47 protein-coding genes are annotated in these 57671 nt (G+C 55.4%); 19 read left to right on the forward strand and 28 right to left on the reverse strand.

Annotation, left to right across the window (positions count from 1 at the left end; translation table 11 throughout):
• Positions 1 to 68 precede the first annotated feature (68 nt).
• On the forward strand, positions 69 to 1535 hold the full coding sequence (locus NKF26_RS22615) for a polysaccharide biosynthesis C-terminal domain-containing protein (protein WP_253234931.1): 1467 nt from the start codon (positions 69 to 71) through the stop codon (positions 1533 to 1535).
• Between the two features lie 574 nt (positions 1536 to 2109).
• Here NKF26_RS22615 and NKF26_RS22620 read toward each other — a convergent pair.
• A complete protein-coding gene (locus NKF26_RS22620) occupies positions 2110 to 3438 on the reverse strand; it encodes a polysaccharide deacetylase family protein (protein WP_253229123.1) in 1329 nt (442 codons plus the stop codon).
• A gap of 333 nt (positions 3439 to 3771) precedes the next feature.
• Here NKF26_RS22620 and NKF26_RS22625 point away from each other — a divergent pair, with 333 nt between their 5' ends.
• Positions 3772 to 5166: a hypothetical protein gene (locus NKF26_RS22625; RefSeq protein WP_253229122.1), complete on the forward strand. Its 1395-nt coding sequence runs from the start codon at positions 3772 to 3774 to the stop codon at positions 5164 to 5166.
• Between the two features lie 34 nt (positions 5167 to 5200).
• Here the strand turns inward: NKF26_RS22625 and NKF26_RS22630 are convergent, their stop codons facing one another.
• Complete coding sequence (locus NKF26_RS22630; RefSeq protein WP_253229121.1) at positions 5201 to 6007, reverse strand: FkbM family methyltransferase; 807 nt, start codon at positions 6005 to 6007, stop codon at positions 5201 to 5203.
• Between the two features lie 247 nt (positions 6008 to 6254).
• Between NKF26_RS22630 and NKF26_RS22635 the strand changes: the two genes are divergently transcribed.
• From NKF26_RS22635 to NKF26_RS22645, 3 genes are all read left to right on the forward strand, one after another.
• Positions 6255 to 7775 (forward strand): lipopolysaccharide biosynthesis protein, encoded by a 1521-nt coding sequence (locus tag NKF26_RS22635; RefSeq protein WP_253229120.1) that lies wholly within the window; start codon positions 6255 to 6257, stop codon positions 7773 to 7775.
• 197 nt (positions 7776 to 7972) lie between these two features.
• A complete protein-coding gene (locus NKF26_RS22640) occupies positions 7973 to 9721 on the forward strand; it encodes an asparagine synthase-related protein (RefSeq protein ID WP_253229119.1) in 1749 nt (582 codons plus the stop codon).
• Between the two features lie 45 nt (positions 9722 to 9766).
• Positions 9767 to 10984, forward strand: coding sequence for a DUF1616 domain-containing protein (locus NKF26_RS22645; RefSeq protein WP_253229118.1), 1218 nt, complete (start codon positions 9767 to 9769; stop codon positions 10982 to 10984).
• A gap of 126 nt (positions 10985 to 11110) precedes the next feature.
• Here the strand turns inward: NKF26_RS22645 and NKF26_RS22650 are convergent, their stop codons facing one another.
• From NKF26_RS22650 to NKF26_RS22670, 5 genes are all read right to left on the reverse strand, one after another.
• The gene (locus NKF26_RS22650) at positions 11111 to 12028 is read right to left on the reverse strand and encodes an NAD-dependent epimerase/dehydratase family protein (RefSeq protein ID WP_253229117.1); all 918 of its coding nucleotides are present in this window, start codon (positions 12026 to 12028) and stop codon (positions 11111 to 11113) included.
• A gap of 86 nt (positions 12029 to 12114) precedes the next feature.
• Positions 12115 to 14130 (reverse strand): hypothetical protein, encoded by a 2016-nt coding sequence (locus tag NKF26_RS22655; protein ID WP_253229116.1) that lies wholly within the window; start codon positions 14128 to 14130, stop codon positions 12115 to 12117.
• A 56-nt stretch (positions 14131 to 14186) separates the two neighbouring features.
• Positions 14187 to 15248, reverse strand: a complete 1062-nt coding sequence (locus NKF26_RS22660; RefSeq protein WP_253229115.1) for a DUF354 domain-containing protein — start codon at positions 15246 to 15248, stop codon at positions 14187 to 14189.
• On the reverse strand, positions 15245 to 16201 hold the full coding sequence (locus NKF26_RS22665) for a glycosyltransferase family 2 protein (RefSeq protein WP_253229114.1): 957 nt from the start codon (positions 16199 to 16201) through the stop codon (positions 15245 to 15247). Before NKF26_RS22665 ends, NKF26_RS22660 begins: the two co-directional genes overlap by 4 nt.
• Positions 16202 to 17572 (reverse strand): nucleotide sugar dehydrogenase, encoded by a 1371-nt coding sequence (locus NKF26_RS22670; protein WP_253234917.1) that lies wholly within the window; start codon positions 17570 to 17572, stop codon positions 16202 to 16204.
• 492 nt (positions 17573 to 18064) lie between these two features.
• Here NKF26_RS22670 and NKF26_RS22675 point away from each other — a divergent pair, with 492 nt between their 5' ends.
• The 3 genes from NKF26_RS22675 (at position 18065) to glmS (ending at position 22537) form a co-directional block, all read left to right on the forward strand.
• A complete protein-coding gene (locus NKF26_RS22675; protein ID WP_253229112.1) occupies positions 18065 to 18643 on the forward strand; it encodes a hypothetical protein in 579 nt (192 codons plus the stop codon).
• Positions 18644 to 18908: 265 nt separating this feature from the next.
• Positions 18909 to 20360: a helix-turn-helix domain-containing protein gene (locus tag NKF26_RS22680; protein WP_253229111.1), complete on the forward strand. Its 1452-nt coding sequence runs from the start codon at positions 18909 to 18911 to the stop codon at positions 20358 to 20360.
• Positions 20361 to 20722: 362 nt separating this feature from the next.
• The gene (gene glmS, locus NKF26_RS22685; RefSeq protein ID WP_253229110.1) at positions 20723 to 22537 is read left to right on the forward strand and encodes a glutamine--fructose-6-phosphate transaminase (isomerizing); all 1815 of its coding nucleotides are present in this window, start codon (positions 20723 to 20725) and stop codon (positions 22535 to 22537) included.
• 580 nt (positions 22538 to 23117) lie between these two features.
• Here the strand turns inward: glmS and glmM are convergent.
• Positions 23118 to 24431 carry a phosphoglucosamine mutase gene (glmM, locus tag NKF26_RS22690; RefSeq protein WP_253229109.1) on the reverse strand — a complete coding sequence of 438 codons (1314 nt, stop codon included), beginning with the start codon at positions 24429 to 24431 and terminating at the stop codon, positions 23118 to 23120.
• A gap of 183 nt (positions 24432 to 24614) precedes the next feature.
• On the opposite strand from glmM, the gene NKF26_RS22695 reads away from it, so the two are divergent.
• Both NKF26_RS22695 and NKF26_RS22700 read left to right on the forward strand, forming a co-directional pair.
• Positions 24615 to 25046 carry a universal stress protein gene (locus tag NKF26_RS22695; protein ID WP_253234918.1) on the forward strand — a complete coding sequence of 144 codons (432 nt, stop codon included), beginning with the start codon at positions 24615 to 24617 and terminating at the stop codon, positions 25044 to 25046.
• A gap of 188 nt (positions 25047 to 25234) precedes the next feature.
• Positions 25235 to 26467, forward strand: a complete 1233-nt coding sequence (locus NKF26_RS22700; protein WP_253234919.1) for an Nramp family divalent metal transporter — start codon at positions 25235 to 25237, stop codon at positions 26465 to 26467.
• Positions 26468 to 26624: 157 nt separating this feature from the next.
• On the opposite strand, the gene NKF26_RS22705 is transcribed toward NKF26_RS22700, so the two are convergent.
• Complete coding sequence (locus NKF26_RS22705; RefSeq protein ID WP_253229106.1) at positions 26625 to 28301, reverse strand: glycosyltransferase family 39 protein; 1677 nt, start codon at positions 28299 to 28301, stop codon at positions 26625 to 26627.
• Between the two features lie 1921 nt (positions 28302 to 30222).
• Here NKF26_RS22705 and NKF26_RS22710 point away from each other — a divergent pair.
• The gene (locus NKF26_RS22710) at positions 30223 to 31419 is read left to right on the forward strand and encodes an orc1/cdc6 family replication initiation protein (RefSeq protein WP_253229105.1); all 1197 of its coding nucleotides are present in this window, start codon (positions 30223 to 30225) and stop codon (positions 31417 to 31419) included.
• A 560-nt stretch (positions 31420 to 31979) separates the two neighbouring features.
• Here the strand turns inward: NKF26_RS22710 and NKF26_RS22715 are convergent.
• From NKF26_RS22715 to NKF26_RS22740, 6 genes are all read right to left on the reverse strand, one after another.
• The gene (locus NKF26_RS22715; protein WP_253229104.1) at positions 31980 to 32546 is read right to left on the reverse strand and encodes a metal-dependent hydrolase; all 567 of its coding nucleotides are present in this window, start codon (positions 32544 to 32546) and stop codon (positions 31980 to 31982) included.
• Positions 32547 to 32680: 134 nt separating this feature from the next.
• Complete coding sequence (locus NKF26_RS22720) at positions 32681 to 33391, reverse strand: helix-turn-helix domain-containing protein (RefSeq protein ID WP_253229103.1); 711 nt, start codon at positions 33389 to 33391, stop codon at positions 32681 to 32683.
• Between the two features lie 147 nt (positions 33392 to 33538).
• Positions 33539 to 35560, reverse strand: coding sequence for a bacterio-opsin activator domain-containing protein (locus NKF26_RS22725; protein ID WP_253229102.1), 2022 nt, complete (start codon positions 35558 to 35560; stop codon positions 33539 to 33541).
• 877 nt (positions 35561 to 36437) lie between these two features.
• Positions 36438 to 36674: a UPF0058 family protein gene (locus NKF26_RS22730; RefSeq protein WP_253229101.1), complete on the reverse strand. Its 237-nt coding sequence runs from the start codon at positions 36672 to 36674 to the stop codon at positions 36438 to 36440.
• A gap of 152 nt (positions 36675 to 36826) precedes the next feature.
• On the reverse strand, positions 36827 to 37003 hold the full coding sequence (locus tag NKF26_RS22735; RefSeq protein ID WP_253229100.1) for a hypothetical protein: 177 nt from the start codon (positions 37001 to 37003) through the stop codon (positions 36827 to 36829).
• Positions 36955 to 37347 carry a hypothetical protein gene (locus tag NKF26_RS22740; protein ID WP_253229127.1) on the reverse strand — a complete coding sequence of 131 codons (393 nt, stop codon included), beginning with the start codon at positions 37345 to 37347 and terminating at the stop codon, positions 36955 to 36957. The genes NKF26_RS22735 and NKF26_RS22740 overlap by 49 nt, the downstream gene beginning before the upstream one ends.
• Positions 37348 to 37947: 600 nt before the next feature.
• Here NKF26_RS22740 and NKF26_RS22745 point away from each other — a divergent pair.
• Together NKF26_RS22745 and NKF26_RS22750 are read left to right on the forward strand one after the other, a co-directional pair.
• The gene (locus NKF26_RS22745) at positions 37948 to 38739 is read left to right on the forward strand and encodes a ParA family protein (RefSeq protein ID WP_253229099.1); all 792 of its coding nucleotides are present in this window, start codon (positions 37948 to 37950) and stop codon (positions 38737 to 38739) included.
• Positions 38736 to 39215, forward strand: a complete 480-nt coding sequence (locus NKF26_RS22750; RefSeq protein WP_253234920.1) for a hypothetical protein — start codon at positions 38736 to 38738, stop codon at positions 39213 to 39215. Before NKF26_RS22745 ends, NKF26_RS22750 begins: the two co-directional genes overlap by 4 nt.
• A gap of 48 nt (positions 39216 to 39263) precedes the next feature.
• Here the strand turns inward: NKF26_RS22750 and NKF26_RS22755 are convergent, their stop codons facing one another.
• From NKF26_RS22755 to NKF26_RS22765, 3 genes are all read right to left on the reverse strand, one after another.
• Positions 39264 to 39620 (reverse strand): PadR family transcriptional regulator, encoded by a 357-nt coding sequence (locus tag NKF26_RS22755; RefSeq protein WP_253229097.1) that lies wholly within the window; start codon positions 39618 to 39620, stop codon positions 39264 to 39266.
• A gap of 1138 nt (positions 39621 to 40758) precedes the next feature.
• Complete coding sequence (locus NKF26_RS22760) at positions 40759 to 41715, reverse strand: transcription initiation factor IIB family protein (RefSeq protein WP_066139049.1); 957 nt, start codon at positions 41713 to 41715, stop codon at positions 40759 to 40761.
• A 156-nt stretch (positions 41716 to 41871) separates the two neighbouring features.
• Positions 41872 to 42282, reverse strand: coding sequence for a hypothetical protein (locus NKF26_RS22765; protein ID WP_253234921.1), 411 nt, complete (start codon positions 42280 to 42282; stop codon positions 41872 to 41874).
• Between the two features lie 125 nt (positions 42283 to 42407).
• Between NKF26_RS22765 and NKF26_RS22770 the strand changes: the two genes are divergently transcribed.
• The gene (locus tag NKF26_RS22770) at positions 42408 to 42986 is read left to right on the forward strand and encodes a hypothetical protein (protein ID WP_253234922.1); all 579 of its coding nucleotides are present in this window, start codon (positions 42408 to 42410) and stop codon (positions 42984 to 42986) included.
• A 357-nt stretch (positions 42987 to 43343) separates the two neighbouring features.
• Here NKF26_RS22770 and NKF26_RS22775 read toward each other — a convergent pair whose 3' ends face one another.
• Positions 43344 to 43643 carry a PadR family transcriptional regulator gene (locus NKF26_RS22775; protein ID WP_066139052.1) on the reverse strand — a complete coding sequence of 100 codons (300 nt, stop codon included), beginning with the start codon at positions 43641 to 43643 and terminating at the stop codon, positions 43344 to 43346.
• Between the two features lie 221 nt (positions 43644 to 43864).
• Between NKF26_RS22775 and NKF26_RS22780 the strand changes: the two genes are divergently transcribed.
• Positions 43865 to 44098, forward strand: coding sequence for a UPF0058 family protein (locus NKF26_RS22780; RefSeq protein ID WP_253234923.1), 234 nt, complete (start codon positions 43865 to 43867; stop codon positions 44096 to 44098).
• Between the two features lie 40 nt (positions 44099 to 44138).
• Here the strand turns inward: NKF26_RS22780 and NKF26_RS22785 are convergent, their stop codons facing one another.
• The gene (locus NKF26_RS22785) at positions 44139 to 44570 is read right to left on the reverse strand and encodes a hypothetical protein (RefSeq protein WP_253229093.1); all 432 of its coding nucleotides are present in this window, start codon (positions 44568 to 44570) and stop codon (positions 44139 to 44141) included.
• 937 nt (positions 44571 to 45507) lie between these two features.
• On the opposite strand from NKF26_RS22785, the gene NKF26_RS22790 reads away from it, so the two are divergent.
• Positions 45508 to 46188: a helix-turn-helix domain-containing protein gene (locus NKF26_RS22790; protein WP_253229092.1), complete on the forward strand. Its 681-nt coding sequence runs from the start codon at positions 45508 to 45510 to the stop codon at positions 46186 to 46188.
• On the opposite strand, the gene NKF26_RS22795 is transcribed toward NKF26_RS22790, so the two are convergent.
• Positions 46185 to 46766, reverse strand: coding sequence for a hypothetical protein (locus NKF26_RS22795; RefSeq protein WP_253229091.1), 582 nt, complete (start codon positions 46764 to 46766; stop codon positions 46185 to 46187). The two genes, NKF26_RS22790 and NKF26_RS22795, sit on opposite strands and share 4 nt — an antisense overlap.
• 929 nt (positions 46767 to 47695) lie before the next feature.
• Complete coding sequence (locus NKF26_RS22800) at positions 47696 to 48343, reverse strand: helix-turn-helix domain-containing protein (protein WP_253229090.1); 648 nt, start codon at positions 48341 to 48343, stop codon at positions 47696 to 47698.
• A gap of 233 nt (positions 48344 to 48576) precedes the next feature.
• Between NKF26_RS22800 and NKF26_RS22805 the strand changes: the two genes are divergently transcribed.
• Together NKF26_RS22805 and NKF26_RS22810 are read left to right on the forward strand one after the other, a co-directional pair.
• The gene (locus NKF26_RS22805) at positions 48577 to 49200 is read left to right on the forward strand and encodes a response regulator transcription factor (protein ID WP_253229089.1); all 624 of its coding nucleotides are present in this window, start codon (positions 48577 to 48579) and stop codon (positions 49198 to 49200) included.
• 194 nt (positions 49201 to 49394) lie between these two features.
• A complete protein-coding gene (locus NKF26_RS22810) occupies positions 49395 to 50804 on the forward strand; it encodes a PAS domain S-box protein (protein WP_253229088.1) in 1410 nt (469 codons plus the stop codon).
• A gap of 193 nt (positions 50805 to 50997) precedes the next feature.
• Here NKF26_RS22810 and NKF26_RS22815 read toward each other — a convergent pair whose 3' ends face one another.
• The 5 genes from NKF26_RS22815 to NKF26_RS22835 form a co-directional block, all read right to left on the reverse strand.
• On the reverse strand, positions 50998 to 51252 hold the full coding sequence (locus tag NKF26_RS22815) for a hypothetical protein (RefSeq protein ID WP_253229087.1): 255 nt from the start codon (positions 51250 to 51252) through the stop codon (positions 50998 to 51000).
• On the reverse strand, positions 51245 to 51448 hold the full coding sequence (locus NKF26_RS22820) for a hypothetical protein (protein WP_253229086.1): 204 nt from the start codon (positions 51446 to 51448) through the stop codon (positions 51245 to 51247). Before NKF26_RS22820 ends, NKF26_RS22815 begins: the two co-directional genes overlap by 8 nt.
• Before the next feature lie 263 nt (positions 51449 to 51711).
• Positions 51712 to 52365 carry a thiaminase II gene (gene tenA, locus NKF26_RS22825; protein ID WP_253229085.1) on the reverse strand — a complete coding sequence of 218 codons (654 nt, stop codon included), beginning with the start codon at positions 52363 to 52365 and terminating at the stop codon, positions 51712 to 51714.
• Positions 52366 to 52485: 120 nt separating this feature from the next.
• Positions 52486 to 53784, reverse strand: coding sequence for a histidine--tRNA ligase (hisS, locus tag NKF26_RS22830; protein WP_253229084.1), 1299 nt, complete (start codon positions 53782 to 53784; stop codon positions 52486 to 52488).
• 25 nt (positions 53785 to 53809) lie between these two features.
• On the reverse strand, positions 53810 to 54469 hold the full coding sequence (locus tag NKF26_RS22835) for a diphthine--ammonia ligase (protein ID WP_253234924.1): 660 nt from the start codon (positions 54467 to 54469) through the stop codon (positions 53810 to 53812).
• A 151-nt stretch (positions 54470 to 54620) separates the two neighbouring features.
• Between NKF26_RS22835 and dgoD the strand changes: the two genes are divergently transcribed.
• Positions 54621 to 55769 carry a galactonate dehydratase gene (gene dgoD, locus NKF26_RS22840; protein WP_253229082.1) on the forward strand — a complete coding sequence of 383 codons (1149 nt, stop codon included), beginning with the start codon at positions 54621 to 54623 and terminating at the stop codon, positions 55767 to 55769.
• 243 nt (positions 55770 to 56012) lie between these two features.
• Here dgoD and NKF26_RS22845 read toward each other — a convergent pair whose 3' ends face one another.
• Entirely contained in the window at positions 56013 to 57314 is a 1302-nt protein-coding gene (locus tag NKF26_RS22845; RefSeq protein WP_082837686.1) for an orc1/cdc6 family replication initiation protein, read from the reverse strand.
• Positions 57315 to 57671 lie beyond the last annotated feature (357 nt).

Consider the following 57671-nt stretch of genomic DNA (forward strand, 5'->3'; position numbering starts at 1 on the left):
CCGCGCTAAAGCTCGCGGAATTCCTCTGGTTCATTCCGATGGCTCTGCAAACCGTGTTCGTCCACTCGATGTCGGAGCTGTGGTCGAACGGTGAAACCGAGCGGATTTCGAAGCTCTCGGCGCTGACGACCCGTTATACGTTCCTGCTGACCGGAGTGATGGCCCTCGGACTGGCAGCACTTTCCAACGTCGCTGTCCCCGTGTATTTCGGCAAGGAATATATGCCAGCGGTTACTCCCCTCATCCTCCTGTTGCCGGGAGCGCTTGGCTTCGCGGTTGCACGGCCGATCCTCGCCATCTCCCAGGGGAAGGGGAATCTGAAGTATCCGATCCTCGCCACGGGAACCGCCGCCGGTATGAACTTCGTGCTGAACCTCCTTCTCATCCCCCGATACGGGATGCAAGGTGCGGCCATCTCCACGAGCATCGGATACGGTTCGATGTTCATCTTCCACATTTGGAGCGCTCGAAGAGTCGGGTTCAACCCGCTTTCGGATGCCCGTCTGGGACGGGTACTGGTGACCACGATACTGTCGGCACCACCCATCTTTGTGCTCGCGAATTGGTTGGACGTTCGGCCACTCATCTTCGGGATTCACGTCCCGCTGTCGCTGGTCACGGTTCCACCACTCGGACTTGCGGTCTTCGCGTTCTTCTGCTTTGCAACAGGCGCGTTAGGAGTCTCTGAAGTCCTCGATACGGTCTCGTCGTTCCCTGAACCGCTCGGCTCGCGTGCCGAAACACTGCAAACGAAAGTGAGTGAAAACACGATGTCAACCGACTCGATACAGAAACTGATGATCGTCGCTGGAGTCCTGTTGTTCGTCTCGGGGATCGGATACGCGTTCCTCGACCCCGGCTTCGGCGGGATTGGCGGGCCAACGCAAGGATCGTCGGTGAACAGTACACAAACGACAGACCCCGGAACGACGGGGGCCGGGACGACACATAGCACCACACCGTCGAAATCACAGACCACGACGAAATCGAAGGAAACCACGAAAGGGACGACTGCATCGTCCTCGACGACGATTTCCACACCACCGCCATCCTCGAGTACGACGAGTACGACGTCGCCACCGGACTCATCAACCACGTCGAGTACCAACCCGCCGCCATCCTCGAGTACGACGAGTACGACATCGCCACCAACGTCGGGAACGACGACGAGTTCCACGACATCGACGACGAGTACCACCTCGACGTCGGCAGGGACGACCACGACAACCACCACAACCCCCGCGACGACCAGTACGACCACTACAACGACGAACTCGACGACAACTTCGGGATCCGCGAGTACGACGACTACGGGTTCGACGACCACCTCGGGATCAACAAGTACGACGACTATGAGTTCGATGACTACCACGGGATCAACAAGTACGACGACTACGGGTTCGACGAGTACCACGACTCCAACGTCGAGTACCACATCGTCATCCAGCACAACTGGTAGTTCGACAGGAACGACTAGCACTACATCGTCCGGAACGTTTCTGATCGCCCCCACGCTGGGAGCCATCACGAACTGAGCGGTCGTTGATGGCGTGTGACGCAAAACCCATCGTGGAGGATATCGGAATTCGAATCCGGAGTGTCAGAGTCGATTGAGGGGAGCGGTTTCGAACTAGCGGATACGTACGTGCCGTAGCGGAGAGGTACTCCTTTTCGGGACATCATCGAGCCACGAGGGGTGTTTCTCGACGGACATCGTTCGGCGAATAGCATGTGAGCACAGGCCTCCATCGACGAACACACGAGGGACAAACCGCGGTGGACATGCCCGACACACGAACCAACCGAATCGAGCGGAGAGCGTCGGATCGAAGCGGCGGGAGGAGAGTACACGAAAGTCGGAGACGGCCCTCCATCGAGTCACAGTCCGAGGGGATCACCCTGTGCCGACCCGTGTCCATGATGGTGAGACGGCCAGGACGGTCGAAACAACGACCACGTAGCCCACGAAAGGGATGAACGGATAAAGCCGAGCGCGAGACGGATCGGCGTCACGAGTGACGGGAAATCCGTACGACTCGTGGATGGAATCCAAAAAAAGGACGACGGTCGTGCGGGGAGAGAAAGCGAATGACGGGCGGGTCGAACGATTTAGATGATCATTCCCTTCTTCTCGAGGTCGGAGAGGGTGACGACTTCGACGTTGCTCTTTTTGATGTGGTCCAAGATGGCCTTGAACTTCTTCTCCGAGAAGCCTTCGTCGCCGCCGATGCGGTGGAACAGAAGCGGAGTCAACTGCTTGTACCGCGCAGCGTAATCGATCAGCTGTTTGGACGTCTTCACGCTGCTGTCACCGTATGCGCGCGAGATGAGGGTGTTCTTCTTGATGACGGGAAGCGCGTTCGGTGAACCACCGAACGTCATCGTCACGTCGTAGTACTTCTTGGCGAGTTCGAACGTGTCCGCACCGACCACGTTCTTCGGGACGGCCATGTACTTGTAGCCCTCGTAGCCGTACTGCTTGAGCCACTGTTGTGACTCCTTCATCAATTGCTCCTGGTTTTTACGTGAACGTTGGTCCATCGACTTCGCCCCCGTGTTCGGGTGAGAAATCATGTCCCAGCCGTCCCCGACCATCTCGTTCATCTGTGTTCGGTTGAGATAGCCGTCGTCGAAGACCGCGTCGGTGATGATGGCGTCGACACCGGGGAAGCCGTACTTCTTCATGTACTTCTTGTACGCAACCGAGTACTGCGATTCGGCCCCGTCGTCGAACGTGAGCATGACCATACCCTTCTCCGGTGCGGGTACCGTCTTCAGGTCGTCCACGTAGAATTCGATGGGTGTCGTCGTGTTGGGGTCACGTGGACGGCCGGTGATTCGAATACCGTAGATCTTCGAGAGGTCGATCTTTTTCGGGTCCATCTGGTTGGTGACACCGAGGTTGATGCGCACCCACTTCCCTTTCGGGCCGTAGAGTGTGCGCTTCAGCGTGACGATGTGGCCACGGTCGGGCGCGTACAGCTCGATGTCGACCTTCGATTCCTTGTGTGACGTACACTTGTACGCGATCGAGAGGTTCTTGTCGCTGAGGTCGGCAGGGTTGCTACCGAAGTTGACGCGCTTGATTTGACCGTACTTCGTCTTCTTGCTTCCCGTGATGTGGGCCGACTGTGAACCCTCGTATTTCACCTTCGTGCTCTTTTTGAGGCTCCCTTGCCCGCTAGTCGCACTCCAGTTACCGAGCTTTTCGAAGCTCTCGAAAGTCTCCGGACCGCTCTGTTGGTTGCCGCCGTCGTTGGTGGTCGTGTCGTTACCACCCTTTGTGGAGGTCGTTCCCTTGCCGTCGCCCTTCTTGGTGGTACTCTTCGTGGAGGTGGTGGAGCTATCGTCACTCCCAAAGGCGGAACATCCGGCGAGACCGGCCGCACCGGCCGCACCGACCGTCGCCAGAAACGTGCGTCGTGTCTGTCGTCTCATCGCTACCCTACCTAACCAGGCATAGGTATTTTCTTATATGGAGCTTAAGGGTACAATGTCAATGATTGTGCATATGGGAAAATCGGTTCGAAAGCACCGTTTACAACGTTTCCAACAGAGGGAAAACGTGGAGGAATTGAACTAGGCACCAGATAATTAATATGTGGGGTCGATACCGCACTTTTGATGGCGTCAGACAGGAAAAATCGAAATATTACGAGTCGTAGAACCTATCTTAAACTTACTGGAGCAATTGCGGCATCGGCTGCTGTCATGGGATCTGCTTCTGCAAGCAAGTCCGATTATGAAGACCAGTACGATACCGTCATTGACGTGACAGAGGTAGGGGCTGACGACGGAGGGGACGAGTCGATTACACCGATTCTCCGGGAACATGCGGACGACAACACGCTCCTTTACTTCCCATCGGGGCGGTACTATATGGACGAACAGTTCCGATTTACTGGGTTCAATAACTTCGGTCTCGCCGGCGACGACGCGGAGCTCGTTCCGGCAAACTACCACGACTTCGACAGTGGGGGCGATGGGAATTACCGTCTTTTCCGACTGGGAGTCGAATACGAACCGGGAACGGATCTTCGTGTCGAAGGGTTCACCGTCGATCAAACGGCCGACAACACGGGAATTCGTGTCATCGAGGCGGCCATCGATGACGGTCTCCTCGTCCGCGACATCGAAGTTCTCGGCCAACACGACAGTGGAACGTGGGGTCCAGCGCGGATGGTCATCACGGATTCCGACGGAGAAGGTCTCGTAGAACGGTTCCACGCACCGGATGGCGCAGCATGGTCCAGCGAAACGCCGAGCGATGCGCTCTGGCGTGGTCCGACGGGAATCATGTGTAACGACAATAACGAAGGGACGATGACGTTCCGTGACTGTGTGCTCGGTCCCTTCCCTGACAACGGTCTGTACGCCGCAAACGGCAACGGTTCCGTGCAAATCGAGGGGGGCCGCTTCCAGAACAGTACGGGGACGAACGTCCGTCTCGGCGGTCACGACAGCTATATCAAAGACGCCACGATCATCGTGGACCAGGAGAACCCGCACGGAATCGCCCAGCGTGGTCTCCGCATGGAGAAGGGTAACCTGCTCGTCGCCGAAAACGTCGATTTCCAGACGAACGTCGAGGAAAGTCCGGCGATATGGGTGACGCACGATGCCAACTACAATTACATCAAGAACTGTACCGTCACCGTCCGAACGGACGATCCGACGACCGCAGTCATGATTCGCGGTAGTGCGGGACACACGCGTATCGAAAATACCGAAGTCAAGCACGATACGGGTGGCGGTCCAGCCATCAAAATCAAGGACGGCGACGATCCCGTTTACCTCGAAAACGTCACTATCACGGGAGAGGCACCGACTGTGGGATCGCGAAGCGCCATCCAAAACAACCGTGACGACTGTGAGTTCCGAGCTGTCAACGTCAACTACAGTGGTGGCTGGGGTCGACGCGCACTGACTATCGCAGGCGACAACTGTCTGGTTTACGAGGGAGATTACGTCTCCGAAGATCACCCGCTCGAAATCAGTGGCAACGGAACGTGGATCGAAGGGGTATCTGCACGCTCACGGCGTGACGATGTCGCACTGCTCCTCACGAGTGACTCCGAGGATACGTACGTCAAGAAGAGCGACCTCGACAACGGCATCGATGACCGTAGCTCCGACGGATACGACGGTTGGGGCAACGACTTCTGATCGGCGACCACTGTTCCCCGCTTTCGACATCGACTCAGGTTTGTGACCGCGTCGCCCGAATGTGATAGGCATCGGACCGCTCGCTCAGCCGTTCGACGTCGAATCCGTGATCACGGAGATACGCCTCGATTTCCTCTGTCGAGGTGTCATAGTGGCGGCTGAGTTCGTGATGGAGTTCTGCATACACGACACGAATGTCCGGAAGGATCGATTCGAATCCACGGAGAACCTGTAACTCGGCACCTTCGACGTCTATTTTGAGAATATCGGGGGATGGATATCGCCCCGCTTCGACCAGCGTTTCGCCCCGGTACACATCGATGTCGAGTTCGCCATCGACCGAAAGGGAGTGTTTTCCTTCGCCGTAATTGAGACTCCTGATCGCAAGCGATCCGATCCCGTCCTCGTCCGAGAGGGCGATCTCGGCGACTTCCCACCGATCGATGGGGACGTTCGCGGAGAGGTTGTGTCGGAGACGAACCGCGTTCGTCGGCATCGGTTCGAATGCAATGACCCTCCCGCTCCGGAGACGCTTTCCGACAAAGCACGTGTGTGTCCCGATGTTCGCACCGATATCGTACACTACATCCGACTCGCGGACGTCCTGGAGCAAGGATTCGATGACGGCTTGTTCGCCGACGAGCGAGGATGCTCTGTGATACTCGGTTCGAGAATCGGTCGCGAATTCAGTGGTAACACCGTCGATCGTCACCGTAGTAGACCAGAGATGAATCGCGAGTTTGGCGTGCCAGTAGAGCGTTGACAATGCTGGTGCGATACCCGTCCGCTTACACCATTTCCAAGGGCGGCTTTGGGCGATAAACCGCTCTAAATCACGCATACGAATGTATCATGAGGCGACTCATAAATATATATCACAGATAATCCGAAGCCGAACGGGGGGTGGATGAATTAGCAGGGCCATAACGAAGTCAATAAAGGATATATGTTATATCGAGTATCGGACGATATCCACACCACATATCAATATATTACTATTCTACACCGATGAATGCGTTATTTCTACCGAATCACGACGATGATCCGTATTTAGACGCATCCTCATCTCTGGGAGTGCCACGCCCGCGATGAGTAGCAGATCACCGCTCGAATTGTTTCAGTGGCTAAAGCGCGTGTTGTCACCCCGGGGCGGCGTCTCGGAACGGGCAGTGAAAAGCGGCATCTGGGCGTCGATGGCGAACTTCATCGGACGTGGACTACAGCTCGTCAAGCTAATCGTCCTCGCAAACATCCTGACACCGGTACAGTTCGGGCTGGTCGCGTACGCGTTGTTAACGTTGGCCGCCATGCGACGCTTGTCGAATCTCGGTATCAAAGAGGCACTCATCCAAAAAGAGGAGGACGGCGTCAACGAATACCTCGATACTGCATGGACGTTGACGGTGATTCGTGGCACGATCCTCTCGATAATCGGGTTTCTCGGCGCACCGTACATCGCGACGTTTTTCGGGGCAGGACCGCCGGCGACGCAGGTCATACGGGTGATGTCGTTGGTACCATTTTTGACGGGGATCCAGAATCCCGGTATCGTCTATTTCCAGAAAAACCTGGATTATGATAAGCAGTTCGTCTATCAGGTCGGAAAAGCAGTCGTCGCGGTCGGTGTCACGATCGGGTTGGCGTACCTGTGGGAAAACGTCTGGGCACTCGTCATCGGCGACATCGCAGGCGTGCTGACGGCAACGACGTTATCGTACGTCCTTCACGACTACAAACCGTGGCCGAGTATCGATAGGGAGCAAACCAGGGATCTGGTCGGCTACGGAAAATGGATTACCGCGTCCGGAATCGTCGTCTTTCTCACGACGGAGGGGGACGATATGTTCGTCGGATGGTTACTTGGGAACGCCGCCATCGGGATCTACCAGTACTCGTACAAAGTTTCAAACGCTCCGGCGACGGAAGTGACGAAGGTACTATCGAGCGTCATCTTCCCGACCTACTCGAAACTCCAGAACGACGCCTCGAACCTCCGTCGCGCGTTTTTCAAAACGGTACAACTGGCCACGTTCGTCTCGATCCCACTCGCCGTGGGTATCGTCGCCGTCGCGCCCGTATTCGTCGATGCGTTTCTCGGGGCGGAGTGGCAACCCGCAGTCCAAATAATGCAGTTGCTCGCGCTGTGGGGTATGCTTCGTTCGATCGGTTCGACGACGGGGCCGTTGTTTCAAGCGGTCGGGAAACCCGATATCGCCACCAAGATACAAGTCGGAAAGCTGGTCATCCTCGTGATCGCAATCTATCCAGTAACCGAAGCCTACGGTATCGTCGGAACGAGTGCGCTCATCGTGGGTAGCGGGCTGTTCTTCTCGGAACCGGTCGCAACGTACCTCGCCGTGCGTGAGGTCGAGGGAAGCTATCGTCAGTTCCTTCGTCTCCTTTTCTATCCGCTCACGGCAAGCCTCGGTATGCTCGCCGTCGTAACCTTCGTCGGCGCACGACTCCCATTCGGAGGAGTTCCGAAGTTCCTCGTCATGGTCGCCACCGGCGCGGTGTTCTACGGGATGGCCATCCTTGTGATGGAGACCTGGGGAAACTACGGAATCCGCGACGTGTTCCGGACGATGGTCGGTGCTATCGGAGAATGAGGACCGTTTCAGATACTCCTAAACACAATATTCCTGATGTTATACTGTGTATAGTTAACCGCCATTGAGGCTATAGTCATAGTAGAGCCAACCGTGACACGAGCGAGAGCAGAAGAAACGAGAGGAAATCGGCGTGCAGCCGTCGACCGTCGTGGCACGGAACAACCGCCCAATACCCCAATAGAGGAGGACGAACGATGAACAAAGAGATATTTGGTGTCTTCGGTGATAAGGATGAATTCGAACGGTTCCGCTCCGAGCGGGAATTCGACGATATCGTGACGAGTGAAGTCGCGACCGTCGGAATTCGGGATACAGGGCTCGGGATTCCAGGCCGGAGCGCCTCCTATTCCGGCGACCTCGGGTCATGTGTCATTTGGGGGGAGGCATACCCCAACAAACGAGGCTGGTCCGAACCCGCCCGTTGGCTGCTGGAACAGTACGTAGAGAAGGGAAAAGACGCCGTTCGGGATCTCAACGGATCGTATCTCGCATTCATCCAACACGAGGGGGAAACGGTCGTCATCACCGATCCGATTCGGTCGTGGGAGTGTTTCTACACCGACGATCCGGGTGTCCGCGTGTTCGGGTCCGACGCGGCCGCGGTCGCAAAAACCATCGATAATCCCACGATGCGTCGCCAGTCCGTGGGTGAATTTCTCCACATGGGCGTCGTTCTAGGGGACAAGACGCTGTTTCATGAGCTCAGCCGAACGCCGTTCGACGGCTACCTGACTCCGAACAGTGTGAGCGAGCTCGACAGGTTCGTCTACGACGAACAGGAGATGGACTACGTGGACGAACTAGCGGACCGCCTCCAGCGTGCGATTCGTCTCCGTTCGCGCCAACCCGGCAAGAAGGGATTGTTACTGTCAGCGGGGTACGACTCACGGACGCTTCTGTCCCAACTTCCCAAGATCGATCACACGTACACTGTCGGAATGCCGGACGCACAGGAGGTAAAAGTCGCCCGTCGGCTGGCAAAGCAGTACGGTGTCGACCACACGACGCTGGTGACGAACGACCGTTACATCACTCCCGGCGAGCAGAAGGTCCGGGACACCAACGGCATCAAGGAGTCGATTCACATCCACCACGCGGGCTACAACAGCGAAATAGAGGTGGACACGATGTATCACGCTCTCCTGTTCGATACGCTGTTGAAGGGTTTCGGTCACAAGCGGACGGAGCTGAAGTTGTTCGGGAAGACGATTCCAACGAAGCGGATGGAGCCGAATCCCGACCCGGTCGAGGCTTCGCTCGATAACTTCGGGTACCTCCCCGATCACAGTGCTGAACTCGCCGAACAGTACACGTCGGACCCGGATGCCGCCGGAAAATTCGTCCGAAACGCCATCGACGCCGAGTTCGATCGCTGTTGGAGTCGAACCGACGACGTCCAGAACGCCCTCGCGCTGTTCAGTATCCGAAACCAACCGACGATTCCGTCCCGGACCCACCTCGCGGACAACTATCTCGAATCGTTCATCGCGGCCGACACGGAACTGCTGCAATGGCACCTCCAAACACCCCCGGAGTACCGCAACACGTCCACGGTGATTCGGGCGATTCGGCAACTGGATGAGGACCTGTTCCGTCACCGTCCGCCGGACCGTCCGTACACCTCGACGCTCCTGTCGGAGATGGAGCGGTTCGCACGCCGAAAGATCCCGTTCGTTACGGAATATCAGTCGGCGTGGCCCGACCGTCAGAAAGTGTACGACCGCTACAATCTCGACCAGCGGTTGTTCCCCGAGCACGAAACGATCCACGAGTTACCTTCACGGCACAAACTCAGGATCAACGATATGGTCGGATGGGTCGCCCAATGTTCGGAGAACAGGGTCAACCCGACTGACGTGCTGCATCTGCCGACGGAAGCCAAAAACACGGACGATGCGGGATCGAAAACGAACGGAGCGGACGAGGTTCCGTCGGAGAACTGATTAGCAGCCGTATAATAAAACCCGCGTACAACGACTTCCAGGATAATGAGTACGAATAGCCGCTGGTGGTTTCTCGACCTCACGCTGGCGCTTGTGCTGACTGTTGTCGGCGGTGTCGCTTCGTATATGGGGATCGGCGGACGATTACAGGTTGCGCTCGTGGTCCCGCTCGTCGTCTTCTTACCGGGGTACGTTCTCGTCTCGGCGCTGTTCCCGGAGGGAGGAGACAACGAGGAACGATCGTTCAAGCCGAGCGAAAACATCTCGGCGTACGCCATCGGAGGATCTGTGCGGGTCGCGCTCGCAGCAACCCTCAGCGTCGCCATCGTCCCGATGGTAGCCGCGCTGTCGAACTTCACGCCATGGGGGGTTCGTCTGCACCCGATTTTGTACGGTATCGTGATCTTCACCGCAGTGACCGGTGTCGTCGCGTTCGTCCGCCGGTTACGCGTGCCAGCGGAAAATCGGTATTCGCCCGGTCTTCCCGGACTGTTGTTCAGTCCAACGGATCGTTCGAACAGCGGATTGACGATGGCACTGAACGTGGGGATCGTCATCAGTTTCCTTCTGCTCGCATCTAGCGCCGGGTTCGCCGTGCTCCACCCGCCACAACCGAAGACGTTCACCGAGTTCTATCCGCAGACGAACAAGGTAGACGGCAACACACAGACGATGTATCAGTCGGACCTTGCCTCGGACGGCGTGACCGTCAACATTCACAACCACGAGGGGGAAACCGTGCAGTACACCGTCGTCGCCGTCCTCCAGCGGGTCGAGGACGGGAAAGTGACAGATCAATCTCAATTTACGAAAAAACAGGTAACGGTCGATGCGGGGCAGAAAAAGCAGGTAACGCTCACCGGCGACCCAGCGTTCACCGGGGAGAACGTTCGAGTTCAACTCTATCTGTACAAAGGATCGGCGTCGGGGCAACCGGACGAACAGGCCCGCGTTTGGCCGGTTTCGAGAAGTGCCTCCTCGGACCAAGGCGACAGTAGCGACCAGAATCAGGGGTCGGACAGCGGTCAGGAGACCACCCAGCAACAAACGACGGAACAGCGGACGACGGAACAGCAAACGACGGCCCAGCAGACGACACAGCGAACGACCCAACGGCAGAGCACCTCGACGAGTTCGCGGACGTCGTCAACGAGCAGTACGTCCACGACAGGGGGAACGACGACCACGACCAACGGAGGCGGCACATCGACGACATCGAGTACCACGACGACTACGACCACTGACGACGGCGGCTTCTTCTAATTCGACGGTCGGTCGGCCGTAGCTGGCCGATCGAATCCAAAATCCGGTCGTGTGTGACGTGTTTATCGGACAGACGGTGGAAAGACCACCCACGCGCACTCAAGGCTCGAAGGAAACGACGGGGGATTATTCGTACTGCTCGCAAACGTGGTGGACGCCTTCCTCGAAGCTGACTTCGGGTTCCCAACCGGTTTCGGTAGTGAACTTGGTCACGTCCGCCATCGTGTCGTGGACGTACACGTCATCCGGGATGGGATTCTCGACATACACGGGTTCGACGTCCGTGCCGAGTTCGTCGTTGATGTACTCGACCACGGTGTTGAAGTCGTGGCTCTCGCCGGTGCCGAGATTGTAAACGCCGGTCAGTTCGTTCTCCGCTGCGGCCTCCAGCCCGTTGACGATGTCCGTGATGTACGTAAAGTCGCGTGTCTGACTTCCGTCGCCGTAGATCTCCGGTGATTCTCCGTGAGCGATATCGTCGGCGAACTGGGCGATGATGTTGGCGAACTCCCCTTTGTGCTCTTCCGCACCGCCGTAGCCCTGATAGACGGAGAAGAATCGCATTCCGGCCATGTTCATGTCGTAGTGATGGGCGAAGTACTCGGCGTAGCGTTCGCGGGCCAGTTTGGACGCCTCGTAGCCCGTACGGGCTTCCACGTCCATGGATTCCGGGGACGGCTCCGTCCGACTACCGTAGATGGACGACGTCGTCGCGTACACGACGGTATCACAGCCGTCGTTCCGGGCCTGTTCGACGGTGTTGACGAACCCTTCGACGTTCACCCGTGCACCTTTCGTCGGGTTTTCCTCGTGCATCGCATAGGACGAGAGCGCAGCGAGATGGAAGACCACGTCCACGTCGGTCGGTAGGTCGTCTTCGAGGACGCTCCGTTCGTGGAACTCGACGTCGTCGTCGAGGTTTTCCTCGACTCCGAGATAACCATCGTCGATCGCAGTGACTTCGTTCTGTTTGGCGAGATGATTAGCGAGGTTCGAGCCGATAAATCCGGCACCACCGGTTACGAGAACGCGTTTTCCCTGCATGGTTCACCATCTGACAGGGTACGAAAAAAGGCTACTGGAACATCAAAGCGAAAACCTCGCCCGTCCGGGTGAGGAGGCTGTCAACCTCAGACAGTCCGATTGGCACAGAGCATCACGTCCCCGTTGTCGTAGAGGATGCTCTGGTCGGGACGGCAGATCTGTTGTTTGGAGACCTGTCGATAGACGGGAACGCTCGCGGTTTTATCGCCGTTGGCCTGCTCGGATTGGCTCTTGTTGAGCTGTTTGACGAGCTGGAACGACGGTGCCCCGGTGGACTCGTACTGTCGGTACACCGTAAGCGGATGGTCGGTCGGACCATCCCTGTTATCCGCCGAGAGATTGGCCGCAGTCGCCGGATACGCCCCTGTTCTGGCGAACACCGTTTGATACGGATGGTCGGTATGGATGAACAACGACTTATCCCGAGGGAGCTGGGACGAATCGGGCGACCCCGTCATATCCGCGATGGTGTGAACCGCCGCGATTTCCGACTCGGAGTAGGTCAGTCGCTCCTGGTCCTGCGGGAAGAACGGACTGTCCAACGTCCCGTGGCTGGAGATGACCATCACACTCGGGTACACGAGCGCGAGGACGACCAACACTGTAACCACGACGTTCCGGTTGAGGTTGTGCACGAGATAACCGACGCCCATCGCACCGAGGATGGCCATCGGCGCGTAGAGGAACGCGAACCAGCGCTGTGGGATGAAGTTTCGGATGCCGAACATCGGCAGACCGAGCGTGAAGGCCGTCATCACGAGCGTCGCGAACAACAGCGTAAACACCGAGTGTGAGATACGCTTCCGGCGAAGTACGTACAGACAACCGACGGTCGCCAACGCGAACAGGATCAGGAATCCCGACGCGTCGATGTACGTCTCGATATTTTGGAGAAGCGTCGGTGCGGAAAGCGTGATGAATTGGGAGTTGTTGCTCGCGAGATTGAACAGTCCCGCGCTCGATACCAAGGTCTGTTCCAGATACAACAACACCGTTGCGAGGAACGAATTCCCGTTGTACGGGGTGAACGACCACATGAACGTGATGAGCCCGATGTCGAACGCGAGGAGCCCCGCGAGGTTGACGGGTTCCAGTTTCCGATAGACACCCGGTCTCCGGGCCGTCGTCTGGAAGATGTCGAGCTTGAGCACGAACTGCGCCAAGAGTCCCGAGAACACCACGACGAGCATGATGAACGTCGACACCTGATGGGTCAGGATGATTGCGATGGAGAGGAACACGAGCAGGCCGAAGTCCCGTGCGTTGTACTCCAGGCGCATGATTCGCAGGAGCGCGTAGACGATGGCGATGAAGAACAACAGCCCGTGACTCGTCGGAATGATGTGAATCCCCCATTCGATAAAGTAGTCACCGAGCGAGTACAGCATCGCCGCGAGCACGGCCCACCGTACCGGAACGAGCAGCTTCGTCGCGCCGTAGACGAACAGAATCGCCATCGGCATCACGAGACCGATCGAGAGGTACAGCGCGTTCCGCAGCGACACGTCGTACAACATCGCGGAGGACGCAACGAGCAAGTGGAACAGCGGTGCCGCGATGTGTTTGTTCCCGTTCATCGCGGAGAGGGAGTGCTGTTCGAAAACACCACGGGCCAACTGTGTCATGTGCGTCCAGATGTCGATTCCGATGTACGTCGGTGTGGTGTACACCGCCGTGAGCCGAATGACGAACGCGAGCGCGATTACCTGGACCAAGAGAAGCGATGGGTGGAGGTCCTCGTCGTCCACGAACAGGATTTGAAGCATGATGAGCGTTCCCGTGATGCCCGAGAAAACGTAGAACAACCGGGAGCGCTCGCTCGCGTGCAGTGCGACGGCGATCATCGCGGTCATCAGCACGAAACTGATACTCGGGAGTACCTGTGCAACTAGCTGTGAGAACGATGGATACTCGTAAATCGTCTCTCGGTCGTTGCGGACAGCGAGCAGATAGAGTCCACAGCCGAGACCGAGGACGATGGGAATCGTCTTGATGTATATCTGTGAGGCGAAAAATCTCAGCGGAAACAGCCCGATGGCGACGATGAGGCCGATAATTGCCGCATCGACGTCGAACCGGCGCTGTTTCAACCAGCCAGACATACTCCCAAACATCGATTATCGCCTCCGTCCGTCAAATGGTGGTTCCGTCATCATAGTTAAACCTCCGCGCCCGGCCGTGTCGTTCGACCATGTGCATCCCGAGAACGGCCGGTGAGGGCGCGCAAAATGACATCGGTCGTATCGACTTTGTCATCGAGAAGCCGTTCTCGGCGTTGCTGCCAGTCGGTATCCCCTTCGAGGATGGAAACCGACTTTTCGAGCGCGCGTTCGTGTCGGTCTTCCTGCTGATAGTTGAACAGGAGTTCGTAGCGCTCGTCCAGTTCGTCCGTGTAGCCCATCGTTAGCGTGTTAACGTAGATGGCAGGCGTGCCGAGGACGGCACTCTCCGCCGCCATCGTCGCGCCTTCCCCGACGAACAAGTCGGCGAAGGCGAGCAGGTCGTGCATCCGGTGTGGCGCGACCGTTGCCCGGTGTGATTCGAGCGACGAGGGGAGCGAGCGCTCGGAGGTGATGAGCACCTCCGAACCGGCGTCCTCCAATTGCGTGACGACATCGCGTACGTCGTCGAATCCACCTTGTCCCACGTCGTGTGATGCACCCCACTCGACGAGCCTGAGGACGGTGAATTTCTCCTCGGGATCGAGACCGAGTTCCTCGACCACCGTTGGGTCGGGCGTGAATCGGTCGGGGTGGAGATACGCGAGTTCGTGATAACCGGGGTATCGAACCTGCTTCGAACCCACATCACGCGTGTAACAATCGGGGGTGTAGATGGCGTCAGCGAACGGAAACGCGAGGTTCTGAATGAGTTTCGCGTGCTCCGTGTCGTAGAAGATGACGCTGCGTGCGCGCACGGCCGTTGCCACGTGTGCGGCCGCCACACCGCCGATGGCGGTTATCACGTCCGGCTTCAACTGAACTGCTCGGCGGAGCAGACGCGCCTCGTAGGTCGCCTGTACCCGTGCCAGTTCCGACAGACCCGACGCGGTGCCAGCCAGCACCTCGTGGTCGATGTCGTACCGATGGAGCAGTTCGACCGCCATTTCCTTCTCACGGGCGAAGACGTGAACGTCGTGCCCCTCGTCCTCCAGTTCCGCTATCGCGTTGCGGAAGAAGTGGACGTGTGCCGGGTGCTGAATGGTGACGAACACTCTCATGGGTTCTCCCTCCTGTCGAGGACGATTCCGACGATGATTCCGACGACGCTGACGAGAAGCGACGTGAGCGATTTACGCGCGTCGTCGTTCTTCGTCCCGGTGAGGACCGAGCCCAACGCTCGGACACCGAGTGCGATCCCTGCCAACCCGCTGACGATGCCGAAGAGATAGGCGATACCGAGCGGGTGAGTTCGGTAGCGTGCCCCGAGCCGCCAGAAGAAGTTTCTGAGGAGCATGAGCGACACCTTCGGGATGTAGTCACCGTACTTGATGCTACTCTCCTCGTCACCGTAAGTCGCAGGCATATCCACGTCCGCGACCCGCATGCCGGCGACGTTCAGCTTCACGAGGATGTCGTTACAGTAGCCGTAGTACTCGTACATTCCTTCGAGGTCGATAGCCTCCAGCGCTGGCAACGAGATCGCCGTGTATCCGTTCTGTGGATCAGTTATGCTCCAGTAGCCGCTGGCGATGCGCGTCAACCCTGTCAACAACCAGTTTCCGAGTAGGCGGAATCGTGGCATCTCTTTGCGGAGTTCCGAGTTCGAAAGACGGTCGCCTTTCGTGTACTCGGCGTCTCCAGCCACGATCGGGTCGAGAAACCGAGTCATTATATCGGGATCCATCTGTCCGTCCGCATCGACGGTAACGGTGATGTCCGTTCCGTCCTCGCGGGCCGCGAGATACCCCGTTTTGATCGCCGCACCGGCCCCTCGGTTCACCGCGTGCTGAATGGCGACGACGCCACTGACGGTGTCGTCACTCTCCCCTGCACGGGGTGCACGCTCGATGGTTGCGTGTGCTCTAATTTCGTCCCACGTACCGTCGGTCGAGGCGTCGTCAACAGCGTAGATACGATCCACGAAGTCGGGGAGCGAGTCGAGAACATCGCCGACGAACCCTTCTTCGTTGTACGCGGGCACGACGACGCCTATCGTGTGCCCTTCGTACATCTACACCCTCCGGTAAGCGAATCCGGCGTCGAATACTTTCTCGGCGTTGAACGCGCCAGTTACGTCGATGAAGACTGGGTCGTCGTTCATCCGGTCAGCCATGTCCTCCAAGTCGAAATCGTAGAAATCCTGATGCGGCGTGGCGAGGACGATGCCGTCGTATCCGTCGAAGGAGAAATCGTCGTCCTCCTCCACGGAGATGCCGAACTTCTCACGCATGAGTTCGTTGTCACCGTGTGGATCGTAACCGACGGTCTCGATGTCGAACTCCTGGAGTTGACGAATGATGCCGTCCACTTTGGACGTGCGGATGTCGGCCACGTCCGGCTTGTAGGTCAGCCCGAGGATGAGGACACGACTGTCTCGAAGCGTCTTTCCTGCCCGATTCAGCTCCTTTATCATCATGTTAGAGAGGTGGGCAGGCATGGCTTCGTTGACGTCACGGCTCTGCTGGATGAGTTTGGGCGAGAATCCAGACTGCTTGGAACGATGGATGAAGAAGTACGGATCGACGGGGATGCAGTGACCACCGACCAGTCCTGGGCGGTAGTCGTGGAAGTTCCACTTCGTCCCCGACGCTTCGAGGACTGAACGCGTGTCGATGTCCATATCCATGCTGTCGAAGGCCATCGCCAGCTCGTTCACGAGCGCGATATTCAGGTCACGCTGGACGTTTTCTACCACTTTGCTCGCTTCCGCGACTTCCATGGAGTCCGCTTTGTGAACGCCCGCGTCGATGACGGTCGCGTACAGTTCGGCGATATCGTCACGAACCTCGTCGTTCATTCCGCCCACGACTTTCACGACGTCGCGGAGACCGTGCTCCGGGTCGCCGGGCGTTGCGCGCTCCGGCGAGTAGCCGACGAAGAAGTCCACACCGCAGGTCAGTCCGGACGCTTCTTCGATTGCGGGAACGAGGACTTCACGGGTCGCTCCCGGGAAGACCGTCGATTCGAGAATGACGGTCGTGTCGGGGGAGATGTGTTCGCCCACAGTTTTGCCGGCAGCCACCACGAAGTCGAGGCTGGGTTGGTCGTTTTCGTCGACCGGCGTCGGAACCGCGATCATCACGTAATCCGCACGGGTGATCTCATCGGGATCGTTCGTGTACGTGATTTCGCTCTCAGCGATCGCCTCGTCTCCGAGGTCTCCCGTGGTGTCAGTGCCGCCGCGAAGGGTTTCGACTTTGCTGTCGTCAATGTCGAAGCCGACGACGCTGTACCCTTCTTGGTCGAATCCGACTGCCAACGGGAGTCCAACGTAGCCGAGACCGACGACACAGATCGTCGCTTCCCGGGCCTCTGTTACGTCGCTCTCATCACTTCCAGCGTAGTCCGGCTGGCTGTCGATGTCTCCTATCGTCGAGTTCATGGGTGATTGTCCTCCATTCGAGTGCTCCCCGGTATCGACTGATACCAGAGCGACCGGCAGCGAGGGAAAGCGGAGGTTGAGTTTCCTTCGATTCTCCGGTCGGACTTTCCTCGTTAAAATCCATCAAACCCTGTGGGCTTTATTATACACTGACTAATGGCCTCATGCCCGAAAATGGCGGTTTTTCAGTAGGAAGATATGCGGTGAGAGGGGAGATAACACACCACAATCCGCAGATAGATAATATCCACAACCAGTCACGCACGCGTAATAGCAAATAGATAAGCCACCCCCGAGTCAGCCGATCTTCGTGACTGACGGGTCCGATATGTTATGAAAATACATGCGGGTGGGTAATCGCAAGACTGCGGGATTATGAACTCGATACAACGGTTTGAATGGTAAACGAACAAGAACGAACAGTACGGGAAAGTGGGTGCAACATCCGGGAGCAGCTTCTCCGTTTATTACCTCCCCCAGGAACGGACATGTATGAGCGCAACGACACAACAGGTCGAAGAACAATCTAGCTCCATGGATACGACATCGTCCGTAGAGCTGAGCGAGGATCAAATCTACCATCTCCTACAGAACGAACGACGTCGTTACGTCCTTCGATATCTACACGGCTCGAACGGACAGGAATCGATGCGCGACATCGCGGAACAGGTCGCGGCATGGGAAAACGACAGCACCGTTCAGGCGATCACGTCCAGTGAACGCCAGCGCGTGTACATCCCGCTTTACCAGTCCCATCTGCCGAAACTCGACGAAGAGGGTATCATCGAGTACGACCAGAGTCGCGGGACCGTCGAAAAAACGGACATGGCCGACGTGTTGTACGACTACCTCGAACCGACCGTAGTTGCGGCGGATGACGACGAAGATGGGAGTGATGACGAGCAAACTCGCTGGGAACATTACTACCTCGGCGCATCCGGCATCGGCGTAACTCTGCTCGCCGGAGCGACACTCGGTCTGTCCCCGTTCGCGATACTCCCATCCAGTTCGGTCGGACTGGCGATCCTCGGCATGTTTTGGGCGTTAACAGTTGGACAGCGACTCGCGTGACGATCGACCAAACGACCGAGAGATAGGGGATGTTTTGCTGATTAGTTTTTTACTAATACAACTCATGTTTTCGTTTAGTTACACCTGTGAATTCGTCAGATCACCATGAACCGACGAATCTCGGTCGTAACCTACTAGTAAGGCAGGCTAAATACAAAAGGTATAAGCAGTAGAAATCCAACCCCAAAGGAAAAATACTCAGCGCGGAAATACCAAACATAGAACGGTTCACCTTACGAAACCGGAAGCCAGACTTCACACCAACATGACAAACAGGCAACTAGCCATCTTCTCCGTCTGCCTGCTACTCCTCGCCGCCGTCGCGCCGACCGCGTCCGCCGGTGCAACACCGGGAGGTAATCAATTCGTTATTCAGAGCGTTACGTACGCGGGTGCGGGCGTTGCCAAAGCCGGGGGCAACATGACGTATTTGTGGCGGTCAGCACCACACAACGAAACAGTAACAGTGTATACGGGGAACCGTTCCGGAACGCACGAGGTGTGTACGAATTTCCGTACGACGGGGAACGACACGACGAATTTGACGGGCACGAAGACGTGTCGGGAGGTATCCTTCTCCCCTAACAGCGTCCAACAAATCAATTTCAGCTTCGGGAGTATTTCGACGAACGCGAGCGGGCGACAGAACGCTGTTGCGACGGTCAAAGACGGAGAGAAGGTCATCGCACAGCAAACGGTTTCCGTCTATCTCATGGTGAAGACAGGCGATGACGATGGGGACGACCTGACCAACGAGAAGGAGATCAAGCTCGGAACGAACGTTACGAGCAAGGATACCGACAAGGACGGGCTCGAAGACGGCGAAGAAGTGAACAACTACGGGACGAACGCGACGAAAGCGGATACGGACGGGGATGGACTCCGCGACAGACAAGAGATAAGCATCGGTTCGAATCCGACTCAGGAGGATACCGACGCGGACGGGTTGTCCGATAAGCGCGAATACGAACTCGGAACGAACGTCAGTAACGCCGATACCGACGGTGATGGATTGACCGACGTTTCGGAAGTGAACGGCACGACCAGACCCACGATGGCGGACAGCGATAAGGACGGACTGAACGACAGCGTGGAGGTCGCAGGTGCCACGGATCCGATGAAACCCGATACCGACGGGGATGGGTTGGAAGATGGAAAAGAGAGGAAACTCGGGACCGATCCGACGAAAGTAGATACCGATGGGGACGGACTGGCTGACGGAAAGGAGAAAGAACTCGGGACGGATCCGTTGAAGCGAGATACCGACGGCGATGGACTGAGTGATGGATTCGAACACAGCTTCGGGACGAACCCGAACAGTCGCGTTCTCACTGGCGGCCTGTACCTCGTCTTCTTGAGTTTACTCGTCGGGATGGCGCTGTTGGTTCAGCGGAACGGAACCGAATGGCTACCGACGCTATTCGGGGGCGAGAGCAATCGGGACGGAGAGCCCAAACCCGAGCCACACCTACAGGATGGAAAAGTGACGACAGACGCTGATCGCGTCTTAAAACTCCTGCGAGAGAACGGAGGTCGGCTTCCACAGGGGGAAATCATCGAGCGGACGGGGTGGTCGAAATCGAAGGTAAGTCGCCTCCTTTCGAAGATGGAAGACAGAAAACAGGTGAGTAAGATAAACATCGGCCGGAAGAACATCGTCATCCTCTACGGACAGGAACCTGGAAAAACGAATAGCACGTCAGAAAAACCGCAGTAGAGACTGTTGAAACCGCTATTCAACGGGTAGTTCGGCGCCAAAATATCAAAATATACGACATTATAAAGACACATCTAAACAGAGTAGAACTGTATCAAAATCAAATACATTCGGTTTACATTCCTGCTAAGATACCCCCTTAATCAGTCTATAGTAATGGGGGTAGGGAGAAATGTCGAAGACAAGAGCCAGTCGTTTCCAGCAGTTGGGACGGCGGGGCCTATAGGACACACCCATGAACTACCTTGACACAATAGACGGACGTGCGACAGTTCGTTCTGGCTTGCTTCACGATACGACGGGGCGTGCCAGCTCGGAACGACAGTACGAGCAGTCCACAAGAAAAACGGAGGAGACGTAGGATGTGTGGAATTATCGCCCGTATTGGCGAAGGGGATGCGATTACGAAGCTCGTTACGGGACTCGAAAACCTCGAATATCGAGGCTACGATTCGGCCGGGGTCGCCGTCCAGAACGGGTCAGGGATATCGGTCTACAAGCGTTCGGGCCAGATCTCCGAACTGAAAGACAGCATCGTCGGGAGCGTCCCGAAGGGGAACATCGGAATCGGTCACACCCGATGGAGCACGCACGGACCACCGACCGACGAGAACGCTCACCCCCACACGAGCGAGACGGAAAACGTCGCCGTGGTTCACAACGGTATCATCGAGAACTACAACGAGCTCAAAGAGTGGCTCAAGGGAGAAGGCTACGAGTTCACGAGTGATACCGATACCGAGGTCATTCCACACCTCTTCGAATACTATCTCGAGGACGCGTCGAGCATCGAAGACGCGTTCCGCCAAACCATTCGCGACCTCGAAGGCAGCTACGCGGTCGCAGCGATCGTCGATGGCGTTCACGCCATCTACGCGGCCCGACAGGGATCGCCGCTCATCCTCGGGCTGGATAACAACGAGTACTACCTCGCCAGCGACGTGCCCGCGTTCCTCGACCACACTGACCGGGTCGTCTACTTCGAGGACGGCGACGTCGCCATCCTCGAACCGAACGGCGTGACGATGACCGACCTCGACGGGAACATGGTCACTCGTGACGTGGAACGGATCGACTGGGACCCTGAGGACGCCGGCAAAGGTGGCTACGAGCATTACATGCTCAAAGAGATCAACACCCAACCGAACGCACTCGCCAACACCATCGAAGGACGAGTGGAGGACGGGGAAATCAGCCTCGAAGACTTCCCGGACGGGACGTTCGCCGATGTAGACGATGTTCAGTTCGTCGCTTGCGGGACGTCGTATCACGCCGCGCTGTACGGACAGCAACTCCTCAATCAGTGTGGAATCCGTGCACAGGCGTTCCGAGCGAGCGAATACGTCGATTCGTCGGCCAGCACCATCACGGAGGACACGTTGGTCGTCGCCGTTACCCAGAGCGGGGAAACAGCAGACACCCTCAGCGCCCTGCGAGGTGCGAAGGAGAAGGGTGCACGAACCGTCACCGTAACGAACGTGATGGGTTCGACGGCGGCCCGTGAGTCCGACGACGCGCTGTTCATCCGAGCCGGACCGGAGATCGGTGTGGCCGCCACCAAGACGTTCTCTTCGCAAGCGGTCATGCTCTCGCTCCTCTCGCTACGGCTTGCCAAGGACATGGAAACGGCAACCCCACCGAAGGATCAAGCTGACCTTCTCCGCGACTTGGAGAAACTGCCCGAGCACGTTCAGGAAGTGCTCGACACCACGAACGCCAAACGGATCGCCAGCCGATACACCGGCAGCGAGGCGTTCTTCTTCATCGGTCGAGGGCTGAACAACGCCGTCGCAAAAGAAGGGGCACTGAAGTTCAAGGAGATCACTTACGAGCACGCCGAAGGGTTCGCCTCCGGGGAGCTGAAGCACGGACCGCTCGCACTCGTAACGCCGGATACTCCCGTATTCGCGCTGTTCAACGGCGAGAAGGACAAGAAGACGCTGCAGAACGCCAAGGAAGCACAAGCACGCGGCGCACCCATCGTCTCGGTCGCGTGTGCAGGCCACGATTCGGAGAAAATCTCCGATGCATTCCTCGAAATCCCCAAGACCCACACCGTCTGGGCGGGACTGCTGGCGAACATCCAGTTGCAGCTAGTGTCCTACTACGCGGCGAAGAATTTGGGTCGCCCGATAGACAAACCGCGAAATCTGGCGAAAAGCGTTACCGTCGAGTAATCGACGAAGGTAGTGTCATGGAACGCGGTCTATTTTTTGCGGATACGAACGGGAACGTGTTTGGAGTCGATACGCGTGAAACAGAGCGAGCAGTGCGAACGCCGCGATAGTTACGTACGCAACCGAGAGGACGAACGTACTATCGACGACCCATGCACCAACCACCCCGCACACGCTGAGAATTGCGAGCCAAAGATACCGAACGCTCCAGTCGGTCGTAGACATCGTCCGGAGGTCACACGGGAAGAATATTATTATCAGGTGAGTAAACGCGTGGCTAGTCGCCACATAAACGGACGAATTCGACGGTGAAAAAGAACAAACAGACAGATATGTGGAAATGCCTGAAAGTAGCAATATCGGCCGAGCCAAAACTTATTACTAGCATCGCTGAATAGTAACAAACGTCCCGTCGTCGCCGTGGCAGACGTCGGCAGGGACAGCTGTCATCCACTTTCATCCACATCCTTCTGCGCATCGAAGTTGAGAGCGACGGCTGCGGGGGAGGATCGGTCGATGTCGTCGTGAAGGAGGTACATTTCGTCTGTCGCGTTGGGATTATTACCCACTCGCGCAAGCGTCACTCCGCGTACTCAGCCACGAAGGCGTCGGCCGTCTCGAACACCTCGTCGGCGGCGTCCGGGTCGCGGGCCTCGGCGGCGATGCGAACCAGCGGTTCGGTGCCGCTGGCGCGGATGAGGAACCAGCCCTCGTCCAGTGATACGCGCACACCGTCGATGGTCGTAGCGTCGTCATAGCGCTCGGTGACGGCGGCCGAGAGGGATTCCATCAGACCGACCTTGTCCTCGACGTGGACGTTCTTCCGGCGGATGGGGTACTCGCCGACGTCGGCCGCGAGTTCCGACAGCGACCCGTTTTCGGCGACGAGTTCGGCGAGGCGGCAGGCCGCGAGGGGACCGTCGGGGCAGAGCGTCTGGTCGGCCCAGATCCACGCGCCGGACTGCTCGCCGCCGAAGACGACGCCGGGTTCGGTTGCGCGCTCGGCGACGTACACGTCACCGACCTGCGTCCGCACCACGTCTGCGCCCTGTTCGGCGAGGACGTCTTCGACGATGAGGCTGGTATCGACCGGCGTGGCGATCGTTTCGCCCTCACTGGCGTGTTGGCGTGCGAACAGAGTGAGCAGCACGTCGCCCGAGATGAAGTCGCCGTTTTCGTCCACGGCCATCATGCGGTCGGCATCGCCGTCGTGTGCGATTCCGAGGTCCGCGCCGATTGCCGTAACGTGATCACAGAGCGACTGGCAGTTCTCCGCCGTCGGTTCGCTCGGACGTGCGGGGAAACGACCGTCGGGTTGAGCGTTCAACGTCTCCACGTCACAGCCGAGTTCGTAGAGGGCGTCGGCGGTGGCCGCACCAGCACCGTTCCCGACATCGATGACGACGGAGAGATCAGCGGGCGAGACGGCCTCGGCGAGAGTTTTGACGTGTTTGTCGTGTGCCCCATTCCAATGTGTTTCTTCGCCGGTTTCGTCCCAGCTTGCGAGGTCGAACGCCTCGTCCTCGATGATGGATTCGATTTCCGCGCGTTGGTCCGCATCGAACGCTTGCCCGGACGGGTTCCAGAGTTTGATTCCGTTGTCCGTCGCTGGATTGTGCGATGCGGTGATGGAGACGCCCGCATCGGCGTCCTGCCACTCGACGCTTCGAGCGACGGTCGGCGTCGAGGCCAGACCGAGCATCACGACATCGGTACCACATTCGCGGAGACCGGCCGAAAGTGCATCCGCGAGGAATCGTCCGCTGTCGCGGGGGTCACGTCCGATAACGACGCGCTCGACGCCGGTCGAGGCGAGCGCTCGACCGACCGACAACGCGAGGTCTCCAGTGACTACTTCGCCGACAGGGCCGCGAATTCCGCTGGTTCCGAACATTGATTCGTACGACATCCGGGACGGCCAAAAGGGTTCCCTTCGGACGGGACTGTTCACCGGAAAGCAGGCATGAGTCGTCGGTTTTTACCAAATGAGAGAAAAGTTCACAACCGTCCGTCTACATAGAATGTGAGAGTATATCACGCAAAGGAACGAATAGTAACTCGAAACGAGTGAGTGGGGATGTACACGGGAATACTCGTGGCGACCGACGGAAGCGACAGGTCAGCCATCGCGTTGGAGCACGCTTTCGAGTTGGCGGCACAGTTCGACGCGACGCTCCACGTGGTGTACGTACTCAATACAGCGAACAGTCCGCTTGGACTCGACAACGTTCTCACCGACGTTCACAACCCACCGGGGGAAGCGCTCATCGAGGAAATCGTCCAGGAGGGACGGGAGCAGGGTCTCGCCATCGAAGGCCACGTCCTCAAAGGGGTTCCCCACGAAACGATCGTCGAGTATGCCATCGAGAACGGAATTAGTCTCATCGTCATCGCAACTCACGGTCGAAGCGGGGTCGTGCGAGGGATGCTCGGCAGCGTCACCGAAAACGTCATCCGTCGCTCGGAGGTCCCCGTCCTCACGGTTCGAATCGGTAGCGCCGACGGCTGAGCGACCGAAGTGAACAAAATTTTGATGCTGTCGGGAGAATCCCGCAACATACCGGGGAAGACATCAGAGTTATATTTGAGCATGCTAAACAAAGGATTAGATGGGTCAAAAACGGGGAGTTGGAATACCATGTCGCGAGTAACGAACGAGCGATCGGGATTCTCTGCTGACAACGGGGAGATGATGTGATGAAATACTCCTTTCGGGAAGTTCTCTCATACCTCGGACCGGGATTCATCATCAGTGTCGCGTACATGGACCCCGGTAACTGGGCCACGAACATTTCAGGCGGTGCGAAGTTCGGATCAGCGCTCCTCTGGGTCATCGTCCTCGCCAGTTTCATGGCGATGGGAATTCAGATAGTTGCGGCGAAACTCGGTATCGCAACAGGGAAGGGTGTCGCACAGCTTTGTCGGGAGCGATTGCCCCGGCCTGTCGTTCTCGTACTCTGGACTGCTGCAGAACTCGCGATGATCGCGACGGATATGGCGGAAATCATCGGCGCAGCCATCGGTTTCAGCCTCATCTTCTCACTTCCGCTTTGGGCGGGCGCGATACTAGCGGGAATCAGTTCGTTCGCGCTTCTCGGGGTCAGAACCGCACACAAACGCGGATTTCGGTGGGTCGAACTACTCATCATGTCCCTGGTCGGCGTCATCTCGATCGCGTTCATCTTCGAGATGGCGCTCGCGCAACCGACCGCAGGAGAGATCACGAGCGGGCTTGCACCGAGTATCCCGAATGCGAGCGCACTGTACGTCGCTATCGGGATACTCGGTGCCACCGTGATGCCTCACAGCGTCTACCTCCACCCGTACATCGTCCAGGACCGTCGGAGCCGTCTCATCGAGGACGAAGGAGATACGGAAGAGGTTCACCGGCGTCACTTCGTCCTCGAAAGCGTCGATACCGTCATCGCGCTCTTCGGAGCCATGTTCGTCAATGCGGCGATGCTCATCGTTGCGGCGGCCGCGCTTCAGGGCACCGGCATCGAGACCCTCAACGAAGCGTACGTCACGCTCGATGGAGTGTTCGGTGGACAAGCCAGTTTGGCGTTCGGTATCGCCCTCATCGCCGCCGGACTCTCCTCGTCGCTCGTGGCGACGATGGCCGGACAGACGGTGATGGACGGCTTCCTCGACCTCAACATCAACGTCTGGATTCGACGGTCAGTCACGCTCATTCCAAGTTTAGCCGTCGTGATCGCCGGGTTCGACCCGACGTCGGTGCTCGTCGCCTCGCAGGTCGCGCTGAGTTTCGAACTCCCGTTCGTCCTCATCCCACTCGTCTGGTTCACCCGGGAGGAGGGAATCATGGGTTCGTTCCGCAACTCGTCGCGAACGACGAGCATGCTCGGGATCGTCATCGCGCTCATCATCGTCCTCAACATCTGGTTGCTCTACTCGACGCTGTTCGGGTGACGTGTTCATCCGAAAAACCGGTAGAGTAGTTCGAAATCAATGCACCGATGGCCTCGTCGACGAACGCACCGACGAGAAAGGCGACGAGAATTATGGTGCCGATACGGAGCTTTCGGTCAGAAGCCACCGAATCTCAACAGAATCCGGATTCATACGATCAGACGGACGACGATGAAGAAATAGGTTCGGAGAGGGACGGAACCGGTTGCGGTCCATCGTCCGGAACGTGTGTCGGTTCCATCGGCTCTTCGATGCGGTATATCATCGCACCCTCGTTCTCGTAGACGAGTTTGTATCGATCCGAATCGACGAGGTGTTCACGCATCCACGGTTTCTGATATTCGTCGATGCCACGGACGGTGTAATGTCCTTTCGGGACGTACACGTAATCCGGGTTGACCTTGTTGGAAACCAACTTCTGGGTCAAGCAGGTTTTGCCCGGACAGCGAGATATCCGCTTGTACAAGCCGAGCTGATGCCGATACTTGGAGTGGCCTTTCCACTCGACCCCCCACGGTCCGATGAGAATCGTCCGGTCGGTCATGAGCGGGAACCACTCCGCGCTGTCGCCGAGGACGACGAAGTTAGCGCTCGGACTCGTGTTGTCCTGAGCCCACTGCATCGCAGCCATGTCGTCGTCGTCCACGAACGACGGCTGTGTCGAACTGCCGAGATGGGAGTGTAAATCACCCGCCGCGAACGCGACACCGACGCTCGAAACCAGGATTGCGAGAACCATGATGACGGCGAGCGGTGCGGACCGGGAGTATCGCGTCCGCTTCGACCAACGACGGACCAGCGGAACGATGACTTCGAACACGAGTACCGACGCCATCATCACACCGGCCGGGAACTGATATCGGAGTTTTCCGAGCATGTACGCGCCCGAAAGCATCCACAACGGGAGGAAAAACCGGCGCTTTGCGACGAGATATGCCGCACCGGCGAACGAGCCGATGAAGAAGATGGTCGGCATGCTCATGTCCAGCGGGTAGATGAACTGCTTGATCAGACGGTGCATTCCACCACCCAAACCAGTGTGTGTCCCGGAAGCGGCGGTAAAGATACTGGGACCGTGAATGGCGATGATTTGAAGCCACCATGGGGAGGATATGATCACCCCTCCCATGACGACGATTCCACCGTACACCAGTCCCCGGAGCGTTCGATTGAAACACGCGTACATCACGAGATACGTCGTCCCGAAAAAGACGGTGTAAACCGGATGGGTGAGTATGATCAGCCCGAAGAGGACAGCGGAGGCTAAGAGCCACTTTCTCTCTTCCGTTTTGAACAGTTTGATACCCGTGTACGCGCCAGTCACGACGAAGAGGAATGCGGGGGCACGAACGATACCGCCCGCGGAGAGGTGCCACTGAAGGACGGGCGGTGACACTGCGAGGAGAAGCGTGGCGAACCCTGCTCGCGGCGTCGAGTCGAGTATCTCACGCGAGAGATAGTAGAACGGCACGAGATACAGAATCGTGACGAGGCCAGGAAGGAAACGACTCAACGTGATAGGGTCGACGCCAGTCGTATCCATCAAAATTGCCGAAACGTAGTACATCAACGGTGGATAGGCGAACGGAACACCTTCCTGTGTATAAAGCGGGATTTGAGCCGGAAGACCGTAGCCGTGTGCACTTATCTCACGTGCGATTTTCATATAGAGGCCCGCACCGTACGCCGGGTACGGATGCGTCATGAGATACGTGAGATACACCAGTACTCCCGTCCCCATCGCTGTCGCGAGCCATGCACGTTCGTCGCTGGCAAGCTCAACTAACTTCGATACGGCATCCCATTTTTGTCGATCATTGATTTCATGTGACATCAGATTTCACTCCAACTTCGATAGTCGTTTGATAGTTTCCCCGACCGGGGTTCGCCGACACCCTCCGACACGCACCATTCGCTTTGTGAGTGGGATGGGCACCGATCTGTGAACCTAGTGGGCGAGAGAGTTGTTGCTTGTATGCAAGAGCGGCCGACTATACTTTCTTTCTGGCCGCGATGCTTACAATTCCTGCTCGTATTCCGTCTACGTTCGAAACGCGGTTCGGACATCGCAGTATCGAACACGTGGGAGGAGAGCACGGGGGGACGGCGATACGGCATCAGGGAGGGCATCTTTTTCATAGCGTGTACGTGGAGACTTTTTATTATCGCGTGACTAAGCCGTTCAAGCACTGTTTGAACGGTGAATGAACGATATAGTACGATCCTACTGGAAAGTGAAAGTCGCAGAACGATAATATGGAGATCATATATGGGAAAATACAGCACAGTATACTTAATTTTGTGGAATCGTTGATAGCATGGAAACTGCTCGCACGGCCCATTCGAGGTAAGGGAGCGATCGTGTCTCGGGTGATATCGATCGTATCCATTCGATAGTCAACCGACCGTGTTTGGAAAATAGGACAGATACAATCGGATAGTAGACAAAATAATACAAATGTCGATTTATCATATATGATGCATGGTATCATATAGCGCATACACACACACACCACGTTTCCAGTGAAATAGGAAAAAGGTGGGTGGAGGGTGCAAATGAAATGGGGGTTTGATGGAATTTCCATACCACAAAACGACAAGAAACGCTACTCACCCCCATATATCATGTGTTGAGAACATAGGATAGAGAATATATAAATATATTTTAATTAGAATATATAGGGGGAAAGGAGACACCGAGTTTCCAGTGAAAATAGATGATTATAAACTTTTGATCCAGACGGAGAGGAAACGCCGAGAAGTCGAAAAGGAAGCGGATGAGAGGGAGTTGACAAACGGCAACAGTCACAAATAAATCATGAAATGGGGGAAGTGCGGTCAGCAGACAGACGCGATCTACAAGCCGTATAAGCACAAATTTCACCGGAAGCGAGGTGTCCAACGGAAAGAAAAGAAGCAGTTCTTGGATTTCCGATCCGAGCAAACGGGAACGAAATCACGGAGTGACAGTCAAGGTTACAAGAGAACGAAAGGGACGGTAAAAAAGAAGCGAGAATGACGGGAGAATCGAGAGAACGAGGGAATTCACTGGAAACGTGGTGTGGGAAACAGATCGATTTCACTGGAAATCAGGTGTGAGAACATCCACGTAAAGCGGGTGAAATACAACACGTTTTCTTTTCATTTTCGATCTTTTTCTCGCCATCAGCAGCTTCGGTCGCGTTCTCAAGACACCACGTTTCCAGTGAAAAACCCCCCTATGGACTCGAGAAAACATCTCAACCCCCGTTTCAACTCTAACTATTCGTGACATACGTCACGAATTTATCTTAGTCAACGACTAGCTTAATGGACTTTAACACATCTTGAGTATATATTTTTTTCTATGGCCATCCCTTAAATATCCTATCAGTTACATTATTCGAGGCAATTTTTACCTGATGTTCTCTTCCCTCCCCCACCTTTTCTGCCTATTTCACTGGAAACGTGGTGTGTGTCTCACTTCAATCTCATCCAAAACGACGGACATGAAAAAAAAACGGACCCGAAAAAAACGGACACCAAAACAACTGACCACCGATAGCGACCGACCAAAGTCTAGTGCAGAGCACGATCGCGGCTCAACCGAGACCAGCAGAACTCAACCGAACAACCCGATTTCTCATGTATCACTCATACCTCCGTTTCCGCCTCAACGGACCTTGCTCTGTGACGGTGATCTACATTCCTGTAACCGGCTCCCACCTCTCTTCGGCCCGGAACAGTAAAGGGATTTCACTGGAAACGTGGTGTCCATGAGCGATGCCGACTCGGACGAACTCTTCTCCCGGGAGGACCTCATCTTCGCCAAAAAGGAACTCCTCGAAATCAACCATCTCCCGACTCACGGGAGGATTGTGGGCCGAGACGATGAAATTTCTGCTCTAGCGAACGCCCTGAATCCTGCTTTGTTCAACCAATCTCCGAGCAACGTCTTACTGTACGGAAAAACTGGAACTGGTAAATCACTCTGTGCCAAACACGTCTCCCAGCGTCTCGTCGAAGAGGCTGACGAGGAGGGTGTCACCGTCGGTGTTGCTTACGTGGACTGTGCACAGGACAGCACCGAAACACAAGCCGTCCAGACGATTGCGAGTACAACGAACACCGAGGAGACGGACATCTCGATTCCTGACAAAGGAATCTCCACTTCGACATACTACAAGCGTCTGTGGCGGATTCTCGACGCTCTGTACGACGTCGTCGTCATCATCCTCGACGAGATCGACAAGTTGGAAAACGACGATATTCTGATGCAGCTTTCGCGTGCGGGTGAAGCAGGGAAACTACAGCACTGTAAACTCGGCGTCATCGGCATCAGCAACAAGATCAAGTACAAAGATCGGATGGACGAGCGGGTAAAATCGAGCCTCTGTGAGCGTGAATTCGTCTTCCCACCATACGATGCCAACCAGCTTCGAGCCATTATGGAGGCTCGTAGTGACGCGTTCAAACAGGGCGTTTTGGAACCGGGAACGATTCCGCTCGCCGCCGCTCAGGCCGCACAGGAACACGGGGACGCTCGCAAAGCGATCGATATCCTTCGATACGCAGGCGAACTCGCGCAAGCGGAGAACGCCGAACGGGTCCGGGAAGAATACGTGAAGAAGGCCCGCGAACGCGCGGAAAACGACCGATTTCGTGAACTGATCCGTGGTGCGACACCCCACTCGAAATACGCGCTCCAGGCCCTTGCAATCCTCTCGCTGGACAATCCTGACGTGGATGCGTTCCGAACCAGCCGGGTATACGAAGTGTACGAACAGGTCTGTCGCCAGGTGGATAGCGATCCGCTTTCAACCCGACGCGTTCGAGACTTGCTCCGTGAGCAAGCGTTCCTCGATGTTATCGAACAAGCCCGTCAGAGTGGTGGTAGTGCTGAAGGGAGTTATACCGAACATCGATTGCTGGAAGATCCGCAAGTCGTCAAAAAAGTGCTCGTCACCGAGTAGTAACTGATTCCCGACGGACGAAAGCAGTTGCTCGGGGACGAATGTTACCGAGGTACGTTTATTCTCCCCACAGTGCTCGACATCGTTTATCACAGAACGCATGGATTCGGAACCCGCTTCCATCATCACTGGCGAGAACTGGATGCCACTCGTTCGTCTCAACTATCGAACCGCAGTACGAACAGATATCCGTCCCTGTCTTCGTTTCGGTCTCTCTCGATATCCCTGTCTCCCTCGATACGAGACCCCCTCTTCTATCGTTTCTACTCATCGCTCTGTTCTCGATTAACACACACTTCCGTCATATTATATATTTTTCTATCTATTACTAGCCATAGAGCTTGATATCGATTATTCCAAAATATATATGATATCACTCATAATTCTGAACTACCTCATCTCGCTCCTCGGAGATTATTTCACGCTTCTAAATTTAGAAACAAAGTTCTCGGACTACACACGCAACTGTTGCCCGAACGCTCGAGCAAGGACACAATGTGTATTCTCTGCCATCGAAAACGGATTTGGCGTAACCGTTCAGGGGGACATACAGCACCGAGTCACGTTTCGACGTCCGTTCCTGATTCGGAATCGAAACGAAAATCCGTGTGATCGAACCCCGTGTCGTAGGCTGGTATGGGGTCGGATTTCCGTGCTTGACGGACCGTCAACTGGAAGGTCAGTATGCCGACGACGAGTAACGCGATATTCGCTGGTCCATTGTTCGCATAGACGAGATTGAATGTATGTGGCTTTTTAAGCACTGGGTAGAGCGGTTTGATTCCCATCGGCGTGATCACATCGCCAGCAAGATGACAACAGACCCCTCCGAACCCAGTGACGAATCCATAGAACGATTCTTCCCGTCTTCCAGCGAGCGCGAGCGGCTCGAAACAGTACACGATAAGGGCGAGTACTCCCCCTGCGAGGAGAGCCGCCCAAAGCGTATGCGTGAGTCCTCGGTGTGATAACTGTGCGATATGGAGGTCGATATCGGGTGCGATACCCATGGCCAGTGCTGTTACAGTTACTATTTTCGCCGCCCGTATTTTGTCGCGCGTAACTAATCCGAAAATGATGAATCCAAAGACGAACAGTACTATCCCGAAGTGACCGAGCGGGTTCATGTGGCCACCGGACGCTTGACATCCCCTGACATGCTCAAACGATCCTATGTACTGTCCCTCCCAAAACGTGCGGCTTCAACCGTGTAGACTTTAAGTTCCTCCTCGCTGGATTCTGTGTCGTTCCTTCACTGTCGTCAGCAATCCTTCTTCTCGACGGCTAACGTACTACCGATTAGTTGTTCCGTGTCCCTACGAAGTCGCTGTGATATCGCGGATGTCGATATATCGAGCTCGTGTGCGAGTTCGTTCTGCGAGATTCGACGTGGGATCTCGTAGTACCCGCACTCGAACGCCATCCGGAGCAGTTGTTTTTGCTTTTCAGTCAGCCCCACGACATCGGATTCCTCGTGGTCCGTCGCGTTACCAAGTTGATTGACACGGAACGTCACGTCGTTTTCCAGGCAGTACTCCCGGAACGAGACGAGTGCTTGGCGGGTTGGTATCTGCATCCTGACGACCCAACCGCCGTCCCCACTTTCTACGTCGAGGATACGCGCGTCGAGTTCCGGACAGCGTGGCGCGATGAGCTCGACGGTGGAAACCGGTTCCAGCCGATAGACTCGGCGTCCTTCGTACGTCTCGACGAGTACCGGCTCGGCAACCGTGTGGTCTTGTTGCAGTTCACGCTCGAACGTGTCGAACTCCTCGCCACGGACGGAAATAAAGAGATGCTTCGGCGTTGTCCCGGTCAAGTGTTCGGTTTCGATGGTGACATTAACGGCTTTGATAGTAGGAGAGAGGAGAAGATCAGGACCGGAGAGGGACACTTCGGCGACGATATCGTACAGTTGTCGTTCGATACCCGTCTCGTCGTTATTCGATACCGTCGGTGCCGGTTTTGTCAAACTGCCAGAATGTGGCTGGTTAGTGGCATTGTTGGATTCTCCACTCATCTCTGTAGTATATAATTAACGGCCGACTGATGGATGTTATAGCTATATTCGTAGCCCGTTCTCCCCCGGGCTTCAATATGTATAAATCGTGTCCCTGTTTCACTCGTCTTCGAACAGTATTGTTAGCAGGTTGCGCTCTGATGCCCGAAGATGGCGATTGAACGTCGGCTGTGAGACTCCAAGCGATTCGGCAATCTCTTGCCCGGTGCTTTCCCGTGGCCACTCGAAAAAGCCGCTCCAGTACGCCGTTTCCAACGCTTCCGATTGCCGATCGGTGAGGCGCTGGCGCAACTGTGCTCGAAAGTCCTGTTCGGTCTGTACCGGTCGGTCTCGCTTTCGACGGGCGATGAGTTCCGTGTCGCTGTAGCGATTTTGGAACGTTTCGACGAACAGACGAACGTCCGCCGTTTGTGGCAATTCGACGGTCAGTCTCGCTTCCCTTCCTTCCGCTGTCGCGGATTTTGGAATCGCTCCGTGGTCGAGCAGCAACGAGATTACGTTCGCCCCCGTCACTGTGCATTCGAACAAATCCTTTTTGTCATCACCGGTGACGTGTCGGATATCGTTGACGATGAGTGACTGGTCGGAAAACGAGACGACGGATTCCGGCATCGCTCCTTCCGTAGTGAAGAACAGTCGAAGCGTATCGTCCGTTTCGCGGATAACGCTCTCGAATTCGAACCGACAGTCGGCCATCTGGACGAACTTGATGAGCGTAAATTGCGGGTCACACACCCGGAACTCCAGCTCTACTGCGCTGTCACTCACCAGTGCTTTCTTGCTTTCGACGGCGTTGATGGCGTAGGCGATCGTTTTTCCGATGTCTTCGAGCAGGGATTTTTCTTCCGAATCGAACATATCCGGTCCGCCAGCATACACGGTGAGAACGCCATAGATACTCCCACCGTAGACGAGGGGAACGCTGATTGCCGCTCGATATCCCCTTTTGAGTGCTTCTTGTCGCCACGTTTCGTACGGTGGGTCACCGAGGAGATCATCGTCGATTGCTGGTTCCCTTTCCCGAGCCGCCGTCCATGCGGTCGTTTGTGCAGTCTCGGCCCCTGCTTCCGAGAGCTCGTCGAGAAACTCCTGTTCGTTACCGACCCACGTCCGCGCCGAGAGTTTGTCGGTCGTCGAGTCGTACTCCCCGATCCATGCAAACCGATAGGGGTCCGCGTTCGTTAACCGCTTGCAGACAGCGTGCTCGATGCCACTTCGCGTATCCATGTCGATGAGCGTTGTCAGTACGTCTCGAACGACCGATTCTCGGCGTTGTGTGCAGTTGAGTATCGCTTCAGTATCCGACAGGGCTGCTTCTTGCGTCGAAAGTTCCCACTCACGATCGAGACGGGTAAGTGCCGTCTCGGCGTTCGAAACGAGTACTTCTGTGAGTTTCGACTTGCTCTCGTCGTACTCGTTCTGCGAATCCTCGGTGACGATCAGTACACCGTGTTTTCCGAGCGGAAGGGCGAGACGTCGCCCGTAGTCATTTCGACTCTCGCTGCACGTTTCCCCTTCGAGAAATGCTTTCCACCCGAGTCCGGCGTCGATATCGAACAGTTGGTCGTCCGGTTCGGAAACGCCCTCCCATGCGACCGGTCGAAGTGCACCCTCTTCGCTGTCGTATCGTGCCACGATTGCGGACGAGTAGCCGAGTTCCGATTCCACAACGTTGGCCGTCGTTTCAGCGATCGCGTCCTCCTCTTCGGCGTCTATCAGACGTTTCTGTGCGTCTTGTACTGCCGAAAGTCGTCTATCGTGGTGAATCCGTTTCGCAGTATGGTTCATTCTACTCGCCAATGCACGGCCACCACCCGCTGCTGGTATCCATTCCGCGAGGTTGTTATCGAGGACGTTTTCGACGGCTCGGTCATCCGCATCGCAAAAGAGAAAACGCCTGATAGATGGGTGTGACTGTCGAACGTCCCGCAAGAACGAAACGACTCCCATTCCGCCGATCGCTGTCGTACAAACGACACAGTCGGCTATTTCGAGTATCTCGTGGATATCTTCGACGCTTGCCGTCGTTTCGACGGTGACACCCGATCGCTCTCGAAGCACCGTTGTCACTCCCTCGTCGTCGGGCGGGGAAACGAAGAGGATGCGAACTGCTTCAATCATTGTTTTCTTCCGTGAAGGGATACCTTGTACGACCGCTGACAACACCTTACTCTTCCGATTTCAGTCAGTTGTACGTTCTCCTATGGATAAAATGTACGGTTGTAATGTCTTAAACCCAGATATCTCTTTCAGATGGTTTCACGTCGTTCCGAATCCTCTAATGCTCGCATATACCGCTGGTTTTCCTGCTCTGCATATTGATTGCTCAAAAACGTACCATATTACTGTCTGTTTCAATTGCTGTCTGTAGTTGTGTGATAACAAATCATGTTCGGATGCGACGATAACGGAAGCCATGTCCTCCCCACCCGTTCGAACCGGAACGTCTGTCCGATAGAAGTGCCCTCGATCGGTGCTGGTAGATGCCGATTCTCGGACTCGCGACCGCGCGTCCTCGTGATCGTCTTCGTCATCCTTGCCGTTTTTTCCGATAGTGCTGAACTGATCCCCGCTTGACCCGCTCTTTGACTGTGAAACCCCTCCCTTTCTATCGGTTGACCATTCCGCACAGCCACCGGTTGTATTCCACTTCTCATTACCAATATAATCGGAATTGCTATCCGCCTCCCGAAAATCGCATGACTGCGGCCGATTCCCGAGGGGATATATTGCATAACGCTATACAAAATTAGCGAAGGGTTATTTACAGTTCTATAGAATCTGGTTTCTATCCCTGAAATATTCTCGCCGGTAACGTGAATCAATTGACAGTACTCTCGACGATCGGCTTCATTTCTCCGATTTCGTCGTTCTGTCTTTGCTTCGACTTGATCTCCTCCCCGATTGGCGGATCTTTACCTGTTCCCTCTCTGGAGAACGTCGCTATCGAGCGCTACCGCTGATCGTTATCGTGATCTTCCGATACTGCTGTGTAGGATTAGTCGGCGTGAGGGGCGACCGTCTCGGCCGTCTCGCTCATCAGTTCCGTCGTAAGATCGTCGGCTAGCGTGAGCACTGCTTCTCGGTGGTCGTTTTTCGAGTGATGAATAGAAGTAGGTCGTGTATTTTGTCCGTCGTATTCCGGGAAGTCAAATGTAGAGTCGGATTTGATCTCGAATCGTGTTCGTACTTCCGAAAGCAGTCCATGCAGATGAATGAGCTCTTGTTTTTTCATCCCGACGACAACTAACGACCGAACCCCTATAGTATTTCCTTGAGACAACCTCTCATACGATGACGCTCAAAACCCGCTGGGGGCGTTCTACCGCTCTTATTCATTTCTCACACTTTAGTCGGGTACACAAACTCTCGCTCACGATGTGCGGTTCACTTCGTGAAATCACTGTGAGAAACTGACCCTTTACGGAGAATCGTATCTCCCGTTGGTACTTTCACATCCGAGGTCATGATTCCTTCGGCGGATCCACCCGGTTTTTCGACGATGATTCGTCCGATCATCCCGAGCGTCTTATGCGGGATACAGTAGTAGTCGTGTGTTCCCACTGCCTCGAACGTGTGCTCGTATGATTCTCCCTTTTGTAGGACTTTGCTTCCCCACGCAGCTGCTCCTTCGGAATCCGATTGGTTTCGGCGTAGATGTTTCCTTTGTGGTAGGCCGTTGCGGAGTGGTTACCGCTTTTCGTGATGAACGTCACGCTGTCTCCCGGCTCGAGATACAACCCGACTGGGTCGAAGTAATTGCCATCCCCGTTGGTTTTCATCTCTACTGTCGCGTTACCCCCCTTCGGACCGGATGTCGGTGTTTTCACCTCGTCGTCCACACTGAACGCGGAACAGCCAGCAACCCCCGTGGCACCGACCGTTGCGACGAACTGCCGCCGTTTCATGTTACTATCATTTGTCGATCGAAATATGTTGTTTCCGATACCCTCATTCGACACTACTCGTCGGTTCTGTTGGCTGACGATCGAACTCGTTCTCCCGTTACTTTGCCACTCTTTGCCACTCTCTTTATGCACATGCCTCTCGAACTAGTTCAGGATGTTCGGTCGAACACGACGGTTTTGGACTGGGGTGGCTTTACTGGTAATTGGTGCTGCTCTACTCTTCGAAAGCTACATACCTGGATTCGACGGGCCAATTGTGCTGCTCGCAATCGGTGTGGTCGTACTCGCCGCCGGAACGCTCATGATCGCTGTCGAACGGGGACAGCGTCCCGTCTAAAGCCGTCGTACAGCTACTCCGGAGTTCCTCGCCCGCCCCTCCGTTAGTACCAATCGCGCCAAACCGGTTTTGCTAGACGAACCATCAAAACCGGTTTTGATGGTTTTTCTCTCTTTGCTAGTTTTGCTCACGGGTGTCGTTCGTACTCTCTTCTCCCTCCAATTCGGAATATTCGGCTTTTGGAGCCCGTAACCCGTCTTCCGAGCTTCCTTTGTGAATGTCTGACGCAGTTTTATGTGGTTTGGACGGTTTTTCGATTTTGTATGTCCGATACAGCCAAAATAGCCGTCTCGAATCAGAAAGGTGGGGTGGGAAAGACGACGGTGGCTATCAATGTCGCTGGGGCGTTGAGTCATCGGGGGAATGAGGTACTGTTTGTGGACCTTGACCCACAGGGGAACGCGACCGAAGGACTAGGGTTGGAATCGGAGTACGAGGCACAACCACCGACCCTGTTCGACGCGTTGACCGATCACGAGGTGCGCGGGGATGTCGATTCGCTCATCGTCGCCCACGAGGAGATGGATGTGCTTCCGAGCAATATCGATATGACCAGCGTCGAACCCGAACTGACGATGGCAATGCGCGGCCGAGAGCGGCTCGTACAGGTGCTTGACGCGCTCGATACCGACTACGATGTCATTATCATCGATTGCCCACCGTATCTCGGAAACCTCACTGACAACGCCTTGCTCGCCGCTAAAAACGTGCTCATCCCCGCACTTGCCGAATCGACGAGTAAACGCGCGCTGGAAATCCTGTTCGACCAGATGGAGGTACTGGAGGCGGAGTACGATACACAGGTTCGCGATCTCGGCGTCGTCGCCAATCGCGTTGAGGCGACCAACGAGGCGGATTCGATGCTCAAGTGGTTCGATGAGGCGTTCACCGATATTCCCGTTTGGGAGGTTCGAAAACGGGTAACCCTCCAACGTGCGTTCTCGGCTGGCTGTTCGATCTTCGAGTTCGAGGAGGAGTGTGATATGGCCGCCGTTTTCCTCTCTATCGCCGAGGACCTCGAACGTCAACTCGGGTTAGTGGAGGTAACCGCATGAGCGACGAGAGCCGTGCCGACCGTCTTCGGCGTCGTCGCCGTGCACAGCGCGAGCAACAGGGAGACTCCGAAGAATCGTCCACACAGTCCGAACGATCAAAGTCATCAGAACCATCAGAACCATCAAAACCATCCGAATCATCCGAACTCTCAGAACCGAACGAAGCGTCCGCAAGCGACGAATCGGTCGAATCCTCCCAAACGCGGAACGTGGACGATACCACTGGTTCTTCCGCTGTGAGCGACTCCGAGAGCGTGAAAGCGACTCGCGTCGGCACCTACATGTATCTCCCCGAGAACCAACGTTCCACGCTCGACTTCCGCTACAAGGAGCTCAATCTCGCGTACGAACGAGCCGTCGGCGACGAACTAGAGAAGAACCGCCATTTCTATCCGCTGGTCGTACAGGCCGGACTCGAAGCACTCGACGGAGTGGATGGTGAAGAGATTAGAGAACGTCTTATGCAGTTCGAGTGAACGCTTACACGTCGGTACTACTCTAAAAAGATCGGGGACCGTCGGAGGTTATTGGGCCGCTTCGAGGAGCGATTTGACCTTTTCCGCGCGCTCGTCGTTCGTGATGAACTTCTTGAAGCGCCATTCGAACGAGTCGAGGAGAACCTCGATACCTTCGTCCGTAATCGCATACTCGTTCGTCCGTTTGTCGAGCTCGCTCTTCTCGACCAGCCCACGCTCGATAAGCGTATCGAGGTTGGGGTATAGACGGCCGTGGTTCACTTCCTCATCGTAGAAGTCCTCGAGCTCGCGCTTGATAGCGAGGCCGTATCGGGATTCTTCTGCGAGGACTATCAGGACGTTTTGCTGAAACGCGGTGAGGTCGCGTGCGGTCGCCACGTTACTAACCGTTTCTGCCTCTGACATGGTAGTATGGTGTGATATTCTTTGACAGAGGTTATAAACCTTCCTACTTCAGACAATATTTATGCCCCCCTATTACAAATATTATTTAACAGTATCCGATTGATCGAAGATTATTGAGTTATGTCTGTAGATATTTGGCACAATACTCAAATACTGCTCTTTCTCCGATTCTTACACCCGTGATTTTTGTGCAGCGGACAAATATCTATCGGACGTCGCGTCGATGAACGTTTGGACACCTGTTACTATCCTCTGGCGTCATTCGACGATCTCTACCTGCTTTCGATCGCTTGTAGATGGCGTCGGCTGTTGTAATTCCGATCCCAACTCTTCGAGCGTGGATCCGGCCTCATTGATCGACTTGTCGGGCAAATCAAGTCGTATCTGTAGATTACAGTCGCGGCAACAGGCGTCTCCGACGATCCCCTGTTCGTCGTCCTGCCAAATGTCAACCCGAAAGTGCCGGTTGTCACAGTCCTCCGACGGACATTCTATCTCCCCGGAATTTAACATCGACTCGAGATTATCCTCGACGAGTTCAATAATATCAATCATATTCCCAACAAAGACTCCAAAATATTTAATGATACTGATCAATATCTATTTTGATAATTGGTTCTGACACTCCTTCACCATCCTTCCATCACTGGTATTGATGCTTCTATTGTCGTTTAATTGGTGGATAATAATGTGCTCTATCGACGTCGTGTTTAGTACGCCCTCATGTGGGCGTCTTGTGTGCGTTACGGTAAACGACTCGCTCAGCGTTGCCGGAGGCGATGGTAGTGGGCTGGCACCCCGCTTCGTGTCACCATCCTCCTACGAAAGTTCTCCTTCCGGGCGAACGTTTCCTTCCACTTGACGTAACTTCGATAGCGTACCTCCGCGTTTTACGGTCCATTCTGACGAAACGTGACGGAGAAGTTCCGCCCCGATTCGAATAGAAAATCCAACAATATGTGTTCTCCCCCAGCAGCCACGCCCAAGGGAGATGTTAAATGCCAGACGTTCACACGACTCCTGACATCTCATACTCATCGGGAATCAGGGTGCCCGATGTAGCCGACCTGTCTCGCAACTAGTCGGAAACTCCCGCGGGCAGTAAAAATTGGGCTGGATGTCTGAAGCGCTTAAACGCTTAGTGGATACCGAGCGCTTCGATCTGTTCTTGGTATCGATTTCGGATCGTCACTTCCGTCACTTGCGCGACGTCGGCGACTTCGCGCTGCGTTTTCTTCTCGTTGCAGAGAAGCGAGGCAGCGTAAATCGCGGCAGCAGCGTAGCCTGTCGGGGATTTCCCCGAGAGGAGCCCCTGCTCTGCGGTCGTATCGATTATTTCGTTCGCTTTCGACTGTACTTCTTCACTGACACCGAGATCGGAACAGAAACGGGGGACGTATTGCTTTGGGTCGACCGGCTTCATCTCGAGACCGAGCTCCTGCGAGATGTACCGATATGTTCGGCCGATTTCTTTCTGATCCACCCGCGATACCTCTGCAACCTCTTCGAGGCTTCGTGGGATACCCTCCTGCCGACATGCGGCATACAGCGTGCTCGTTGCGACGCCTTCGATGGAGCGTCCGCGAATCAGGTCTTCGGCCAATGCACGCCGGTAGATAACCGACGCGACCTCGCGTACCGACCGTGGAACACCCAGCGCGGATGCCATTCGGTCGATTTCGGACAGCGCGAACTGCAAGTTGCGCTCGCCCGCGTCTTTCGTTCGAATGCGTTCTTGCCACTTTCGCAGTCGGTGCATCTGACTGCGCTTTTCCGACGACAGCGACCGACCATACGCGTCCTGGTTCTTCCAGTCGATGGTCGTCGTCAGCCCTTTGTCGTGCATCGTCTGCGTGGTCGGTGCACCGACGCGCGACTTGCTCTGTCGCTCGCTGTGATTGAACGCGCGCCACTCCGGCCCGCGGTCGACGTGGTCTTCTTCGACGACCAATCCACAGTCATCACAGACGAGTTCGGACTGGTCCGCACTATTGACGAGGTTTTTCGACCCGCACTCGGGACATCCTTTGACCCCCTCCTCCTCGGTTTCGGTTTGCTCCGCGCGGCGCTCCCGTTGGCGAGTGGACCGTTTCATCAATGTTCTATACTCAATGCGAACATTTAAATCCCCGGATGGCACCTCATAGGTGACTTTCGGTTCCTTCTGACATCTCTGTCCCGGAAACACGAAGACGGCGACGTATTCTGGGTAATGTGTATATTATCTATGGTGTATAAAACGAGAATAGGGTTAGCAGCTAGGTTTTGCTAATCGAGAGATCTCGACCATCGTATCGTTGCTTTCGGGGTTCGAGTCGCGGAACGTCCAGGAACGGTCGAACGCCATTCCTGCTTCCTGTCCCTTCATGAGCAACTCGTTGAGAGCTACCTCGAAGTCGGCGGTGGTCGTATTCTTGGAGACGCTCGGTTGGTTTGGAGTTGGATCGGCTAGTTCAGGGCGCGGGGCGAGGCTCGTTATTTCCACCATCACATCGTCATATTCGGGCTCGTCATGACGGAACGTCCACGAGCGGTCGAGTTGGACGCCGTTTTCACGTGCTGTGGAAACGAGGACTTCGAGAGTTCGTTCGAACTCCTCGGGAGATGCTGCCCAGGCGGGTATGTGGTTTGCCTGGCTCATTTCATTCAGTGCTACGTACATCCCCCATATAAACTCGGAATGCCGTTCCGTGCAGTTTCGATATTTTTTACCGTTTGAAACAGTTTGAAACGGTATGGGAGGGCGTCGTCGGTTTATTATCTCGCCAGATTCTGGTTATACTAGTCATGAGCACGACGGAGCGACCTTCGATTAGTATCGATGACCGGGCTTCAGATGGGGAATCGGTAATCGAGGGGGAAATCTCGACGGACGACGTGTTCCACATCCTTCAGAGTCGACGGCGTCGTGCCGCGATTCGATATCTCCGCGAGACGGAAGGTCCGGTCGAGATGCGTGACCTTGCGGAGCAAGTCGCGGCGTGGGAGAACGAGACGACGGTCCAGGCGCTCACCTCGGATGAGCGTCAACGTGCCTATATTCCCCTCTATCAGTCCCACCTTCCCAAACTCGACGAAGAGGGCGTCATCGAGTACAACAAAGATCGCGGTATCGTCAGAAAGGCCCCGCTAGCAGCTGAGTTAGAACGGTATTTGTCCGTCGAGGAGTCATCGGACATCGAGACCGATGGTGATGAACACCGATGGGATACGTATTACCTCTGTGTCTCCTCGCTCGGATCGTTCTTACTAATCGGCGCGACGTTTCACTTTCCCCTTTTTACTCTCGTTCCCAGCATCGCAGTGGTCGCATGTGTGCTAGCTGCATTTTGGCTCGTGTCAGTTAGCCACTCCCTCTCCGTGTGATTTCCATGCAACGTGACGATAGTCGGGAGCAACGCGAACTGTCTCGTTTTCATCCCCTCTCAGCGTAATTCGTCTAAGCAGTTCTCACAGATGTCTACGCTCGCTCGAAGATACGCTTCTTGCTCTTGTAATTCCATTTCGATGCGCGTTACTGGGACGTAATCTTTGCAGTATGCACATCGTTCGATAGCGTCGACTCGGTTCGATACGTCGTGATTTCTCGGCATTATCTCCGCTCCCGTTGCAGTCCGATGGCCATCTGGTGAGGATATGAAAAGAACCCTCCAAAAGGTATGCGTTAGTAGTTCCGTACTTTAAGTACAAACGGACTACAACGGACGGAAAAAGGCGGTGCCGTCAGTCTGCGAGTTCTGCTGCTTCTTTCTCGCCAACGTACTGTGCTTCCCACTCCCGTCGTGCTTCGATCTCCCGCTGACCACGTCGAGTAAGGGTGTAGTAGTTCGTTCGGCGGTCGACTTGTCCTTTCTCGACTAGTCCTTTGTCCACGAGGGTGTCGAGGTTGGGGTACAGACGCCCGTGGTGAATGTCCTTCTCGTAGTAGTCTTCGAGTTCTTCTTTGATGGCGAGGCCGTGTGGTTCGGTCAACCCGTTGATGACGTACAACAGGTCTCGCTGGAAGCCAGTCAGGTCGTACATGTTCGACTCGATGTTATGTCTATGGGGTATTAGTTAAGTGCATGATAATGCTCGTCTTGCGCAGTGAAAATGGGCGTCCCCCTGTGTTTTTGAATTTGACAGTTCCTCAATCTTGACAAACATTCATCACTGTTGTCCGGTTTCTAAACGGTTATTCCCGAAAAATCCGTCCAAAAATGGCCCAAGATAATATATGTGCTGAGTCATCATGTGGCTATGATATGAAGAAGCAAGAGTTGATTCACATTCACGGACTGATTGCGGAGGTACGGGCCCAGTACGAGGAACGAAACGATCGAACCCTTGACTTTTCTGAGTACGAACGGATCGGTGTCAACCCGACATCGATACATCATTCAAAAACTGACCACCAGGAAGCCATCTTTGCGCTCATCAGTGGCATTACTGACAATATGACTACGAAAGAAGAGCAACTGACGTCACACGCTAACTGATAGCTTCTGTACCTCCGAAGTATCGTCGAATAGGTCTCCGTTATCGTCCGCGCGCCCGTTCTGACATCGCTTGTGCGAGCGTTACGAGTGAGAACATCGCAACGATACTCCCACCGATCGCTACGCCAGGTAATGCTGCGAGTATTGGGGCGCCGAGAACCGTTCCCACAAGGAGAATGGTACTGAGCACCGAGACACCCAGATAGTACGACTCCCACGACGGTTGTTGGATCGATTCTTCGTCGTCTTCCGTTTGCGTTTCGACGGTAAGGTACCGGTCGAGTTGATCCGCCAGCTCCGTTCGCTCGATCGTTCCCCTACTTTGATTGTATTCGATGATCCCTTCCTCGTCGAGTTTGGGAAGGTGGGACTGGTAAAGGGGGATGTACACACGCTGACGCTCGTCCGAGGTGAGCGCCTGGACCGTCGTCTCGTTCTCCCACGCTGCGACCTGCTCCGCAAGATCACGCATCTCGACGATTCCGTCATTGTCTTTGAGATAACGGAGCACGTGACGCCGTCGAGGGGTCTGGAGGAGATGGAAGATTTTATCCTTCGAAAGTTCCGGTTTAGGACTCACATCTGATGCAATACACGTGCTTCCGTTGTCCGCCTGGACTTCAGTAGCGCTCATGACGGATGAATTATCGCTAGAATGGGTAATAAACCAATAATGTTCTCCCGATTTGTTGCGAACGGTTGTGATAGATTGTTAGTTCAGTTAACGACCCTATAATATGTAAGATAACCATATCTGTTGCTTCTATTATTTGTGGAGGTAATAACACGTATCTCGATAGTCATCATGGCTGTTAGAGGATTAAAAATGGTGATTGAGGCTCTATGAAGACATTTCCCGCGGGGTTCTGTGTTCTTCATCCACCTGTCTGGGGATTATTGTCGGAATATATTTTTGAATTATCGGTCGTATTATCTTTGAATTGGTCTCTATCGTCGTCCGAAATGTCTGTTGAAACAATTGTGAACGGTATCCCTCGGCTCTTTTTTTACGCCCATTTTCCCATCAAATCACTCTCGGCGAACGGTTTCGGTTAACCTCTCTATAGTAATCAGGCGATAAGACGTAGAAAGATACGCCCAGCACGGAGGCGGGGTGTGACAATATCCGGCCGCGAGGGTCGTTAGCGCTCATGACTCCTATCTCCCTCGTGTTCAGTTCCATACCTTCTTAGAAACAATTCAAGAAATAATTCGAGATTTAATTCAATTACGAAAGGATGCCTTCCGATACGATTTCGAATATCTTCCTTTCGCGTTCATTTTGTTCCCTAAAGTTTAAACCCAGGTAACGTAATACCACAACCGGATTTGATTCCTCGACAATGGCACATGGCGCATCCAATTCCGACAAGATACCCAATGAGCTAAACGATTCGTCGGAGGCCAGTATGCAGGATGATTCTTCGTCTACTTCCGCTCCGCAAACCCTCCTCGCCGAGATTTTCATTTCTCATGAACGTCTCGTTCTCGTTCCAACACTCGAATCGATCTCCGAACTGTCGGTTCAGATCGAGGGAACACCGGTATCCGACGGTTCGTTTCACTTCATGTCCGTCTTTGGGAACGATTTTTCGTCGTTCGAACGCTCCCTCGAGATTGACACGACCGTAAGCGAAGCAACCCTTTTTTCGACGTCTGCTGACCGACGAACGTACCGAATTCGACCATCACCGGATACGATCCCGCTCCTTCCGACGGCCAGCGACCTGGGAATTCGGACGCTCGATATCCAGAGCGGAAACGGAGGGTGGGTCGTTCGAATCCAACTCCTGTCGCGCGAGTCCCTCATCGATCTTCGAAAAGCGTGTCTGGAAATCGGCACTACGTTCCACGTCCGTCAACTGTACGATTCGGATTCGAATACGGATACCGACAGTACACGGTTGACCGAACGTCAGCGAGACACCGTTCTCACTGCCTATCGATCGGGCTATTACAACGTTCCTCGGGGAATCTCACAAGGCGAACTCGCGGCAGAACTCGACGTCTCGACGTCGGCGATTTCACAACAGCTACGACGAGCAACCAGGCAACTCATCGCCAGTACGTTCGCCGTCGATGAGGATTAAGCTTCGAACGGGGATTTCGATGCTTCCGGTTCGGAACCATTGAGGAAGACGAGATTCCCCCGTCCGATTTGGACCCGTGTTATCTCGTCGTTTTCCTCCATCTTCGAAAGCTTCCTGCTAACGGTCGACTTGGACCACGACGTTTCGGTCGTGATATCCGCCTGTTTCATTCGACCGCCGTACTGAATGAGAAGGGAACGGATCCGTTCTTCGTCGGTCAGCATCTCCTCGTCCGCTAAACTCCCGATCGGTGGCTGGACCGTCTCCGTACTCTCCTCTTCGCTTTCGGCCGGTTCCTCGACACTGGTTTCGGTGGCGGGTTCCTCCTTTTCCAGTTCCGGCTTCTTTCGGTCGAACAGGCCGGAAAGGATCGTTCGAATGGACGACAGTGGGCCAGTCGATGGTTGTTCCGCTTGCTCGGTTTCGTCCTCGGCTTCGGTCGTTTCAGCCGTTTCCGTGCTCGGAGTGTAGGTAGGTGTGGTCGTCCAATCGGCACCGCTGTCGGAAACCTCGACGACGACGTCGAACAGCGTTTTTAGGGTATTCGTGGTTTCTGGATCGTGGATATCGGGATCCATCTGGAAATATCCGACCGCTCCTGCAGCTTGTATTCGGTGTGTAAGTATGTGGAGATAGCGAAATGCAGTATCAAAATCGACGTATTCGAGGAGAACTGTTAGGGTTTGTACTGATACTACTGGTTGCGTTTCTCCGTCCGTCCACTCCTTCAGACGGTCACTCAATGGAACGATGATCTCCATCGGGTCGGTCGGGTCAACGACCTCCGTCGTCACGTAATCGGGAGTCTGTTCGTCATACGTCTCGGACTGGGCCATTCCACTCGCATGGATGAACCGTACTTCCCGTGGTGGTGCCCCGACACTCCGTTGCCAATCTTCGAGCCACTGTCCCGGTGGCTGCGTGTAGGTAACGGTTGCCAAACTGAGATTTTTGGGCCGCATCGAAGCTACAAGCTCCATGTGCGCCCGGTTGCCATCAGGGGTGAGGGGGGCAAGGACGAGAACGTTTGACGCTCCTTGAAGGTCTTCTTCTATCTTGCGAACGTTCATTTATTCCATTTCTCAATATATTCTTTCACTTCTATATTCTGGATAGTATCTATCATATTAAATGCACTGCGGCATGATATCAATGTATTGTTCTCCTACACTATCCTCTGATATACGTTTGCATTTCCAATTGTCGAAGCGATGATATCTTTGACAGTATCCGATTCGTGAATTGTAGGGCCCAAATATTGTCGTTCCGGTTTTTTCGGTGTAACTGTCGAGGATATCTTCGAAGTGACGTGGATAGACATGGAGGTAAATACGTGCTTACCCCGATGTTTCGTACCCGTCTATCGTCGTTCATACCTGCGAGTTGTTACCGACAACCCGTGTTCGTTTTAAGTCATACATCAGCCTACCCTAAAGCCAGTGTGTGACTATTACCATCCTTTATTAGCGACCCGGTTATCAAAAAGTATTGGCTTGCAAATGCAGGGTTACCCTTCGTGACGTAACGTGTTCGTGATAAGATTTGCGTACCCGCGCCGCAATCGCGTCGAAAGTGCGTTCGGTGAGATATCGAGTTCGCCAGCGACGTGTTCCAACGTTACCTCGCGGGGAACGTTGAAGTAACCGGAATCGAGCGCAGTCACGAGGGCTTCTCGTTGTTTCGGCGTCACTTCATATTTCCCGAACGCGTTCGGGTGTCGAGATTCGTAGAGTCGGGTCAACTGAAACGAGAGATCGTAGTTTTCACAGTAGTCGTGAAACTCCGTCAGTGACGATTCACTTGGAAACAGCAGTTTGAGAAACCAATCCTTTCCATCGCTGGTCGCTTCGAGGATACTGGCTTTCAGTTTCGAGACGGCGTGACCGACCGTTCCAGTACGCTGGCGCCATGAAACTCGGTAAAATCGTTCGTCGTCGTGCTCTTCCAGAACAGTCAGTGATTCGACAGTTATGTCGTCTTCAATTGCACGTTCGAACGATTCGAACGTCTCTCCACTCGCCCAGAAGTACGGAGTTACATATTCGCTGTCCGCAACGACGCGCTCGATCTCGACATGAATCGCGGAAACTCGTCGCAGTGTCTCGTGGAGGATGAACTCCTCTGCTGGCACGACGAACTCGGTCAAAACGCTCATCTCTCTATCCCATGCATGGTGTCGGCAATATTGTAGCTATCGGTGCCTCCTCCCGCCGTTTTCTCCCATCTTCGGCGCTATTATCGAAAAGCTTTTATCAAAATGGAGTCCATCCGTCTATTGATTGCAAGACAAGTGAGTGTAGTTCATGCATTATATTCGAAGTCACTGCCAACGTATAATTGATATCGCTACGTTTGATATAGCAATGGCAGTGAAACACCACGTAACCAATGTCTGACGAGCCAACTGTTCTCATTGCTGACGATGAGCATGCGATCACGGACTTGCATGCTCGGTGGCTTGAAGATTCCTACGACGTTAGGAAGGCGTACAACGGGACTGAAGCGCTAGATAAAATCGACGATTCCGTCGATATCGTCCTCCTAGATCGTCGGATGCCGGACTACTCCGGTCAGGAAGTCCTCGACAAAATCCGTGAGCTATCGATCGATTGTCGAGTTGCGATGGTAACTGCGGTCGAACCCGATTTCGACATCCTTGAACTCGGATTCGACGATTACATCTGCAAACCGGTTTCCGATCCGGAGCAACTTCGAGAGATCGTCTCCTCACTCGAAACCCGCTCGGCGTACGACTCACAGGTACAGCAGTTTCTCTCGCTGTCGTCGAAACGGGCCGCGTTGGAGGATCGAAAGGAAGCGAACGAACTCTCGCAAAACGAGGATTACGTCGCTCTCGAAACACAGTTGGCATCGCTTCGAAACGAACTTTCGTCCACGGCAATGGATTTGGACGACGATGACCTCCGCGCGGAGTTCCACAACCGTAACAGATCCGGCTCCAAGTTGATGGAGTCCGCAAAGCAGAACGACGCATCGGAGACGAAAAACTGACGGTTTTCGTTAAAGAGATGCCGTGTTGGATTATTCGATAGAATTATGAATAATGATCCCAAATCTGACAGGAAGAGGATGTCTATCATGCTTCCCTCTTGGACACAACTATGGGTCGTTTCGTCCGTCGCTCATTCACTACTCTCCACCCTCCACCGATCTCGTTCGTTGACGTCCAGCTGGAAACGACAACCATGAGCGAAAATAGGACAGCACAGGAGACCGAGTCCGTTTCGAAGGGGAGTGTTCTGTTGCTCATCGATCATCGACGGAACCGTCGACTGTTGGCCGACTGGCTCACGTCCGAATACGAAGTCGTTCTTCCGGAGAACGGTCTCGATGTGTCGTTTGACCTCTGTATCGTCGACGAGGCATCGTTCAGCCGACATCGTGATGAACTCGAACGCAGAAAGGAAGCCGCACTTCCCACGTTTCTCCCCTATCTGCTCGTCACGTCGACGACGTCCCCCGCACGGACACCGGAAGTGTGGCAGGGAGTCGACGAAGCCATCACGACACCTATCGAGAAGGCAGTCTTGCAGGCACGATTGGATGGGTTGCTCGAACGTCGACGACTATCGGTCGAAATCGAGCGGGAGAAAGAACAGAGCGAAGAGCGGTTTCGAACGTTGTTTCAGACCGCCCCCGACCCAGTCTTCGTTCTCGATGCTGATGGCAGAATCGAGGCAGTCAACGACGCGTTTTGCCGTGTCTCAGGACTCACTCGATCGACCGTGCTTGGCGAACGGTTGGAGAGTATCGACGCGTTCCCCAATGATTCGCTCGACAGGCTCGCCGCCGACATGCGTGGCCAAGGGCGAAATCCTGACCCTTCGCCCTACTCGGTGACGTACATGACGCCGGATGGGGAAACACGATATGCGGAAATCAATACCACTCTGATGCGGTTCGACGAGGAGATTCCCGAAATCATCGGTATCATCCGAGATGTCACCGAGCACAAGCGGCGAAAGCAGGAACTCCAGCGGCAGAACGAACGTCTCGACGAGTTCGCTAGCATGCTTGCTCACGAACTTCGTAATCCACTCGGAATCGCACAGGGATATCTTCGTGTCGCGGAGATGGAAGACTCGGAGGACGCGTTCGATGAGGTTCGTGGTGCGCTCGACCGAATGGAGCGAATGATAAACGAAATGCTGGACCTCGCACGCAAACCCGACGCACTCAACGACAAGGAAATCACCAAGTTTTACGATATCGTCGAGAACGCGTGGTCGCGTATCGCTCCGCCCGAGGCAACCCTCGTGTTGGAGAACGTCGAGGGTGAGATCTCGGCCGATATCGACAGGTTGAGTCAGGTTTTCGAAAACCTGTTTCGAAACGCCATCGAGCACGTCAGCCGGGACGTTACGGTTCACGTCAAACGCACTCCGAACGGCGTCTGTGTCGTCGATGACGGTCCCGGAATCGATCCGGACGAGCGCGAACTAGTGTTCAAAAGCGGCTACACGACGGACAACGGAACCGGTCTCGGTCTCTCCATCGTTCAACAGATCGTCGAAGCACACGGCTGGGAAATCGAGGTTTACGAGGGCGGTACGGGTGGCTCGAAGTTCGAGATCACGGGTATCGATTTCGAGTGACGGGTGGCTCTCGTCGCCCGCTATCGTGGAAACGAAATTCGTGGACAGACGTAGGATGACAGTCGCGCAAACCCCTGCGGATTTCCGCGTTCGAAACGACGGGAACCACCGAAAAGCCGTTGTTCTCATCCGAGTGAACTCGACTCGTCCTACGAGTGAAGCGTGTGGGTGCCAAAGCCGGAACTCGACGGCGTCAACGCCATTCCCTATCGACACGATGTTCGATCGTCGGATCCGCGGCGGCACCACGTTTTAGCGTCGCCCAACGGGTACACTTGGGACAGGCATAGACGATGCCGTCCTCGGTCCCCATCGTCCGTGCGAACGAAGGATCGACGTGTTCGTTTCCACAATCAGGGTTTCGGCAGTAGCGCTTCGAGTCCGTGTGCCGATTCCACACGCCACGTCGAACGGTATCGCCCGTGTTCTGCCACTCGGATTTAGCCATGGATACTCACCTTCTCGCGCGCGAGGCGCTCGCCCGTCTTTCTATCATGTAGCTTCCAAAATTCGGCGTCCATTCCGGGGAGCCGACTACACTGGTGACACCAGAAATGGCTGTTCGTCGTCTCCCAACTGGTGTGGCCGTTCGGGCACGTGTAGCGCCACTTCGTGATCGGGCCGTCGATGTCGTGGATACCCATACGCTGGCATACGACCATTCTTCAAAAAACTTCGAGCCTTATCCATGGTGAAAGTAATTCCTCATTCGTTCGTGACGTTTACCTCCGCTATCGTCCGTTTTCGGCCGCATACGGAACTACAGCTAAGTGAAAGTAAACCGCCAAGGTGACTACCCCGTTTTGGCGCATCTGGTGGTTTTGATGGTTTTGACGGTTTTGACAGCTTTGATGGATTTTCTATTTTTGTCGGTTTTGCTAGTTTTGATGGTTCTATCCCCAGAACGCTACCACGTTTCTCCGTCATACGCCATTCCCCAAAATGCCGTTTCGAGGCGCGTACTCGTCAAAAACGCATTCTCCATCGCATCATGCATTCCCGGTGATTCGTCCGCTTGTCGGTCCACGAACGTTCGCATCCATGCGACGGAGTCACGAAATTCGTCGCTCGTATACTTCTCGATGAACGGCGTGTATCGGTGCTCTCCGTCCGCGATGGTTGCCATGTGCTCCGCGACGTCGAGATATCCCTGACCGCACGGGTAGACGGCCGCTGCGAGTTCGGCGAGTGTTCTCTCGTAGGCCGTTCGCAACAGGTAGTTCGTGTACGCGAGACACGTCGGCGTTTTTTGAACCGCTTCGAGTTCGGCACGGGAAATTCCGTAGTCGGCGGCGAACGAGCGATGTAACTCCATTTCGTCCGCAAGAATCGTGTGTGCGACATCGAACGCGTGGGTCATCGTCGCCTCGTCACGTGCTTTGCAGCCGGCGACGGCGAACACGCGAGCGTAATCGAGCAGGTAGCGATAATCCTGCTCTACCCAATGACGGAACGCATCCGCTTCGAGCGTTCCGTTCGCCAGTTCGACGACGAATGGATGTGCTTTCTGCTCCTCCCACAGGTCGCTCCCCTTCGTGAGGAGATGGTCACTGAACGCCATGCTACCATATCAATTCTCAAGTGGTATAACTTGGTAGTGAATATTTGGAATCGCTGACGCCATCACCATCGGACAGCGCTGTCGGTCGATTCCCGGACAAATAAAAAGAGGGAAACGACCCTACAGTCGATCGAGGACTTCCGAGATGACCTCGTCCTTCGGTACCTGTTCTTCCTCGCCGGAGTCCATGTTTTGGACCGTGACGACGCCCTCGTTCAGGTCTCGTTCACCGACGACGACGGTGTACGCTGCGTTGATGCGGTCGGCGTAGCCGAACTGCTCGCCGACGCTCCGACCGGTCAGGTCGGTTTCGACGGTTAGCCCTTCCGCACGCAGTCCCTTCGCGTACTCCATCCCGATTTCGCGCACGGAATCGGAAATCGTCAACACGTAGGCGTCGGTCGACAGTGCCTCGTCGGGCCACTGGTCCAGTTCCTTCAACAACTGCATCGTCGTGGAGTAGCCGAACGCGAACCCGATTGCCGGAACCTCGCGGCTCCCGAACTGCTCGATGAGGTGGTCGTATCTGCCGCCGCCGAACAGCGCGCGGAGGTCGCTCTCGGTCGAAAACGCCTCGAAGACGAGACCGGTGTAGTAGTCCATCCCGCGCACAATGGAGAGGTCGAAGGTACACATCGACTCGACGCCGTAGGCCGAAAGCACGTCGTAGAGGTCGTGCATGCGGTCGATCGCGTCGTCAGCCCCATCGCCCTCGGGTGCTTTGTTCGAGAGTTCGACCAGTGCGCTCTCCATGTCTCCACTGATGGCGGTGAGTTCGTCGATCTCCTCGGCGGTTTCGCGGTCCACGCCTTCGAGTTCGAGGTTGTCGAGGAACTCCTCGCGGCTGATCTTTTCCTTCTTGTCGATGACGCGCATTACGTCCTTACTTCCCTCCACGTCCATCGCGTTGAGTAAGGCATCCAGCAGTTGTCGGTCGTTCAGCCTGAACTCCACCGAGTCGGCGACATCGAGTTTCTCGTAGATGGTGGCCGCACAGGCGATGATCTCCGCGTCCGCCTCGACCGATTCGACGCCGAAAATGTCGATGTCGGTCTGGAAGAACTCGCGGTCGCGTCCCTTCTGGACCGCCTCGTAGCGCCAGCGTTTCGAGGTGTCGAACCACTTGATCGGCGTGCCGAGGTCCTTTCGCTGTTGGACCAACCGCGAACGGGTCGGCGTCTGTTCGGGGATGAGCGTGACTTCGCGTCCGCCCTTGTCCTCGAAGCTGTAGGTCTGTTCCACGATTTCGTCGCCCGACTTCACCCGAAAGAGGTCGGTGGGTTCGACGCTCGGCGCGTCGATCTCGCGGAACCCGAACTCGCGGGCCGTCGCCTCGACGGTGTCCACGAGTTCGCGCCACGCCGCCCACTCCTCCGGGTAGCGGTCGTAAAAGCCTTTGAGGCTCTCGAATTCGTCCATGGTTCGCGTATCGAAGGCGAGCGCTTTACGTTTGGCTATCTCGTGTGTCCCCCCGTTCGAGCTCGAACGTCGCGACGATGTCGTCGCCTTGTCGCTTCGAGCCGACGAGTTCGAGGTCGATCCGCGTTTCGAACGGCGGCCCATCGACCGTAACGGTGTGGTACTCCCCTCCTTCGCCCAACGGGTGAACACCGCGTTCGTGCAGGTGGTTCAGAAACGTCTCGTCGAGCGGCCGTCCGAGCCATCGCTCGTCGATCTCCGTCGAATCGAGTTTCGCGACGCGGGCCTCGAATCCCCTGTCCAGGAACGTCCGGTAGGTCGCGGTCGGTTCCCGACCCCAGAGCGGAAACACCGGGGTCATGCCGGTGTTGTCACAGATCGATTCGACCCATTCCCTATCGGCATCGACGTCCACGGTTCCGAACACGCCGTACTCCTCGTCGAGCGATTCGAGGACGTGTTCGAACTGTACTTCGTACGTCTCCCACGTCACCCGTCGTTGCACGAGCGTCGTCCCGACACTGCGGGCCTGTCGCTGGACGAGTTCGTGGTACGACCCGGCATCGCGGTCGTCCCCTCCGTCGACCATCATCGTGACGAACCGCGAGACGTCGTACTCGTCCAGCGCCAAATGCCACGCCAGACTGCTATCCTTGCCGCCGCTCCACGAGCAAAACGCGTTCATCCGTTCTCCGACGGTATCCGCCGCGACGTGTTGAACGGTTCCGTTCGCGGTCGTCCGGGGGCCCCGTCCGACAGACGGCGATTACCACCGCCGGATCGCGGTGTCTGTCGCGACCCAAAATCACTACCACCGCCCGCGACAACAGTCCGGCATGCGAATTACGGACTACGAACTGTTCGCCGTCCCGCCGCGTTGGCTGTTCCTTCGAATCGAGACGAGTGATGGACTCGTCGGTTGGGGTGAACCCGTCGTCGAGGGTCGTGTGAAGACGGTCCGCGGCGCAGTCGAGGAACTGATGGACGACTACTTGGTCGGCGAGGATCCGATGCCGGTCGAGGATCACTGGCAACGGCTGTATCGTGGCGGATTCTACCGCGGCGGTCCCGTTCTGATGAGCGCCATCGCGGGGATCGACCAAGCGCTGTGGGACATCCGTGGAAAGGCGTTCGGTGCGCCGGTGTACGACTTGCTCGGCGGCCCGGTCCGCGACCGGGTACGCGTCTACCAGTGGGTCGGCGGCGACCGCCCGGCGGGCGTCGCCGAGGCCGCTCGCGAGAAGGTGGATGCCGGATTCACGGCGCTGAAGATGAACGCGACGCCCGAACTCCGTCGAATCGACACGCCCGCGGCGGTCGATTCGGTCGGCGAGCGACTGGAGACGGTTCGAGAGGAAGTCGGCCCGGACGTGGACATCGGCGTCGATTTCCACGGGCGCGTGGCGAAGTCGATGGCGAAGCGACTCGCCGACGTCCTCGAACCGCACGACCCGTTCTTCATCGAGGAACCGGTGCTTCCGGAACAGAACGAGTTCCTCCCACAACTCGCGGCTCACACGTCGATTCCGATCGCGACGGGCGAGCGGATGTACTCCCGTTGGGATTTCAAGGAGGTGTTCGAATCGGGCGCAGTGGACGTGATTCAACCCGACCTCTCGCACGCGGGCGGAATCACGGAAACGCACAAAATCGCGTCGATGGCCGAGGCCTACGACGTGGCGCTCGCGCCACACTGTCCGCTCGGCCCGGTCGCACTCGCGTCCTGTCTACAGGTCGATGCCTGCTCGCCGAACGCGTTGATTCAGGAACAGAGCCTCGACATCCACTACAACGAGGGCGGCGACGTGCTCGATTATCTGGCCGACCCCAGCGTCTTCGACTACGAGGACGGGTACGTCTCGCTCCCCGACGCCCCCGGTTTGGGCGTCGAACCGGACGAGGAAACCCTGCGCGAGCGCGCCGGTCACGACGACTGGCACAACCCGGTCTGGCGACACGATGACGGCAGCGTCGCGGAGTGGTGACGGTTCGGTGTAATTCCGTTGCTTGCGTATCCATCCATCGGAAATGGTTGTGGTCACACACCAGTTGTAGAGTGTCTTGAGTCTCCTACGGAAGCAAGCTAAAGCAAAAAGCCACGATGTATTTAAAGAGATGATTTTTAGGAGTCGATTTTGTGACTAGTATCTAGTGTTCACACTACTTGAAGAGGTACTCCACACACAGATTTTGACGTTCGGAACTACTGTGCACAGAGAGGTTCAGGTTCACCAGTCTTGGACACGGCGTTGGTCGAGATTATCATTCAGTTCGGAAAATCGGTTATCGTCGATAAGGATATCGTACACGAGGTCAGAATCTTCGACAAGCCGATTGAGGAGATTGATGCCACCGGAACGACCTCGATTCTCCTTTTGGATGTCGATAAGGCCGAGAAATGCTTGCTCTTTCAAGATATCACGGAAGCGCCGCTCGGAGAGTGTGTCTAAATCGATTGTCCTGCAAATATTCGAATACTGGCGGTAGACGAGTTGTGTGGCGAATTCGTCTTGTGCCGAGTTGTTTGTGAGAATAGAGAGTGCTAAGAGCACTGCTTTTGCTTGTTGTGGAACCCCCTCGATAAGTTCCTTGAAGCGATCCTTTTCTGCTTCAGTACGCGCCTCTCGGACATGCGCTTCAGTTACCTGCTCTGCATCCTGCTTATATGCTAAATTGCCCGAATGACGAAGGATGTCAATTGCCTTTCGTGCATCACCGAAGTCCTGAGCCGCAAAAGCCGCACAGAGCGGGATAACGTCGCTCGTTAATACATCGGATTGGAATGCGTCTTTCCGGTTTTCCATGATCTGCTCCAACTGAGTGGCGTCATACGGTTGGAAGGCCATCTCCTTTGGCTGCAGACTCGACTTTACTCGTTCGTTCAGATCATCTGCCCATTCGATCTTGTTACTGATCGCGATAACTCCGATACGACAGGATGTGCTACCGGATTCACCGGCTCTAGACAGTTTCATCAATATGCTATCGTCAGTCATCAAATCTGCTTCGTCGAGGATGATGATGGCAACGTCATATTGGGAATCCAAGACTGTCCAGAGTCGCTCATAGTAGGCAGCAGTAGAGAGACCAGTTTCAGGAACTCGAAGCTGTGTTACATCCGGTTGGTTGTAATGGCGTGCAAGGGTCGAAACTGCTTGTGTCTCGGTGCTATGGGTTGAACAATCGACGTATGCTGTGCCAATACTGACCCCGTCTTTCGCTAACTCCTTTGCACGGGTTGTGACGTGGCGCGAAACCAGTGATTTCCCTGTTCCCGTTTTCCCGTAGATAATTACGTTTTCAGGTGAGTGCCCATTGACGGCACTTCGCAGTTCTTCCGCTAACATTCGAATTTCGTCATCTCGGCCGACGATCCGGTCGGCACTTGGGACGTGATCGATTTCGAGCAAGCCCTTATTTGAAAAGATGTTATCTTCTTGCTCGAAAATTTCACGAGCAACGTCGAACCCCTCACCACCATCTGTTCGTAGCTGGGATTGGTTTGGCTCGTTACCACGAGACTGGTTCATACACCAACTATTTGTAACAACTCACATATACCTCCTATGATATTATGGAGCCTCCTTTCCGACGTTAATTATTGTGATTATCGGCGTTGCAACGCATTTGGAGGCGTATTTGCAGTGGATTGTATTGAACTACGTTTCCGACGTATAGTCATCTGTTCTCCCCTTTGTTCCGATGTTTCTACCCGATTTAAGCGTTCTTGGGCTGTATTTCGATCTACTTTCCATTTATATATCATAACCTTGTTTCCGAAGTTTGAACCAGTTCTCCCCCCTCTTTTCCGATGTTCCCGAAATCTCATCGAAGGAATTCATTTTTCACTCCCTCCCCCCGTGTTTCCGACGTTATCCTCTAGTGGA

The organism is Haladaptatus sp. AB618 (genome assembly GCF_024136965.1).
Classification (GTDB): domain Archaea; phylum Halobacteriota; class Halobacteria; order Halobacteriales; family Haladaptataceae; genus Haladaptatus.

Coding starts and splice junctions, on each gene's coding strand:
- NKF26_RS22630 (WP_253229121.1), bottom strand. CDS start 6,007: ATGCGTGATTTAGAGCGGTTTATCGCCCAAAGCCGCCCTTGGAAATGG.
- NKF26_RS22680 (WP_253229111.1), top strand. CDS start 18,909: ATGACAAACAGGCAACTAGCCATCTTCTCCGTCTGCCTGCTACTCCTC.
- NKF26_RS22820 (WP_253229086.1), bottom strand. CDS start 51,448: ATGGGTATCCACGACATCGACGGCCCGATCACGAAGTGGCGCTACACG.
- NKF26_RS22785 (WP_253229093.1), bottom strand. CDS start 44,570: ATGCGTGATCTTGCGGAGCAGGTCGCAGCGTGGGAGAACGAGACGACG.
- NKF26_RS22750 (WP_253234920.1), top strand. CDS start 38,736: ATGAGCGACGAGAGCCGTGCCGACCGTCTTCGGCGTCGTCGCCGTGCA.
- NKF26_RS22695 (WP_253234918.1), top strand. CDS start 24,615: ATGTACACGGGAATACTCGTGGCGACCGACGGAAGCGACAGGTCAGCC.
- NKF26_RS22745 (WP_253229099.1), top strand. CDS start 37,948: ATGTCCGATACAGCCAAAATAGCCGTCTCGAATCAGAAAGGTGGGGTG.
- NKF26_RS22755 (WP_253229097.1), bottom strand. CDS start 39,620: ATGTCAGAGGCAGAAACGGTTAGTAACGTGGCGACCGCACGCGACCTC.
- NKF26_RS22655 (WP_253229116.1), bottom strand. CDS start 14,130: ATGTCTGGCTGGTTGAAACAGCGCCGGTTCGACGTCGATGCGGCAATT.
- NKF26_RS22760 (WP_066139049.1), bottom strand. CDS start 41,715: ATGAAACGGTCCACTCGCCAACGGGAGCGCCGCGCGGAGCAAACCGAA.
- NKF26_RS22615 (WP_253234931.1), top strand. CDS start 69: ATGTCGGAGCTGTGGTCGAACGGTGAAACCGAGCGGATTTCGAAGCTC.
- NKF26_RS22810 (WP_253229088.1), top strand. CDS start 49,395: ATGAGCGAAAATAGGACAGCACAGGAGACCGAGTCCGTTTCGAAGGGG.
- NKF26_RS22640 (WP_253229119.1), top strand. CDS start 7,973: ATGAACAAAGAGATATTTGGTGTCTTCGGTGATAAGGATGAATTCGAA.
- NKF26_RS22635 (WP_253229120.1), top strand. CDS start 6,255: ATGAGTAGCAGATCACCGCTCGAATTGTTTCAGTGGCTAAAGCGCGTG.
- NKF26_RS22740 (WP_253229127.1), bottom strand. CDS start 37,347: ATGAAACGGCGGCAGTTCGTCGCAACGGTCGGTGCCACGGGGGTTGCT.
- NKF26_RS22660 (WP_253229115.1), bottom strand. CDS start 15,248: ATGAGAGTGTTCGTCACCATTCAGCACCCGGCACACGTCCACTTCTTC.
- NKF26_RS22780 (WP_253234923.1), top strand. CDS start 43,865: ATGAAGAAGCAAGAGTTGATTCACATTCACGGACTGATTGCGGAGGTA.
- NKF26_RS22725 (WP_253229102.1), bottom strand. CDS start 35,560: ATGATTGAAGCAGTTCGCATCCTCTTCGTTTCCCCGCCCGACGACGAG.
- NKF26_RS22700 (WP_253234919.1), top strand. CDS start 25,235: ATGAAATACTCCTTTCGGGAAGTTCTCTCATACCTCGGACCGGGATTC.
- glmS (WP_253229110.1), top strand. CDS start 20,723: ATGTGTGGAATTATCGCCCGTATTGGCGAAGGGGATGCGATTACGAAG.
- NKF26_RS22705 (WP_253229106.1), bottom strand. CDS start 28,301: ATGTCACATGAAATCAATGATCGACAAAAATGGGATGCCGTATCGAAG.
- hisS (WP_253229084.1), bottom strand. CDS start 53,784: ATGGACGAATTCGAGAGCCTCAAAGGCTTTTACGACCGCTACCCGGAG.
- NKF26_RS22675 (WP_253229112.1), top strand. CDS start 18,065: ATGAGCGCAACGACACAACAGGTCGAAGAACAATCTAGCTCCATGGAT.
- NKF26_RS22765 (WP_253234921.1), bottom strand. CDS start 42,282: ATGTACGTAGCACTGAATGAAATGAGCCAGGCAAACCACATACCCGCC.
- NKF26_RS22845 (WP_082837686.1), bottom strand. CDS start 57,314: ATGAACCAGTCTCGTGGTAACGAGCCAAACCAATCCCAGCTACGAACA.
- NKF26_RS22770 (WP_253234922.1), top strand. CDS start 42,408: ATGAGCACGACGGAGCGACCTTCGATTAGTATCGATGACCGGGCTTCA.
- NKF26_RS22805 (WP_253229089.1), top strand. CDS start 48,577: ATGTCTGACGAGCCAACTGTTCTCATTGCTGACGATGAGCATGCGATC.
- NKF26_RS22730 (WP_253229101.1), bottom strand. CDS start 36,674: ATGAAAAAACAAGAGCTCATTCATCTGCATGGACTGCTTTCGGAAGTA.
- NKF26_RS22710 (WP_253229105.1), top strand. CDS start 30,223: ATGAGCGATGCCGACTCGGACGAACTCTTCTCCCGGGAGGACCTCATC.
- NKF26_RS22620 (WP_253229123.1), bottom strand. CDS start 3,438: ATGAGACGACAGACACGACGCACGTTTCTGGCGACGGTCGGTGCGGCC.
- dgoD (WP_253229082.1), top strand. CDS start 54,621: ATGCGAATTACGGACTACGAACTGTTCGCCGTCCCGCCGCGTTGGCTG.
- NKF26_RS22790 (WP_253229092.1), top strand. CDS start 45,508: ATGCAGGATGATTCTTCGTCTACTTCCGCTCCGCAAACCCTCCTCGCC.
- NKF26_RS22670 (WP_253234917.1), bottom strand. CDS start 17,572: ATGAACTCGACGATAGGAGACATCGACAGCCAGCCGGACTACGCTGGA.
- NKF26_RS22665 (WP_253229114.1), bottom strand. CDS start 16,201: ATGTACGAAGGGCACACGATAGGCGTCGTCGTGCCCGCGTACAACGAA.
- NKF26_RS22775 (WP_066139052.1), bottom strand. CDS start 43,643: ATGTACGACCTGACTGGCTTCCAGCGAGACCTGTTGTACGTCATCAAC.
- NKF26_RS22815 (WP_253229087.1), bottom strand. CDS start 51,252: ATGGCTAAATCCGAGTGGCAGAACACGGGCGATACCGTTCGACGTGGC.
- NKF26_RS22715 (WP_253229104.1), bottom strand. CDS start 32,546: ATGAACCCGCTCGGTCACTTCGGGATAGTACTGTTCGTCTTTGGATTC.
- NKF26_RS22650 (WP_253229117.1), bottom strand. CDS start 12,028: ATGCAGGGAAAACGCGTTCTCGTAACCGGTGGTGCCGGATTTATCGGC.
- NKF26_RS22800 (WP_253229090.1), bottom strand. CDS start 48,343: ATGAGCGTTTTGACCGAGTTCGTCGTGCCAGCAGAGGAGTTCATCCTC.
- tenA (WP_253229085.1), bottom strand. CDS start 52,365: ATGGCGTTCAGTGACCATCTCCTCACGAAGGGGAGCGACCTGTGGGAG.
- NKF26_RS22835 (WP_253234924.1), bottom strand. CDS start 54,469: ATGAACGCGTTTTGCTCGTGGAGCGGCGGCAAGGATAGCAGTCTGGCG.
- NKF26_RS22795 (WP_253229091.1), bottom strand. CDS start 46,766: ATGGATCCCGATATCCACGATCCAGAAACCACGAATACCCTAAAAACG.
- glmM (WP_253229109.1), bottom strand. CDS start 24,431: ATGTTCGGAACCAGCGGAATTCGCGGCCCTGTCGGCGAAGTAGTCACT.
- NKF26_RS22645 (WP_253229118.1), top strand. CDS start 9,767: ATGAGTACGAATAGCCGCTGGTGGTTTCTCGACCTCACGCTGGCGCTT.